Source organism: Nocardia sp. NPDC050630 (assembly GCF_044457245.1).
In the GTDB taxonomy this organism is placed as follows: domain Bacteria; phylum Actinomycetota; class Actinomycetes; order Mycobacteriales; family Mycobacteriaceae; genus Nocardia.
Genome location: NZ_JBITGN010000019.1, coordinates 1 through 57,042, shown reverse-complemented (window position 1 = coordinate 57,042; position 57,042 = coordinate 1). Strand labels below are relative to the sequence as shown.

57 protein-coding genes (1 of these 57 only partly in view) are annotated in these 57,042 nt (G+C 63.4%); 28 read left to right on the top strand and 29 right to left on the bottom strand.

Annotation, left to right across the window (positions count from 1 at the left end; genetic code table 11):
• Positions 1-88 carry the end of a TetR/AcrR family transcriptional regulator gene (locus ACIBG0_RS33565; protein ID WP_397038137.1) on the top strand. 494 nt of this gene lie to the left of the window's left edge, so only the last 88 of its 582 coding nucleotides appear in the window; the start codon falls outside the window, past its left edge; it ends in the stop codon at positions 86-88.
• Between the two features lie 13 nt (positions 89-101).
• Here ACIBG0_RS33565 and ACIBG0_RS33560 read toward each other — a convergent pair whose 3' ends face one another.
• Positions 102-731, bottom strand: a complete 630-nt coding sequence (locus ACIBG0_RS33560; RefSeq protein WP_397038135.1) for a TetR/AcrR family transcriptional regulator — start codon at positions 729-731, stop codon at positions 102-104.
• Complete coding sequence (locus ACIBG0_RS33555; RefSeq protein WP_397038133.1) at positions 728-1,597, bottom strand: hypothetical protein; 870 nt, start codon at positions 1,595-1,597, stop codon at positions 728-730. The genes ACIBG0_RS33560 and ACIBG0_RS33555 overlap by 4 nt, the downstream gene beginning before the upstream one ends.
• 177 nt (positions 1,598-1,774) lie before the next feature.
• Between ACIBG0_RS33555 and ACIBG0_RS33550 the strand changes: the two genes are divergently transcribed.
• The 3 genes from ACIBG0_RS33550 to ACIBG0_RS33540 are packed head-to-tail and all read left to right on the top strand — an operon-like array spanning position 1,775 to position 4,912.
• Positions 1,775-3,214 carry a cytochrome P450 gene (locus ACIBG0_RS33550; RefSeq protein WP_397038130.1) on the top strand — a complete coding sequence of 480 codons (1,440 nt, stop codon included), beginning with the start codon at positions 1,775-1,777 and terminating at the stop codon, positions 3,212-3,214.
• Positions 3,215-3,235: 21 nt separating this feature from the next.
• A complete protein-coding gene (locus ACIBG0_RS33545) occupies positions 3,236-3,493 on the top strand; it encodes a ferredoxin family protein (protein ID WP_397038128.1) in 258 nt (85 codons plus the stop codon).
• A gap of 12 nt (positions 3,494-3,505) precedes the next feature.
• Entirely contained in the window at positions 3,506-4,912 is a 1,407-nt protein-coding gene (locus ACIBG0_RS33540; protein WP_397038127.1) for an FAD-dependent oxidoreductase, read from the top strand.
• Here ACIBG0_RS33540 and ACIBG0_RS33535 read toward each other — a convergent pair.
• A complete protein-coding gene (locus ACIBG0_RS33535) occupies positions 4,898-5,377 on the bottom strand; it encodes a hypothetical protein (RefSeq protein ID WP_397038125.1) in 480 nt (159 codons plus the stop codon). The two genes, ACIBG0_RS33540 and ACIBG0_RS33535, sit on opposite strands and share 15 nt — an antisense overlap.
• A gap of 455 nt (positions 5,378-5,832) precedes the next feature.
• Positions 5,833-6,438 carry a DUF4365 domain-containing protein gene (locus tag ACIBG0_RS33530; protein ID WP_397038124.1) on the bottom strand — a complete coding sequence of 202 codons (606 nt, stop codon included), beginning with the start codon at positions 6,436-6,438 and terminating at the stop codon, positions 5,833-5,835.
• A gap of 11 nt (positions 6,439-6,449) precedes the next feature.
• On the opposite strand from ACIBG0_RS33530, the gene ACIBG0_RS33525 reads away from it, so the two are divergent.
• On the top strand, positions 6,450-6,788 hold the full coding sequence (locus tag ACIBG0_RS33525) for an aldehyde dehydrogenase family protein (protein WP_397038122.1): 339 nt from the start codon (positions 6,450-6,452) through the stop codon (positions 6,786-6,788).
• A 159-nt stretch (positions 6,789-6,947) separates the two neighbouring features.
• Here ACIBG0_RS33525 and ACIBG0_RS33520 read toward each other — a convergent pair whose 3' ends face one another.
• Both ACIBG0_RS33520 and ACIBG0_RS33515 read right to left on the bottom strand, forming a co-directional pair.
• On the bottom strand, positions 6,948-7,418 hold the full coding sequence (locus ACIBG0_RS33520) for a PaaI family thioesterase (RefSeq protein WP_397038120.1): 471 nt from the start codon (positions 7,416-7,418) through the stop codon (positions 6,948-6,950).
• 317 nt (positions 7,419-7,735) lie between these two features.
• Positions 7,736-8,524 (bottom strand): enoyl-CoA hydratase/isomerase family protein, encoded by a 789-nt coding sequence (locus tag ACIBG0_RS33515; RefSeq protein WP_397038118.1) that lies wholly within the window; start codon positions 8,522-8,524, stop codon positions 7,736-7,738.
• 128 nt (positions 8,525-8,652) lie between these two features.
• On the opposite strand from ACIBG0_RS33515, the gene ACIBG0_RS33510 reads away from it, so the two are divergent.
• Positions 8,653-9,606, top strand: a complete 954-nt coding sequence (locus ACIBG0_RS33510; RefSeq protein ID WP_397038116.1) for a winged helix-turn-helix transcriptional regulator — start codon at positions 8,653-8,655, stop codon at positions 9,604-9,606.
• A gap of 57 nt (positions 9,607-9,663) precedes the next feature.
• Here the strand turns inward: ACIBG0_RS33510 and ACIBG0_RS33505 are convergent, their stop codons facing one another.
• Positions 9,664-10,461 (bottom strand): TetR/AcrR family transcriptional regulator, encoded by a 798-nt coding sequence (locus ACIBG0_RS33505; protein ID WP_397038114.1) that lies wholly within the window; start codon positions 10,459-10,461, stop codon positions 9,664-9,666.
• Between ACIBG0_RS33505 and ACIBG0_RS33500 the strand changes: the two genes are divergently transcribed.
• From ACIBG0_RS33500 to ACIBG0_RS33465, 8 genes are all read left to right on the top strand, one after another.
• Positions 10,412-11,155 carry an SDR family NAD(P)-dependent oxidoreductase gene (locus ACIBG0_RS33500; RefSeq protein ID WP_397038112.1) on the top strand — a complete coding sequence of 248 codons (744 nt, stop codon included), beginning with the start codon at positions 10,412-10,414 and terminating at the stop codon, positions 11,153-11,155. The genes ACIBG0_RS33505 and ACIBG0_RS33500 overlap by 50 nt on opposite strands.
• Positions 11,152-12,216 carry a phosphotransferase family protein gene (locus tag ACIBG0_RS33495; protein WP_397038110.1) on the top strand — a complete coding sequence of 355 codons (1,065 nt, stop codon included), beginning with the start codon at positions 11,152-11,154 and terminating at the stop codon, positions 12,214-12,216. Before ACIBG0_RS33500 ends, ACIBG0_RS33495 begins: the two co-directional genes overlap by 4 nt.
• Before the next feature lie 25 nt (positions 12,217-12,241).
• Positions 12,242-13,531 carry an acyl-CoA dehydrogenase family protein gene (locus ACIBG0_RS33490; protein WP_397038108.1) on the top strand — a complete coding sequence of 430 codons (1,290 nt, stop codon included), beginning with the start codon at positions 12,242-12,244 and terminating at the stop codon, positions 13,529-13,531.
• Positions 13,532-13,610: 79 nt separating this feature from the next.
• On the top strand, positions 13,611-15,224 hold the full coding sequence (locus tag ACIBG0_RS33485; protein ID WP_397038107.1) for a long-chain-fatty-acid--CoA ligase: 1,614 nt from the start codon (positions 13,611-13,613) through the stop codon (positions 15,222-15,224).
• Positions 15,225-15,270: 46 nt separating this feature from the next.
• Positions 15,271-16,428 (top strand): acetyl-CoA C-acetyltransferase, encoded by a 1,158-nt coding sequence (locus ACIBG0_RS33480; RefSeq protein WP_397038105.1) that lies wholly within the window; start codon positions 15,271-15,273, stop codon positions 16,426-16,428.
• A gap of 126 nt (positions 16,429-16,554) precedes the next feature.
• Positions 16,555-18,219, top strand: coding sequence for an acyl-CoA synthetase (locus ACIBG0_RS33475; RefSeq protein WP_397038104.1), 1,665 nt, complete (start codon positions 16,555-16,557; stop codon positions 18,217-18,219).
• Positions 18,220-18,755: 536 nt separating this feature from the next.
• The gene (locus ACIBG0_RS33470) at positions 18,756-19,796 is read left to right on the top strand and encodes an alpha/beta fold hydrolase (protein WP_397038103.1); all 1,041 of its coding nucleotides are present in this window, start codon (positions 18,756-18,758) and stop codon (positions 19,794-19,796) included.
• A gap of 43 nt (positions 19,797-19,839) precedes the next feature.
• Complete coding sequence (locus tag ACIBG0_RS33465) at positions 19,840-20,772, top strand: alpha/beta fold hydrolase (RefSeq protein WP_397038102.1); 933 nt, start codon at positions 19,840-19,842, stop codon at positions 20,770-20,772.
• A 320-nt stretch (positions 20,773-21,092) separates the two neighbouring features.
• Here ACIBG0_RS33465 and ACIBG0_RS33460 read toward each other — a convergent pair whose 3' ends face one another.
• The 17 genes from ACIBG0_RS33460 to ACIBG0_RS33380 all read right to left on the bottom strand — a co-directional run bounded on the left by ACIBG0_RS33460 (position 21,093) and on the right by ACIBG0_RS33380 (position 41,394).
• Positions 21,093-22,580: an MFS transporter gene (locus ACIBG0_RS33460; RefSeq protein ID WP_397038100.1), complete on the bottom strand. Its 1,488-nt coding sequence runs from the start codon at positions 22,578-22,580 to the stop codon at positions 21,093-21,095.
• A 403-nt stretch (positions 22,581-22,983) separates the two neighbouring features.
• Entirely contained in the window at positions 22,984-23,385 is a 402-nt protein-coding gene (locus ACIBG0_RS33455) for a MerR family transcriptional regulator (RefSeq protein ID WP_397038098.1), read from the bottom strand.
• A gap of 1 nt (position 23,386) precedes the next feature.
• Complete coding sequence (locus ACIBG0_RS33450) at positions 23,387-24,907, bottom strand: SulP family inorganic anion transporter (RefSeq protein WP_397038096.1); 1,521 nt, start codon at positions 24,905-24,907, stop codon at positions 23,387-23,389.
• 270 nt (positions 24,908-25,177) lie between these two features.
• A complete protein-coding gene (locus tag ACIBG0_RS33445; RefSeq protein ID WP_397038094.1) occupies positions 25,178-26,293 on the bottom strand; it encodes a site-specific integrase in 1,116 nt (371 codons plus the stop codon).
• Complete coding sequence (locus ACIBG0_RS33440) at positions 26,250-26,702, bottom strand: hypothetical protein (RefSeq protein WP_397038092.1); 453 nt, start codon at positions 26,700-26,702, stop codon at positions 26,250-26,252. The genes ACIBG0_RS33445 and ACIBG0_RS33440 overlap by 44 nt, the downstream gene beginning before the upstream one ends.
• Before the next feature lie 63 nt (positions 26,703-26,765).
• A complete protein-coding gene (locus tag ACIBG0_RS33435; protein WP_397038090.1) occupies positions 26,766-26,912 on the bottom strand; it encodes a hypothetical protein in 147 nt (48 codons plus the stop codon).
• Positions 26,867-27,508, bottom strand: a complete 642-nt coding sequence (locus ACIBG0_RS33430) for a hypothetical protein (RefSeq protein WP_397038088.1) — start codon at positions 27,506-27,508, stop codon at positions 26,867-26,869. The genes ACIBG0_RS33435 and ACIBG0_RS33430 overlap by 46 nt, the downstream gene beginning before the upstream one ends.
• A 205-nt stretch (positions 27,509-27,713) precedes the next feature.
• Positions 27,714-28,325, bottom strand: coding sequence for a tyrosine-type recombinase/integrase (locus tag ACIBG0_RS33425; protein WP_397038086.1), 612 nt, complete (start codon positions 28,323-28,325; stop codon positions 27,714-27,716).
• Between the two features lie 676 nt (positions 28,326-29,001).
• Positions 29,002-32,259, bottom strand: coding sequence for a protein kinase (locus tag ACIBG0_RS33420; RefSeq protein WP_397038085.1), 3,258 nt, complete (start codon positions 32,257-32,259; stop codon positions 29,002-29,004).
• A 272-nt stretch (positions 32,260-32,531) separates the two neighbouring features.
• Complete coding sequence (locus tag ACIBG0_RS33415) at positions 32,532-33,515, bottom strand: LLM class F420-dependent oxidoreductase (protein ID WP_397038083.1); 984 nt, start codon at positions 33,513-33,515, stop codon at positions 32,532-32,534.
• Positions 33,516-33,648: 133 nt separating this feature from the next.
• Positions 33,649-34,896, bottom strand: coding sequence for an NAD(P)/FAD-dependent oxidoreductase (locus ACIBG0_RS33410; RefSeq protein WP_397038081.1), 1,248 nt, complete (start codon positions 34,894-34,896; stop codon positions 33,649-33,651).
• A gap of 18 nt (positions 34,897-34,914) precedes the next feature.
• Positions 34,915-35,235 carry a 2Fe-2S iron-sulfur cluster-binding protein gene (locus tag ACIBG0_RS33405; protein ID WP_397038079.1) on the bottom strand — a complete coding sequence of 107 codons (321 nt, stop codon included), beginning with the start codon at positions 35,233-35,235 and terminating at the stop codon, positions 34,915-34,917.
• 55 nt (positions 35,236-35,290) lie between these two features.
• Entirely contained in the window at positions 35,291-36,154 is an 864-nt protein-coding gene (locus tag ACIBG0_RS33400; RefSeq protein ID WP_397038077.1) for an SDR family NAD(P)-dependent oxidoreductase, read from the bottom strand.
• A 738-nt stretch (positions 36,155-36,892) separates the two neighbouring features.
• Entirely contained in the window at positions 36,893-37,927 is a 1,035-nt protein-coding gene (locus ACIBG0_RS33395) for a phosphotransferase family protein (protein WP_397038076.1), read from the bottom strand.
• A complete protein-coding gene (locus ACIBG0_RS33390) occupies positions 37,924-39,138 on the bottom strand; it encodes an acyl-CoA dehydrogenase family protein (RefSeq protein ID WP_397038074.1) in 1,215 nt (404 codons plus the stop codon). The genes ACIBG0_RS33395 and ACIBG0_RS33390 overlap by 4 nt, the downstream gene beginning before the upstream one ends.
• Before the next feature lie 74 nt (positions 39,139-39,212).
• Positions 39,213-40,778 (bottom strand): long-chain-fatty-acid--CoA ligase, encoded by a 1,566-nt coding sequence (locus tag ACIBG0_RS33385; protein WP_397038072.1) that lies wholly within the window; start codon positions 40,776-40,778, stop codon positions 39,213-39,215.
• 295 nt (positions 40,779-41,073) lie between these two features.
• Positions 41,074-41,394: a 2Fe-2S iron-sulfur cluster-binding protein gene (locus ACIBG0_RS33380; protein WP_397038070.1), complete on the bottom strand. Its 321-nt coding sequence runs from the start codon at positions 41,392-41,394 to the stop codon at positions 41,074-41,076.
• Between the two features lie 622 nt (positions 41,395-42,016).
• On the opposite strand from ACIBG0_RS33380, the gene ACIBG0_RS33375 reads away from it, so the two are divergent.
• Positions 42,017-42,658, top strand: coding sequence for a TetR/AcrR family transcriptional regulator (locus tag ACIBG0_RS33375; protein WP_397038068.1), 642 nt, complete (start codon positions 42,017-42,019; stop codon positions 42,656-42,658).
• A 68-nt stretch (positions 42,659-42,726) separates the two neighbouring features.
• Here the strand turns inward: ACIBG0_RS33375 and ACIBG0_RS33370 are convergent, their stop codons facing one another.
• Positions 42,727-44,094: a phosphotransferase family protein gene (locus ACIBG0_RS33370; protein WP_397038066.1), complete on the bottom strand. Its 1,368-nt coding sequence runs from the start codon at positions 44,092-44,094 to the stop codon at positions 42,727-42,729.
• 213 nt (positions 44,095-44,307) lie between these two features.
• Between ACIBG0_RS33370 and ACIBG0_RS33365 the strand changes: the two genes are divergently transcribed.
• The 3 genes from ACIBG0_RS33365 to ACIBG0_RS33355 all read left to right on the top strand — a co-directional run bounded on the left by ACIBG0_RS33365 (position 44,308) and on the right by ACIBG0_RS33355 (position 46,980).
• Positions 44,308-45,561 (top strand): acyl-CoA dehydrogenase family protein, encoded by a 1,254-nt coding sequence (locus tag ACIBG0_RS33365; RefSeq protein WP_397038064.1) that lies wholly within the window; start codon positions 44,308-44,310, stop codon positions 45,559-45,561.
• Positions 45,562-45,794: 233 nt separating this feature from the next.
• Positions 45,795-46,220, top strand: a complete 426-nt coding sequence (locus tag ACIBG0_RS33360; protein WP_397038063.1) for a hypothetical protein — start codon at positions 45,795-45,797, stop codon at positions 46,218-46,220.
• Positions 46,221-46,251: 31 nt separating this feature from the next.
• Positions 46,252-46,980, top strand: coding sequence for a hypothetical protein (locus tag ACIBG0_RS33355; protein WP_397038061.1), 729 nt, complete (start codon positions 46,252-46,254; stop codon positions 46,978-46,980).
• Positions 46,981-47,560: 580 nt separating this feature from the next.
• Here the strand turns inward: ACIBG0_RS33355 and ACIBG0_RS33350 are convergent.
• On the bottom strand, positions 47,561-47,746 hold the full coding sequence (locus ACIBG0_RS33350; protein WP_397038059.1) for a hypothetical protein: 186 nt from the start codon (positions 47,744-47,746) through the stop codon (positions 47,561-47,563).
• 207 nt (positions 47,747-47,953) lie between these two features.
• On the opposite strand from ACIBG0_RS33350, the gene ACIBG0_RS33345 reads away from it, so the two are divergent.
• The 5 genes from ACIBG0_RS33345 to ACIBG0_RS33325 all read left to right on the top strand — a co-directional run bounded on the left by ACIBG0_RS33345 (position 47,954) and on the right by ACIBG0_RS33325 (position 51,101).
• Entirely contained in the window at positions 47,954-48,421 is a 468-nt protein-coding gene (locus ACIBG0_RS33345) for an NUDIX domain-containing protein (protein WP_397038057.1), read from the top strand.
• 142 nt (positions 48,422-48,563) lie between these two features.
• A complete protein-coding gene (locus ACIBG0_RS33340) occupies positions 48,564-49,349 on the top strand; it encodes a carbohydrate kinase family protein (protein WP_397038055.1) in 786 nt (261 codons plus the stop codon).
• 56 nt (positions 49,350-49,405) lie between these two features.
• Positions 49,406-49,885 (top strand): hypothetical protein, encoded by a 480-nt coding sequence (locus ACIBG0_RS33335; RefSeq protein WP_397038053.1) that lies wholly within the window; start codon positions 49,406-49,408, stop codon positions 49,883-49,885.
• 97 nt (positions 49,886-49,982) lie between these two features.
• Positions 49,983-50,372, top strand: coding sequence for a hypothetical protein (locus ACIBG0_RS33330; protein WP_397038051.1), 390 nt, complete (start codon positions 49,983-49,985; stop codon positions 50,370-50,372).
• A 72-nt stretch (positions 50,373-50,444) separates the two neighbouring features.
• Positions 50,445-51,101: a hypothetical protein gene (locus ACIBG0_RS33325; RefSeq protein ID WP_397038050.1), complete on the top strand. Its 657-nt coding sequence runs from the start codon at positions 50,445-50,447 to the stop codon at positions 51,099-51,101.
• Positions 51,102-51,182: 81 nt separating this feature from the next.
• On the opposite strand, the gene ACIBG0_RS33320 is transcribed toward ACIBG0_RS33325, so the two are convergent.
• Positions 51,183-51,836, bottom strand: a complete 654-nt coding sequence (locus ACIBG0_RS33320; RefSeq protein ID WP_397038049.1) for a hypothetical protein — start codon at positions 51,834-51,836, stop codon at positions 51,183-51,185.
• A 6-nt stretch (positions 51,837-51,842) separates the two neighbouring features.
• Positions 51,843-52,277 (bottom strand): hypothetical protein, encoded by a 435-nt coding sequence (locus ACIBG0_RS33315; RefSeq protein ID WP_397038047.1) that lies wholly within the window; start codon positions 52,275-52,277, stop codon positions 51,843-51,845.
• A 40-nt stretch (positions 52,278-52,317) separates the two neighbouring features.
• Between ACIBG0_RS33315 and ACIBG0_RS33310 the strand changes: the two genes are divergently transcribed.
• The 5 genes from ACIBG0_RS33310 (at position 52,318) to ACIBG0_RS33290 (ending at position 56,340) form a co-directional block, all read left to right on the top strand.
• The gene (locus tag ACIBG0_RS33310; RefSeq protein WP_397038046.1) at positions 52,318-53,337 is read left to right on the top strand and encodes an XRE family transcriptional regulator; all 1,020 of its coding nucleotides are present in this window, start codon (positions 52,318-52,320) and stop codon (positions 53,335-53,337) included.
• Positions 53,334-54,233, top strand: a complete 900-nt coding sequence (locus tag ACIBG0_RS33305; RefSeq protein ID WP_397038044.1) for a phosphotransferase family protein — start codon at positions 53,334-53,336, stop codon at positions 54,231-54,233. The genes ACIBG0_RS33310 and ACIBG0_RS33305 overlap by 4 nt, the downstream gene beginning before the upstream one ends.
• Before the next feature lie 181 nt (positions 54,234-54,414).
• Complete coding sequence (locus ACIBG0_RS33300) at positions 54,415-54,948, top strand: SLATT domain-containing protein (protein WP_397038042.1); 534 nt, start codon at positions 54,415-54,417, stop codon at positions 54,946-54,948.
• Entirely contained in the window at positions 54,911-55,804 is an 894-nt protein-coding gene (locus tag ACIBG0_RS33295; RefSeq protein WP_397038041.1) for a nucleotidyltransferase, read from the top strand. Before ACIBG0_RS33300 ends, ACIBG0_RS33295 begins: the two co-directional genes overlap by 38 nt.
• Before the next feature lie 173 nt (positions 55,805-55,977).
• Positions 55,978-56,340 (top strand): hypothetical protein, encoded by a 363-nt coding sequence (locus ACIBG0_RS33290; RefSeq protein WP_397038040.1) that lies wholly within the window; start codon positions 55,978-55,980, stop codon positions 56,338-56,340.
• Between the two features lie 187 nt (positions 56,341-56,527).
• Here ACIBG0_RS33290 and ACIBG0_RS33285 read toward each other — a convergent pair whose 3' ends face one another.
• Positions 56,528-56,761: a helix-turn-helix domain-containing protein gene (locus tag ACIBG0_RS33285; protein ID WP_397038039.1), complete on the bottom strand. Its 234-nt coding sequence runs from the start codon at positions 56,759-56,761 to the stop codon at positions 56,528-56,530.
• Positions 56,762-57,042 lie beyond the last annotated feature (281 nt).

Genomic DNA, 57,042 nt, shown 5'->3' with positions numbered 1-57,042 from the left:
TGCCGACGATGCGACCATCGACCGATTGGCGAGAACAATTACGAGTATTGTCCTGTCGACGATTTACGGCCGGGTGGACCACAAATAACGGGACCCCCCGATCAGTCCACGGCGAGCAGGCGGCGCGCGACCTCGGCGCTCGCAGCCCGCAGATGTTCGGGGAACTGCGGTTCCGTACCGTTGTTCGGAACCATGGTGTAGCCGGCGATCATATGCACCAACACATCGGCAATAGTGTCGGCCGGAAGTACGCCCCGAACTCTGGATTCGGGGCGTTCGGCCAGTGCGAGCCGGATCATGTCCGCGAAGGTCCTGCGCACCACCTCCAACGGCGACGGCTCACCCGAGGTCCCGAAGTGGACCAGATTCGCCGGTTCGTTGACCGCGAGGAACCGAATGACCGGGTGCGAGACACACACCTCGAATGTCGCCACGATGAGCTCGACCGCCCGATCCACCGGCGAACTCACACTCGCGGCCCGCGCCACGATCGCATCGATACCGAGCCGCACCTCGCGCTGAAACATTTGGTCGAACAGCGAATCACGAGATCCGAAGCGGCGGAAGATCGTTGCCCGCGAGACCTCGGCGCTGGCCGTAACCTGATCGATGGTCACCTTGGTTCCGTTGGCCGCGGCCAGATCGCGCATCGCATCCAGGATCCGCAGGTCGGTCCGATCGAAGTGCCGTGCTGGCTGGACGAGCGTGGGCATCCCCCCGATAAGAATCATGCGGTCGGCTCCATCGCGGTGACCGGCGTCGTCGGGCTGCGCCGTACCGCCGGATCGCCGACCGGCTCGCCCTGGCGCGCCCGATCGTCCTGCGCCGCTTCGCGTTGAAGATTCCGGAGCCATGGCGAGAACAGTATCCCAGCAGCCAACACGAGATTCATCGTGACGGCCGCGATCGCGGCCACCCAAGTCCAGACCGGTCCCGGCTCGGCATTGAGGGCTACGTACATCGGCCAGGTCGCGATGACAGCGAAACCGACGAAGCCCAAAGGATAAATCGCCAGTAGCCACAGCTGACGCCTGCCCCGCAGGTACTTCTTCGCGTAGAGCAGAACCGCGCCGCCCATGATGGGAAAGGCTCCGTTCTGGATGATCGAGTACAGCGGAAGCCCGAAGATGCGCACCGGATTGTCGCCGTAGTACACGTGGGCGCCCGTCTGAGTGAAAGTGATCTCGACGGCACAGTTCACCAGCCCGCCCGCGATCCACAGGCCGACGGTGCGCGCGGTGGAAGGCCCCTTCTTCAAGACCTGGTAGCACGCCCAGAACCCGAGCGGGAAGTACGCCGCGTAGGTCAGGACCAGGTAGAACGGCATCGGCCGCCCGAGGACCTCACCGATCACCAGCGGCGAGTTGGGCGGATACCAGGTCGCCCCGAGCCAGTCACCGACCGATTCCATGAAGAAACAGATCGCGCCCGCAGGGACGAGCGTGATCCACAGCCAAGTGCGCTCACGCCGGGCAAAGATCGGCATGAGGATCAGCGTGACCACCGTGGCGATTGCGGCACAGACGGTCCACGCCCAGCCCGCCGCCGGGTGCCCCACCAGCGTGTCGGGCGGGTCGACGAATAAGTCACGCAACATTGCACACCTTCCATGCCAGGCACCGTCTCCCGGGTCCCGCCTGAACCATCTATCAAGAAAAGACTCACGTCTTGGGGCTAACTAGAGATTGACATCACACAATACAGCATGTCAATCTCAATTCAGCTTCACAATATGCGACACACTTGCAGTTTACGTCTCATCGAGGAGAGTGCGATGTCTACTACCGCAGCCAAATCCCCAGCGGACGCAGCGACGAAAGCACCGGTCGGGTACCCAACTCATGTCCCGGAGCGAGACCTCTCGCCGTTCCGCCTTCCCAAGAATCCACCGGGACCACGTGGCATCCCCGTCCTCGGCGTCGCGCCGGCCATGGCGCTCAATTTCTGGGAGTGCGCGCGCAAGATCGCCGACGAATACGGCGACATCGCTCGCCTGCCGTTCCCCACTCGCAAGCCGGTCTACCTGATCAGCAATGCCGACCTCGTCGGCGAGGTCTTCGTGCGCCGCCCCAAGAACCATTGGAAGGGCCAGATGCTCGGGCCGATCTCCGAGGGTCTGCCCGCTTCGCCCATGCCGACCTCCGACGGCGAGCCGTGGCGCAAAGTACGCAGCCTGGCGCAGCCCCACTTCACGATGCGCAGCATGAAGACGCTCAACAGCGTGATGCAGCCCGCGATCGACGAACACATCGACAGCCTCGATGCCTTGGCCGGCACCGGTGAGACCATCAAAATGGAAGCCGTCCTGTCGACGATGACCATGGACGTGCTGATGCGGGCAATGTTCACCCGCCGCCGCGACCCGCGGCAACTCCTCGAACTGGGCAAGGACTACCGTTCGGCGACACTGGGATCCGCATTCCGGTGGGCGCTGTTCTGGGCGCCGTCGGTGCTGCGCAAACCGTTCACCCGCAGCGGCGACCAGTCGCGCGACAAACTGGTCGCGTTCATTCGATCGATGGTCGCTGAACGGCGCGCCAACCCGACCGACGATCCCGACCTGCTCAACGCGCTGCTCAACGCGACCGGTGAGGACGGCACACTGTCCGACGATCAGCTCACCGCCGAGCTCTACACCCTGGTGCTCGCCGGGTTCGAGACCACCGCGGCGGCACTGAGCTGGACGTTGGCCCTGCTGTCGATCAACCCGGCGGCCTGCGAACGCGCCGAAGCCGAAGCCGACTCCATCGAGGGCGCACCGGGTTTCGACGACCTCGGCAAACTGACCTACCTGCGGGCCTGCTTCGACGAGGCCCAGCGCATCCAGGGCATCCCGTTCTACTCGCGGGATTCCTATGAGGAACAGGAACTCGGCGGCTACCGTATTCCTGCCAACTCCATCCTCCTGGCCAGTCCTTATGCCCTGCAACATGATCCGCGCTACTGGCCGGAGCCGGACAAGTTCTCGCCCGAACGCTGGCTCGAGGGCGAGACCGAAAAGAACGCTTGGCTGCCGTTCGGTGTGGGACCCCGCCGCTGCCTGGGCATGCATATGGCCAATACGGAGGCCACGCTCTTCCTCGGTCAGGCCTTGCAACGCTTCCGCTTCCGGACGGCACCGGGATTCACGCCGAAGCGGTACTTCCACCTGTCCACATCGGTCAAGGGCGGCTGCGAGATGACCATCGAACGCCGCGTCCGCACGCAGGCCTGAATCGGCCCGAAAGGAAAAAACATGGCCTACGTCATCACCGCGCCCTGTGCGACCAGTAAGGACGCCTCGTGCTCCGGAGTATGCCCGGTCGAATGCATTCACCCGACCCCCGACGAGCCGGGTTTCGCCGAGGCCGAACAGCTCTACATCGATCCACTGGAGTGCATCGACTGCGATGCGTGCATGGCCGCGTGCCCAGTCGACGCCATCTTCCCCGAAGAACGACTCCCCGCCGAACATGCGGGTTACGCCCGCATCAATCGGGAGCACTACAGCTAGGAAACCCCTGCCATGTCTGTCGACCGGACACCCCCGCTGGCACCCCCGCTGGACCGAACACACCGGATCGCGATCGTCGGCTCCGGTCCGTCGGGATTCTACGCCGCCTCGGAACTGCTCGCCCGCACCGGCGCGGAGATCGACATGTTCGACCGGCTGTTGACACCGTTCGGACTGGTACGAGCGGGAGTGGCACCCGACCACCCCAAGATCAAAACGGTGACCCGAGTCTTCGACAAGACCGCACAACACCCCCGGTTCCGATTCATCGGGAATGTCAGTGTGGGACAGGACATCACGCCGAATACCTTGGCGAAGCACTACACCGCCGTTATCTACGCCCACGGCGCGTCGAAGGGCAGAACACTCGATATCTCGGACGCAAGGCTGCCGGGTAACCACACCGCGACCGAACTTGTCGGGTGGTACAACGGACATCCGGATCGCAGTCGACTCGAGGTGGATCTGTCGGGCGAGCGCGCGGTCGTGATCGGCAACGGTAATGTCGCTATCGATATCGCCCGCATGCTCGCCACCGGCACTGATGAGCTCGCGACCACCGATATCGCCGACCATGCCCTCGCGGCGCTGCGCGACAGTCGCATCCGGGAAATCGTGGTCCTCGGGCGGCGTGGGCCCGAACATGCCGCCTTCACCCATCCAGAACTGCTCGAACTCGGCCAGATGTCCGCGGCCGGGGTGCAAGTGCTGACATCGGATCTGGGCGATGTGCTGACCAATGCAGCCCAAACCCATGACCTGTCACGCACACTCATCCTCGAAACGCTGTATCGGTATGCCACGAACGACGCACCGCACGCGGGCAAACGGATCGTGTTGCGGTTTCACTCGACACCCGTGGAAATCATCGGTGACGAACGGGTCGAAGCGATTCGGATCACCCACCCCGCAACCGACGCCTCGGCACCGAATTCCATTGTGACGCAGACACTGCCGACCGGCCTCGTGGTGCATGCCATCGGCTACACCGGCTCGCCCATAGATGGACTTCCTTTCGACAACGAGCGCGGGATCGTCCCCAATGACAAAGGCCGCGTGCACGCGGCCGATGACCCCTTCGCCGGTATCTATACGACGGGCTGGATCAAACGCGGGCCTAACGGGATCATCGGCACAAACCGCCTCTGCGCCAAGGAGACAGTCGAAACCCTCCTCGATGACCTGGAGACCGGCCGACTTCGACCGCGACACACGTCCGCGATCGACATCGACACCACCATCGCCTCCGCAGCGCCTCGCCATACCTACTACGAAGATTGGAAACATATCGACGCCGAGGAATGTCGGCGCGGCGCGGCGCGGAACCGGCCCCGCATCAAACTCACCGACCACGAAGAGATGCTGGCCGTCGCTACCCGGCACCGTGCACCGCATGAGCTGACATCATCCGAGATCTGAACCCACTACCTGGTGCAGAGCCCATCGCGGGCTCTGCACCAACTCGCGCCGGCCCGTGATAGTGAGACGATCATGAGCCTTTCGACTACCGACATGCTGGACGAGGTCGACGGCTTCTGCACTGATCGATACACTGCGGGGCATCGCGTCTGGTGCAGCTACCGTCGGCGCCCAGTTGACGATGGTCTCGAATTCGCCGATCGCGCTCTGCCCGAGGACGTTAACTAGTCCTGTACAGAACTCGCGGCTCACCCCTCGGTACACCAGCTCATGGATATGGTCGGTGGTCGGCGTCCGGTCGGGCTCGAGATCGTGTACGGCCTGCATGGACTGCGCGAACGTGCGAACGACACGACGCTCGAACGGTTCGGGTGCGGTGTTGTGCACAACGGGCTCGGCATGATCGTCGAACAAGGTCGGCTGCTTGGGATCTGGTGGCTCGGGTTCCGGGATCGGTACCAGCACGGGGATGACGTAGGAACCCCGTTCTGTGTGCCCCATAAACGCTTCTCGGACCACATCGCCACCGACGTGTGAGGTAACTGCCGGCGATCTGAGCCTGTTCCCACCGCGCCGTCGTGGCGGTTGCGCACAGCATCATCCGTGCGGAGCTGATCAGCTTCGTTGCTGCCTCCAGTGGGATCTTGTCGACGATGCGATGGTCGTTCACCGCCCGAAGATGCGTGACATCGAACCGCATGTACCGCACGGCATCGGAGGTGTCCTTGACGTCGCGCTGCTCGGCGTGGGCGAGCCGCCTCAGTACTGAGGCGATCAATACATCGTCCGGGTTGTTCGGTACACCGATGCGGGCGTCACCTTTCACCCAGAGCGTTCCACCAGGGCCTGGCGGGTTGGAGGACCACCCGTGGACTCTGAGGTAGCTCAGCAGATCCGCCAGGGTCGGTAGGAAGACCATGTCAGACATCCGCGCCGTCGCCTCTCGATCCGGTGAAGCTAGCCTCGACCGCCTTCAACCACCACTGCAGTGTGTCAGCCGTCAGCCGCTGCGTCTTCGGGACGACGATGTTCTGGCCATCCTGGAGTGTGTCGACTCTGACCCAGAAGGCGGCGGCACGATGCAGGGTCGCGTCGTCATGATGGTGCAGCCAGGACAGCTGTTCATCGGGGTCAACGATCACCAGGACGAAGTAGACCGAAACCCCGGAGCGCTGCCAGTGCTTGCGCCAGCTTTCATAGATCGGCCAGGTTGCTGTCGAACCGCCCTTCAGTCGGAACTGTCCGGTGCATTTCACTTGTACTCGTACCGAGGCGATCGCAAAGTCAACGGCCCCGTCAACTGCGAGGACGTCCTTGTCCGGGCTGGTCTCCTGAAATCCGACTCCAGCTGCCTCAGCATCAACGGCTTCTGGTCGCTGCCCCAGGCCAGGGTCGTGATCACCGACCGGAAGGACGAATGCCGCGATCCCGTTGGTTTGGTCCGTCGCACCGATACCTTGGGTCCCGTCAACCGCGGAACACGCACAGGCACAGCCGATCTCAAGAGTGTGAACCCCTACTCGCATTCAATTGATGCTTGTCAGCACCGGTGTCTGCCGATACGCGCGTCACCCCACGCGCTTTTGGCCGGCGCATCGTCAAGCCGTCGCCGTTCACGCCGCTGTGCGATCTGAAGCTGGTGGAACTCGTGCAGGACTTGTTGCCGCCGGGTGTGCTCAGTGTGGTCAGTGGCGATGACGAGCTCGGCAAATGGATGACCGCGCACGAGGGTATCGCGAAGATCGCCTTCACCGGCAGCACCGATACCGGCAAGCACGTCATGCGACGCTGGGCTACCCGACGGTCGATGATGCGCGCGGTGCGGTCGGTGAGCAGCACGGCTGGGCGGCCAGAGCGCTCAGTGCCGAAGGAATGATTCCTTCGAGGCGCACGATTCGAGGGTGTGCAGGACGTTCAGGGCCGGTGATGTGCCGGCGCAAGCACATCACTCACTACGAGAACATGGCGAACCTCGACCGCGGCGACGACGGCGGCTCGTCGAACCGCGAGTGCGGCGTCGCGTGGTTACGCCGCTTCAACGGCCCGGTCCGCCGAGACGTGCCGTGTCCGAAATGTTCGCCAGCCGAACCCTCCCCGACGCTACCGTCCGCTGTTGCTCGTCGGTGATATCAACCTCCCAGAGCTGTTGTGTCCGCCCGCGGAAGATCGGAGTGGCCACGGCGGTAAGCGTGGCTTCCCTGGTCGCGCGCAGGAAATCGGTGGAGTTGTTGACACCGACGACATGGCCGCGTGCACCGAGCCAGAGCGCGGCAGCGGTGCTGGCCACCGACTCGACGGCGGCGCAGTAGACACCACCGTGCTGAATTCCCGCAGGCTGATGCAGACTCGGCGTGACCGTCCACTGCGCCCGTACCCGATCGGGCCCGAGTTCGAGGTACTCGAGCCCGATGAGCGCATCGAATCCATCGCCCAACGTGCCGGTGTGCACTGTGGCGAGCGGATCAACCCGATCGCGCGTCTCTGTCACGTTTCTGCCGTCGGTCATCAGTGTCCTTTCTCTTCAGGAATTGCGAGGAAGTAGGCGGCTCCGCCGCGCACGAAGGCGAGTGCCCACAATGGGCACAGGAAGATTCAGGTCCGCCGCGCCTGTGGCGTCGGCACCGATTCGGCGAAGATCTGGCGGCACCAGCAGCTCACGCCAGGCTTGCTGCCGGGGTGGGTAAGGGGTTCGAGTGGCGTGCCATTTTAGGAAAGCCGACAGGATCGAATTGCGAGCTGGTCCGACTCGAGCGGCCATCGACTCATCGCAGCGCGGTCATGAATCTCACCCGGCCCGCCGCCTACGCTGCAGGTGTGACGTAATCAGTCCTGCCAGAACGCCTTCGACAGGTTCCTACGGCGCTCACGCCGCTCGCGGTCGGTGAAGTCGGCGATCCCCGCAGTCTTCGTGCGGCCGATCCACTCGGACTCCAGCGCGAGACCCGCGGTGATACTGTCAGCGCCGTAGTTGAGGCACTTCTTGGTGCGCTCAACGACCCGCGCCTCCTTCGCGAGCATCACCTCGATCAGCGACTCGACCTCGGCGTCCAGTTGCTCAGGGGTCGTGACGCGGTTGACCAGGTTGTACCGCTCAGCCGTTTCGGCATCGAACAGCGCGCCGATCAGGTTCCACTCCTTGGCCTTGCGACGCCCGGCGACCGCGGCCAGCCGGTTGGTGCCGCCCCAACCTGGCGTGATGTCCCAGTCGATCTCCGGCATGCCCCACCGCGAGCGATCCGTGGCGACCACGAAGTCGCAGACCAACGTCAGCTCGAGACCACCGCCCACAGCAATGCCGTCGACTTTGGCGATCGTTACCTGGGTGAGGTCCTCGATGATTCTCGATGTCTCCTGATAGAGCCGGATCTGTCTGCCGATGATCGACTCGTCCCACTCGTTGAACTCGGAGACATCATCGCCCGCGCAAAAGGTCTCTCCCGCGCCTTGGAATACGACGATGCGACACGCCATGTCGTCGCGGATCACCCGCACAGCCTGGTTCAGCTGCTCGGACAGGTCCCGGTCGAGGGCGTTGTTCACCGCGGGCCGGTTCAACGTCACCGTCGTGACCGGGCCCGAGCACTCGACGATCAACTTCTGCTCGCCGCTCATGCCAACCTCCTGGTTACTTGCAAATAAAGACTTACTTGCAAAACAAGACCATAGGCGCGAATGGTTCGGCAGCGCAAGTGTTAGATTTGCTGGTCGCAGGTGCTGTCGAGTAGGGGGACGATGTCCGCGTGAACGACTTCGAGCCGAGGCCGGACGCGATCTACCTGACCTCGCAGGCCGTCGGCAACGCCTGGTCATGGCTGGTGATGCGGGAGGCACTGCTGCACGGCGTGCACCGCTTCGCCGACTTCCATGGCCGGCTGGGCATCGCGCGCTCCACCTTGAGCGCCCGACTGTCCCACCTCGTCGACAGTGGTCTACTGATGCGCGGACTCGGAGACGCCGCCGACGAATATCTGGTCGCACCCGCGGGCGAGGACTTCTTCGACTGCCTGATGACCGCGCTGGCGTGGGGTGACCGGTGGTGCGTCAAGGACAGCGAAGAACCACCCCTGCGGGTTACCCACCGACAGTGCGGCGGCCCGGCCTCTCCGGAGCTCCACTGTGCTGCGTGCCGGAAAGTTGTTGTGGCACATGACGTATACGCCGAGCATGCGGAACGCAGACTGGGCACGACCCGGATGCCCGGGCGCTACCACCGCGCGCCCGATTACGGCCTGCTCGAGCGCAACCGCCCATGCTCCATTGCGCGCACGCAGACGGTTCTCGGCGACCGGTGGAACTGTCTGGTAGTACGCGAGGCATTCTTCGGCGTCCACCGCTTCGACGAATTCCGCACGAACCTGGATATCTCGACGAACATCCTCGCCGACCGACTGTCCCACCTCATGGAGCACGGCGTACTGGCCCGCACTCCGTACCAACAGCGGCCGACCCGGTACGCCTACCACCTCACGAAGAAAGGGCTCGATCTCTACCCCGTCGCGCTGGCCATCATCGCGTGGGGTGAGCGCTGGAAGGCTTCCGGCGGGCCGCTCGTGCCGTTGACTCATATTCCGTGCGGGACGCGCCTGCACGCACTACTCTGCTGCGGGACCTGCTCGGATCCACTGACTCTGGCCGAGGCAGACATCGCCGAGACCGCGAGTGCTGGCAGGACGACACGGAACGCCGGCAAGTGAAATGAGAAAGGCCCCGCGGACGTCGCCATGAGGTTCCGCGCTCGAGCCTCTCATCGATCATGTTCCCTGACCGTTCAGCAGCATCCGCACGATCCGATCGCCCGCTTCCTCCGGGGTTGCCGGGCCGTCGGAGTGGTACCACAAAACGGCATAATTGAGAGCGCCCAAGACGACTTTGACGAACAGTGGGTCCATTCGAGGCAGCTCGCCGGAGCGTACGCCGATTTCGACGATGTCGGTCCACACCTGTTCCACCTCGTCGCGCAGTCGCTGCAAATCACGACGCCGGTGCCCGGTCAGCGAGTCGATCTCGCGCAGCGTCACTCGCAGCTCGAGCCGATGGTCGGCCACCTGCCGCATGTGCTCACGCGCGAGTTCGTGCAGCTTCTCGGTCGCGGTCAGATCCGATTTCAACAAGTCGGTACCGATGCGCAACACCCTCGCGATATGAGCGCGGCAGATCGTGAACAGCAGCTCCTCTTTGGAACCGATGTGGTGGTATAATGCACCAGCACCGATACCGGCCGCCCTACCCAGTTGCGCGACGCCCGTCGCCGCGTAGCCCTGGCGAGCGAAGAGTTCCGTCGCCAGGGCGATAATCCGATCTCGGGTGTCGCCCGATCGCACGCTGTCGGCAATGTCACCCTTCGCGCCGGTCGCGCGCGGTGTCGCCGCACCAGCCATCGTCCCTCCTGGACTCGTAACCTTCCGACTGATTATAATGTAGCGAGCACTCAATATGTTGCTGACGTTCCGGCGGAACAGCGACCCGGACGCAGGCTCGACTGAAATCAACGAGGTCACAATGGAATTCGATGGCAAGGTAGTGGTCGTCACCGGCGGCAGCCGCGGCATGGGGCAGGAGATTAGCCAAGCCTTTGCTGCCGAGGGCGCCCATGTCGTGGTGGCGAGCCGGAAGGTCGCCGATTGTGAGGTAGTGGCGAAGGGGGCCGAAGCGCTGCACGGTCGCCGGGCGCTCGCCGTGGCTTGCAACGTCAGCGACTGGGCACAGTGCGACACCTTGGTCGACACCGTGTACCAGGAATTCGGCCGGGTGGACGTGCTGGTGAACAACGCCGGACTGTCACCGCTGTACCCGTCGATCGATCAGGTCACCGAGGCGTACTTCGACAAGGTGATCGGCGTGAACCTGAAAGGCCCGTTCCGGTTGGCATCGGTGATCGGCGCTCGGATGGCGGCGGCCGACGGCGGCTCGATCATCAACGTTTCCTCGATCGAAGCGATACGCCCGGAACCGAACGCGATCCCCTACGCGGCCGCCAAGGCCGCGCTCAACAACCTCACCGAGGGCTTGGCGCAGACCTTCGGGCCATCCGGCGTTCGAGTCAACGCGATCCAATGCGGACCCTTCCTCACCGACATCGCCGACGCATGGACCGAGGAAATGCGAGTCCAGTTCGACAACCAAGCGGCCCTGCGCCGCTGCGGCAACCCGGACGAAATCATCGGAGCAGCACTGTATTTCGCGAGCGAGAGGGCGTCGTTCTGCACCGGCGCCATACTTCGGCTAGACGGCGGGATCCGATGACCTGCGCCACCGCGAACACGAATTTCGGTGTTCCCGGGGTCGAGTTGTCCGCGCTCACCGGCTGGATGGACATCGAAGGCCTCGAGCACGGGCCGCTGACGGATTTGCGCGCCATCGGCGGCGGCACCCAGAACATCATGCTGCGATTCACCCGCGGCACACGGGAATTCGTACTGCGCCGCGGCCCGCTGCATCCGCGTGCGGCGACCAATGACAATCTGCGCCGGGAGATGCGACTGCTGGCGGCACTGGCCGGCACCGCGGTGCCACATGCCAGGCTGATCGCCGGCTGCTCCGATGAATCTGTGCTGGGCGAGTCGGTGTTCTATCTCATGGAGCCGTTGGACGGTTTCAACGCCGCGATGGAACTTCCGGCACTGCACACCTTGGACGTAGGCATTCGCTACGGAATGGGGCTCGCCGTCGTCGACGCGCTGGCCACTCTGAGCACGGTCGATTACCAGGCAGTTGGGCTGGCCGATTTCGGGCGGCCCGAGGGTTTCCTCGAACGCCAGGTGCCGCGCTGGCTCGGCGAGCTCGACTCGTACGCGCGGCTGGACAATTACCCCGGCCACGGCCTACCCGTCGAGTCGGTGTCCGAATGGCTGACCCGTAACCGTCCGGCCGATGGGCCGATCGGGATCATGCACGGCGACTACCACCTCGCCAACGTCATGTTCGCACCCGACGGACCGCAGGTGGCGGCGATCGTGGACTGGGAAATGTGCACGATCGGCGACCCACTCCTGGATCTGGGATGGCTGCTGGCCACCTGGCCGGAACCCGGTCAGCGGACTGACGTCATCGGCACCGTGCTGGCGGACGCTGGCGGTCTACCGCCCGCGCATGAGCTGGTCCGGCGCTACGGCGAACGCACGGGATTCGATGTGTCGGCCGCGGATTGGTACACCGTCCTGGCCTGTTTCAAGCTCGGAATCATCCTGGAGGGCACCCACGCCCGGTCCCGCGCCGGACTCGCACCAGCCGATGTGGGGCACCGCCTGCACAACACCGCTGCGGCCTTGTTCGCCCGGGCACGCAACCTGATCAACCGCAACTGATAGAACTCACGATTCGAGGACCGTAATGGCATGGGATTTCTCCACCGATCCAGAATTCCAGAAGAAGCTGGACTGGATCCGGGATTTCGTCCGCAGCGAAGTGCTTCCGCTGGAGACACTCGAGCTGGATTGGACACAGCTGCGTCGCGCGATCGCGCCACTGCAGGAGCAAGTGAAACAGCAGGACCTGTGGGCCGCACACTTGGACCCGGAACTGGGCGGACAGGGCTACGGCCAGGTCAAGCTCGGACTGATGCACGAGATCATCGGATCCAGCTGGCTGGCACCGCTGGTCTTTGGCAACCAAGCCCCGGATTCGGGCAACAGCGAAATCCTCGCCGCCGCAGGCAGTCCCGAACAGCACCGGCGGTGGCTTCAGCCGCTGCTGGCCGGTGAGATGTATTCGGCCTTCGCACTGACGGAGCCGGGTCACGCCGGTTCGGACCCGACTCGCCTGTCCACCACGGCCGTTCGCGACGGCGACGAGTGGATCATCAACGGCCACAAGTGGTTTGTTTCCAACGCATCGACAGCGGACTTCATCATCGTCGTGGCCGTGACCGACCCGGAAGCCGAAAAACACCGGCGCGCATCACAATTCATCGTCCCGGCCGATACCCCCGGCGTACGGATCCTGCGTGACCTGGCCACCATGGAGCATCCGATCACCCAGCCGAACCACTATCCATCCCACGCGGAGGTGCTGTTCGACAACGTTCGGGTACCGGCTACCGCGCTGCTCGGCGGCGTCGGCGACGGATTCCGCATCGCACAGAAACGGCTGGGACCTGGCCGCATCCACCACTGCATGCGCTGGATCGGGCAAGCCAAGCGGGCCTTCGAGATGATGTGCGAACGCGCCGTCTCCCGCGAACTGCACGATGGGACGCTGGCGAACAAACAGACCATCCAGAACTGGATCGCCGACTCGGCCGCCGAGATCCAGGCCGCCCGCCTGATGACATTGAACGCGGCATGGATGATCGATCAGTACGGCACCGCCGCCGCGCGCAAGGAAATCGCGTTCATCAAATATTTCGGCGCCAAGGTGCTCCACGATGTGATCGACCGCGCGATCCAGACTCACGGCTCACTCGGCTACTCCGCCGATCTTCCGCTGGAGGGAATGTATCGGGCAGCGCGTGCGGCCCGCTTCTACGACGGTCCCGACGAGGTGCACCGCGACAGTGTTGCCAAGGTGATCCTGCGCGCCTACACGCCCCCGGCCGGAGATGTGCCCACCGAACACGTCCCCACCCGTCGAGCCGCAGCCCAGGAACGATTCGCAGAGCTACTCACCGCCACTGCTGGCTGAGTACACGAACCCCAAGAGCGGCGAAAGAGTAGCGGCGCACCTCGCCCTACCGTTGCGCCGACGGCACTGTGGAGAAGCAATGATCACGACATCCGGTCGGCACGCGACGACGGAGGCGAGCATCGAACCCGCACGTTCACGCCGACGCCATTGGAACAACCAGGTTCGCCGCCACGCCCTGATGATCCCCGACCACCCGGCGCTACGGTTTCTCGACCGCACTGTGACGTGGAGAGAACTTTACGATCGGTCGAGCGCGCTTGCGGGTGCCCTTCGGCAGCGCGGAATCGAGCCGGGTGATCGGGTCCTGACCGTCATGCTCAATCGGCCCGAATATCTCGAAACGCTCCTGGCGGTCACAGCCGTCGGCGCGATCGCAGTCCCGATCAACATCAGAATGAGTGCGGGCGAGGCGGTCTTCATCGCCACCGACGTCGGCGCGAAGGCGGTCATTACAGACGACGCGATGGCCGAGTTGGCAGCCACCGTTGCAGCCGACTGCCCTGACATCGAGTTCGTTGTCGGCGTCGATGGTTCACAACAGGGACAGTTGCGCTACGAGCAGTTGATCTCCGACACCATGGGCGAGCTACCCGATATCGATGTGCACGATGACTCGATCGCATTGATCCTCTACACCTCGGGCACCACGGGAAGGCCCAAGGGCGCGATGATCACGCACGCGAACCTCAACGCGATCTGTATGGCATTCATCGATTCTCTGTCCTGCCGACGTGGCGATGTCGTCTCGGTCGCGGTACCGCTGTTTCATATCGGCGGCATCGCGTCGGTGCTCCCGCAGTTGTACTTCGGTGGTCCGGCGGTGATCCATCCGATGGGGGATTTCGATGCCGACCGCACCCTCGACCTTTTCGAGCACGAGGGAACGACATGGGTGTTCCTGGTCCCGGCCCAATGGCAGGCGGTGGCGAACGCCCAACTGCGCCGACCCCGCAACACGCGTCTGCGAGTGCTCAGCTGGGGCGCGGCCCCCGCCTCGGACACCGTGCTGCGGGCGATGGGCGACGCATTCCCCGACGCGGAAACGGTGGCGGTTTTCGGGCAGACCGAAAGCACCGGATTCGCTTGCTATCTCGACGGTCGCTATAGCCTTAGCAAACTCGGCTCCGTGGGTGTGGCGACATCCGCGGTCGAGGTACGCGTCGTCGATGACGAAATGCGTGAGGTACCGATCGGCGAAGTCGGCGAGATCGTCTTCCGAGGGCCCACAGTGATGGCCGGGTACTGGCAGCGCCCTGACGCGACGAACGAGGTGTTCGCCGGAGGCTGGCTACACACCGGCGACCTCGGCCGTCAGGATGACGACGGATTCCTGTACATCGTGGACCGGAAGAAAGACATGATCATCTCCGGCGGAGAGAACATCTACTGCGCCGAAGTCGAGAACACACTGATGGACCACCCCGCCATAGCTGAGGTCGCGGTCATCGGACGCGCCGACGAACGGTGGGGCGAGATCGCCGTAGCGGTACTGGCTTTGCACGAAGACCAAACGCTCAGCCGCGACGAACTCGCTGAATTCCTCGGACCGCGACTCGCGCGGTTCAAGCACCCCAAGGATCTCGTTTTCGTTGACCAGCTTCCTCGCAATGCGAGCGCAAAGGTGCTGAAAACCGTTCTGCGCGACAAATATGGGAGCAAAGACAGCGGGCTTTCCGGCCCTGCCCTGTGAGGACTTCCCCTCGCAATCTTCTGCACAACTATTACGGAGGTTACTCGTGCCAGAGGCATACATCGTCGATGCTGTCCGAACAGCGGTCGGCGTCGGCAAAATCACCGGCGGCTTTGCCGCCGTTCATCCGGCCGATCTGGGCGCACACCCGATTCGCGCCCTCATCGAGCACAATAACGTCGACCCGGCCGTGATCGACGATGTCATCTATGGCTGCCTCGACACCATCGGCGCACAAGCAGGAAACATCGCACGCACCTGCGCCATGGTCGCAGGACTGCCGCAGACGGTGCCGGGGGTGACCATCGACCGGCAGTGTGGATCCTCGCAGCAGGCAGTGCATTTCGCCGCCCAGGCGATCATGAGCGGTACGGCGGACATGATCATCGCGGGCGGCGTGCAGAAGATGAGCCAGTACCCGATCGGGTCGTCCTACTCCGCGGGCGAACCCTATGGGGCGACCGATCCGTGGAGCAGTTCGCCGGGCTGGGTCAAGCGTTTCGGCCCCGGTGAGGTCTCCCAGTTCGCCAGTGCCGAACGCATTGCCTCCGACTGGGGTTTTTCCCGGCTGGACATGGAGGAATTCGCACTGCTCAGCCACCAGCGGGCGGTTCTCGCGCAGCAACGGGGCTACTTCGATCGCGAGATCAGCCCATTTGTGGGCATCACCGCGGATGAAGGTCCGCGCCCGAACTCGACCCTGGAGAAGATGGCAGGCCTGCGGACCTTGCGCCCGCAGGGACGGATCACCGCGGCGGTCTCCAGCCAGATCTCCGATGGCGCCTCGGCCGTGCTGGTCGCCTCGGAGCATGCCGTCAAAACCCACAGTCTGACCCCGCGGGCACGCATCCACCACCTCTCGGTGCTCGGCGACGACGCGGTCAACATTCTCACCGCTCCCCTGCCAGCCACCGAAAATGCCTTGCGCCGTGCGGGAATGACGATCTCCGACATCGACCTCTATGAGGTGAACGAGGCCTTCGCAAGCGTACCGATGGCGTGGCTGAAACACGTCGGTGCAGACCCTGACAAGCTCAACGTCAACGGCGGCGCCATCGCACTCGGACACCCCCTCGGCGCCTCCGGCACACGATTGATGATCACCCTCCTGCACGAACTCGAACGCACCGGCGGCCGCTACGGGCTACAGACCATGTGCGAGGGCGGCGGACTGGCCAACGTCACCATAATCGAACGCCTGTAGCGGCAGTTTTCCTCTCTGGAAGTACAGTTTCGCTCCTGGTTTGACCCACGTGGGGCACCATTTTAATATAGTGTGCACTCAATATATTCGAGCGAACCTCGAAGCGAGTGAAGGGGAGATCACGCCATGGTGCGAACCGCCATTGACGAGCTGCTGGCCGAGCGGTCGATGACTGCCGACGACTACTGGGCGGCGGTGGAGAATCGCCTGGACCGTCCGATCGAGGACGGCTTCAACTCGGCGCACGAGGCCTGTGACCGATGGGCTCGTGACCGCGCGCGGCTTGCCATGATCGTTCGGCATCCTGACGGCAGCGGCGAACGCTGGACTTTCGCCGACCTGGCCGAAGCATCTCGACGGCTGGCCAATGCACTCCGGGAAGCCGGACTGAAGCGCGGAGACCGGTTGGCAGGGCTGCTGAACCAAGGCGTCGAGGCGTATATCTGCGCACTGGCCGCGTGGCGGTCCGGCATGGTCTATATGCCATTGTTCGTCGGTTTCGGCCGAGACGCCTTGGCGCAGCGGCTGAATGGCGGCGAACCGGCTGCCGTCGTGGTCGACCACCGCCATAGGGACACATTCGAGGCCGCTCGCGTGTCGCTCACCTGCGATCCGGTCGTGTACACCGTCGCGGGTCCCAAAGGGCGCGGGCCCAGGCCCGGTGATCGCAGCTTGTGGGCTGAAATCGATCGATACTCGGATGATCACGAAATGGTCGAAACGTTGGTTTCGGATCCGGCGACCCTCATCTATACGAGCGGCACGACTGGTGCTCCGAAAGGCTGCATTCAGCCGCACGGCATGCTTCTGACGCTGATCCCGTTCGTGCGTCACACGTTTGCGCTGCAACCGCACGACATGCTGTTTACGGGCGCAACTCCCGGCTGGGCGTACGGCCTGTACACGACGGGTTTCGCGGTCATGGCGCAGGGATCGCCACGAGTCGTATATACCGGCGACTTCGATCCTGCCGTCTGGCTGAGCATCTTGAACGAAGAACGTGTGACCTACATGGCCGCCGCACCCAGCGCGTACCGGCAACTCGTCAAAGCCGCTCAGCGGCACGGCCTACCCTGCCAGCTGCGCGGAGCAACCAGCGCCGGCGAGCCTCTCGAGGCTCCGCTTGTGGAGGCCTGGCGCGCTTTGGCCCGACAGAGCGGTCGAGACGTAGGCGATATTCAAGACGGCTATGGCCAGAGCGAGGCTGCGATGGTCCTGGCCAACCTGGCATATCCCGATGAACCGGTCATACCGGGCGCCCTGGCGTCAACTGTCCCAGGCTTCGAGGTCGGACTCGTCGACGAGGACGGCAACGAGCAATCCGAACAGGGGATAATCGCGCTGCGCAAACCCCGGTATCTCGGCAGTATCGGGTATCGCAACGCACAACAGAAGTGGGATGCGCGCTGGCGCGGCGATTGGTTCCTCACCGGTGACGTGGCACGACGCGACGACAAGGGCCGCTATTGGTTCGTCGGCCGCGACGATGACCTGATCGTCACCTCCGGTTACAACGTCGGACCGACCGAGGTGGAGAACATCATCCTCGCCCGACCTGGGGTCGCCGACGCTGCCGTGGTTGCCGCGCCGGACCAATTACGAGGTGCCGTGGTGCGCGCCGTCGTTGTCGCCGACGGAACGGTTCCACAGACAACCCTGACACGCGACATCCAGGCCGCGGTGAAGGAGGGGCTCGGCAGACACGCGTATCCGCGCATTGTCGATTTCGTCGAAACGCTACCTCGCACCGAGACCGGGAAGATCCGGCGTAACGTCCTCAGATCTGTGTAGAGCGAAAACCAATAATCCTCTCCTGAACACAACGTCGTGTGCTGCAACACTTTTGGACCATCCCAATAACTCGGAGACCGAAATATGAATACGCCGTTGCATGGGCACACGACCGCACAAACCCCGCACCAGGAACCAGGAACGGCTGCTCCCGTCAGCCAAACGGTCGCACTCCCGCGTCGGCGACCGGAGCCACCGGCATGGCGGCAGGCGTTCAACCAGGTGGAAGTCGTTGTCGGGCGGCCCTTGGAGTCGGTGACCAATTCGCCCGACGCCGCGGCAATCCTCATCGTGACCGATCGAATTGCGCGCACAATATTTCAGCAAGTAGATGCGCTCGCATCGTGGGGTATACATCAGCTGCATCTGCCGTCCCAGCGCGACGTGCGGATGCTTCAGAGTCAATTGAGCGCAATTCAACGTCAGCTCAGTGATGTCCAAGCGGAGCTATACGAAGCTCGTAGCCGTGGCGACAAGGCGGGCCGATGATTTCCGAGCTTCTTGGCGCAGAGCCTCTCGAGTCGATGAGAATCGAAATGGACCGCACGCGAGCGCGTGCGCTGAACGCGCTCAAAATCGTAGCTGGCGTCAATCCGACGCGCATCGGGACAACTCCGAAAGAACTCGTCTGGTCCAGGGGTAAGGTCCGGGTCTGGCGCTATCAGTCCGAGAAACTACGGTTTCGCGAGCCAGTGGTGTTGTTCATCGGACTCATGTCCCGCCCTTACATTTTCGATCTGCGCCCGGGCAACTCCTTCGTCGAACGGTTGTTGGACGCAGGATTCGACGTCTACCTCATCGATTGGGGGATTCCCGACGCAGCCGAGGGAAACCACACCCTCGATACCTATGTCGACGACTACCTCGCACCGGCACTCGAAGCGATCCACCAGTCATCCGATGGCACCGAACTCAGCATTCTCGGGTACTGCATGGGAGCGACGCTGGCTCTGCTGCTGTTGGGCAGCCGACACGCCGCAGTCGCGAATCTGATCTCCGTCACCGCACCGGTCGACTTCACCCACGTGCCGGAGCCGTTGCGATCGATCGCCGAGGGAAGCCTCGCCCCTGACGACCTGATCGACGAGCCGACCGGAACGGTACCGGCCGATGTATTCAAGGCCTTCTTCAGACTGCGTCGACCGACCGCGAGAATCGTGCAGTACGTGGACCTTTGGGACAACTTGTGGCGCCACGACTACGTCGAGGGTCACCGTGCCATGTCCCAGTGGGCCTGGGACCACATCCCCGTCGCGGCGGCGGCGTTCCGTCAGATGATCGACGACTACATGCGCCCCAACGCGTTGGTGAACGGGACGGCACGCATTTCGGGCCGACCGGTCCGGCTCGACCAGATCACCATTCCGCTCCTGCATGTCGTTGCCGAGTTGGACGATTTCGTTCCCCCGGCATGCTCGGACACCTTGCTCGATTTGATCGGTAGCGCAGACATCGAGCAAGCACGAGTGCCCGCCGGGCATGCGGGCCTCCTCGTTGGCAGGCAAGGAGCAAAGGTCAGCATTCCCGCGATCATCGACTGGCTGAAGCGACACTCAGCCCACAAGGAGTTCTCATGACCACGGCAATCGGAGCGCTCGAACGCGCTGTCCCGGAACCAAAATGACGTCACAAATCAACGTGTGCGGACTCCACGTTGCTGTGGACGTACGCGGTTCCGGCCAGCCAGTGTTACTTATCAACGGGCTCGGCGGAACCCTCGGATTGTGGCAGGCGCTTCATCCCGATCTGACGGATTTCGAGGTCATCAGCTTCGACGCGCCCGGGGTCGGACGATCGACGACGCCACGCAACGTGTATTCGATGTCGGACCTCGCACAATTCGTAACTCGCCTGCTCGACACCCTCGGCTACGACACCGTCGACGTCGTCGGCCACTCGTTCGGCGGCGCGCTCGCACAACAATTGGCGCACCAGGCACCCGAGCGGATCCGGCGCATAGCGCTCGTCACGACAACATGTGGTTGGGGCGGGGTGCCAGGCACACTCCCGAGCGCTCTTATGGCGCTGACACCCTTCCGACTGTGGTCCAAACGCATGTACACAGCCACCGTCCCCCTGCTCGCCGGAAGACACAACGCCGAAGCCGACCTCTTGCGCGCATTCGCCGCCGAGCGATTGCGCGCTCGACCGTCGATTCGCGGTTACTCCAACCAGCTTCTCGCGGGCTGGACTTGGACAAGTCTGCCCTGGCTGGCCAGTATCGAGCACCCCGTCCTAGTCGTGGCAGCAAGCAACGACCGACTGCTCCCCCTCGCCAACAGTCAGATTCTCGCCACCAACCTGCCGAACGCACGCATATTCGTGTTCGAGGGCGGCCATTACCTTCTACTCAATCAAGAATCGGGGGCCGGCGCAGCCATCGCCGATTTCATCCGCTCAGCGGACCTCAATGAAAGCGAGACCTGGCGCACAGCTCACGTCGTCTCGCCTGACGACTTGGACGACAGTCTCAGGTCGCGAAAACGATGGTCGCCGATCGCATTTCCGCACGCACTCTTACGGCGCCACTGGCGGAGCGCAAAGAGGTCCTGAGCAAGCCCCCGTAATGCCGTGGGCAAGTTGACTGGTCAGACTTCGACAAGTCCGAATTCGGCGCAGCCGAGAGCCGCCTTCAGCGACGAGATCCGCCGCTGCGTCGTGGAGTTCACTCGCTGCTCGGACAACTACGCGCCCGTGTATTGGCTTGTGGCGCAGGGACATTGTCGGTGAGGAGCACTGGTAGATGATGCTTTCTTCTCTGCACTACGCAAGTCGGCTGCTTGCCGTTACATGTGACGCCGATCTGATCGGCACCTCGGTCCTGTGTCGTCGGTACGCCCGATTCCTGGCGCACCGACGACATCACTGGTCGCTCAGCGGTCGTTGCGCTGCTGGGCAGGCAGCAGCAGCGCCAGCGCGAGAGCGGCGACGACGATCGCGGCGATGATGGCGACGGTGATCACAGTGCCGCTCACGGCGTCGGCGGGGTTGCTGGCGAGAGTGAAGTAGATCGTCGTGATCGCGGCGAGACCAAGAGTGCCGCCGAATTGCTGTGTGGCGGTGAGTGTTCCGGATGCGGAGCCGACCTCCTTGTCGTTGACACTGGCGAGGATGGCACGAAACAGCGGGCCGAACACCAGGCCCATCGCGACGCCGATGATCGCGTTCGGTGGGATCATCGCCCAGATCGTGGCCGTGGACCCGAGGTGATAGATCGTTGCGGCCAGCGCGCCCAATCCGATGGTCATCATGAGAAGTCCCGCGTGGATCCCTCCGCGTCCGAAACGAGCGGTGAGTTTGTTGGCCAGCACACCGGCTGCGGCGATGCCGATCGAAAGTGGGACACCTGAGGCCGCGGCGAGGATGGGTGTGAAGTGCAGATAGGTCTGGGTGTAGAGGCTGAGGATCAGTGATTGGCTTGACACAGCTCCGAAAAACACGACCACAACAGCCAATCCGCCGACGTAGGTGCGGTTGCGCAGTAGGCTGGGCTCGATGATCGGAGCCCGGTCGGTGATGCGTTCATAGAATGCGAACAACCCGAACAGCAGAACTCCTGCCACGAGCATCAGCCAGGTCCACCGCGGCCAGCCCAGTGCGCGTCCCTGCACGAGCGGGACGATGATCAGCACCGCCGCCACGCTCATCAACGCGACACCTATGAGATCCAGCCGTATCTTGTGCAGGCTCTCTTTGCGTGGCAGCAAGACCACGGCCCCGATCAGCGCAAGGATTCCGATCGGCAGATTGATGAGAAACACACTGCGCCAGCCGGTTTCCCAAAGGTCGACGTCGATCAACGCACCCGCGATGATCGGGCCACTGACCGAAGCCAGCCCCATTATCGGTGCGAACGCCGCGAACGCGGTCCCGAGTTCGCGGGGCGGGAACACCGCCTTGATGATGCCGAGCCCCTGGGGGATCAGCAGCGCGGCGAACATACCCTGAATTACGCGGAAGGTGATCAGTTCGGTAGCGGTCGAGGCGAATCCGCACGCCAACGATGCGGCGGTGAACCCGGCCAGGCCCACCAGGAACATTCGGCGGCGACCGTAGATGTCACCCAGACGACCACCGGGGATCAGCAAGACCGCATACGACAGGGTGTAACCGGTGGCCAGCCACTGCATCATCGCGGCCCCGCCGCCGATGCTTGCTCGCACCGAGGGGGCGGCCACGATAGTGACCGTCGCATCGAGTTGGTTCATCACCGACGCGCACAGCACGACCGCGAGGATCAACCAACGTTTCCGGTCAGCTGCGGGTGGTTGCAGGGTTGCGGCACTGCGAGTGCCGAGATGGGCGGGTTCAGCCTCGGGTTCCGAGGAGCCGTCACGATGAATAGAACGATATGAAGGCATGACACATCCTTGGTGCCACCCTTCGGCTACTGACTCGGCGCTGTGCGAGCCAGCTTGCTCCCGACTTTGCGGCGTACTTTCATTGGGAGCGGATAGTTTCCGCGAAGACTCTACCCCATCGATGGTTCCTCGCGAGAACCCGAACGAACGCCTGTCAGTGCTCGCGGGCGGGCGTAGCTGGGCCGTCGATGTCGAGCAGGGTGTGCTCTATGCGGCGCAGCAGTCGCTGCAGGATGTGGGCCGGGCTGGAAACCGGCATCGCCACCGGTCTGTCCGACCGCCGACGCAGCGCTGACCAGTTCAGCTCACCACTACTGCTCGGCCACCTCGCCGCCGCCAGCATCACCACCGGCTATCTCGCTGCCAGCAGACTAGCCGCAGCCGCGGCTTTTCGCACTGCTCACTACCGGCCTGGCGCGGTCGTGTGAGTGGTCAGCAGGGCGGTGAACTCCTCGGCGTAGGCGAGGTGGCGGCGTAGCCGATCGGCGCTGTCATGGGTCTTGTTGCGGCATTCGAGCAGATAGGTATCGGCGTTCGCGCGCTGTTCCGCGTTCGAGGCGGGGTTGTCGAGGATGTCGAGGCAATCGAGTAGTTGCTTCATCTCGGCGAGGGTGAAACCTAGCGGTTTCATGCGTCGGATCGTGAGCAGTCGTTCGACGTCGGTGTCTGTGTAGAGGCGGAAACCGCCCGCCGACCGCGCTGAGGGCTGAACGAGATCGACCTCATCGTAGTGGCGAATTGTCTTGAGCGACAACTCGGTTCGCTCGGCCACCTGCCCGATCTGAGCGTACTCTCCGGTAGTCATATCAATGCGCTCCGGTGAGGTGGCCCGAGAGCAGGTCGTGGCGTGCCTCGGACGCCGGGTTGAGGCCGATGATCTCCACAGTTTTGCCTTTGGCGGCGTATTTGGTGGTGATAGCGTCGAGAGCCGCGACAGTGGAGGCATCCCAGATATGGGTGTCGGTCATGTCGATCACGATATGACCGGGGTCGCCGGTGTAGTCGAATTGGTAGACCAGGTCGTTGCTGGAGGCGAAGAACAACTCGCCTCGGACCTTGTAGACCTGCGTGCCGGACTCTTGCGGTTCGTTGGTGCCAACAGATTCGGGGATCGGGGTGACCTCGGTGAAGTGGGCGACGCGATGAGCGAACGCGACCATGGCGGTGAGTACGCCCACGACCACGCCGATGGCGAGATTGCGGGTGACGACGGTGACCGCGACCGCCACAAGCATGACAGTGGTTTCCGCGATCGGCATGCGGCGCAACGTCTTCGGCGCGATGGAGTGCCAGTCCATCGTCCCGGCCGACACCATGATCATCACCGCGACCAGAGCCGCCATCGGAATCTTCGCGACAAGTCCGCCGAGACCGACGACCAGGATGAGCAGGAATACGCCCGCCAAGAAAGTGGAGATGCGGGTGCGGGCGCCGGAGACCTTCACGTTGATCATGGTCTGGCCGATCATCGCGCAACCACCCATACCGCCGAAGAACCCGGTGACGATATTCGCGAGGCCTTGGCCCCAGCCTTCGCGGGTCTTGTCGGAATGAGAGTCGGTGATGTCATCGACCAGCTTCGCCGTCATCAACGACTCCATCAACCCGACCAGTGCCATGGCCAACGCGAAAGGCGCGATGACGCGCAGGGTTTCGAAGGTCAACGGAATGTGCGGCAACAACAGCGACGGCAGGCTCGATGGCAACGCGCCCTCGTCGCCCACGTTGGGCACATCGAGGGTGAATAGCACGGTGAGCGCGGTGAGCACGACGATCGCGATCAACGGCGCGGGCACGATCGTGGTCAGTTTCGGCAGGTAGACCATGATCAGCAGCCCGGCGGCGACCATCGGATACACCAGCCACGCCACTCCGAACAGATGCGGCAGTTGCGCAGTGAAGATCAGGATCGCCAGAGCGTTGACGAATCCGACCATCACACTGCGCGGCACGAACCGCATCAGCTTCGCCACCCCGGCCACACTCAGCACGATCTGGAACACCCCGGCCAGAATCACCGTAGCGATCAGATAGTCCAGACCGTGTGTGCGCACGAGCGGCGCGATGACCAGCGCGACCGCGCCGGTGGCTGCGGAGATCATCGCGCGGCGGCCACCGGTGATAGCTATCGTCACCGCCATCGTAAACGAGGCGAACAGTCCCACTCTCGGATCGACACCGGCGATGATGGAGAACGAGATCGCCTCGGGGATCAACGCCAACGCCACCACGAGCCCGGCCAGCACCTCCACCCGCAACTGTTTCGGGCTATGCAACGCCGCCAACACCGATCCCTCGGCACTTCCCGATCGGATCATCGGCATCATCCACAATCCATGTTCGCTGATCACCGCGCACAGGCGCGCCGGTCAGCGCAGCGACACTGACCGATGAAAGGTCATGCAAGGATGCTGAGCGCGACGGGCTCGTTCCCGGCGGCCGCGCCAGGTATCCGGAGAACGTGATGGTCACCCAGGACTCAGCAACCGAAACCCTACCCTCCCGTAAGGGTAGAGTCGCAGCCTGAGGTCGGGTCGTGGTGACGCCGACCCGATGCCGGCGTCGACGGGGTCCGCGGCCAGTGATGACTGGGGCTGTTAGTCCAGCCTTGGTGACGGCGGTTCGAGGGTGAGTTCTATTGGCCTGCGGTATGCGGGGCGGGGCAGACGTTCGGTCTGCTGGCGCTTTTGTCGCAGGTAAGTCAAGGCGAGGTCGATGCCCTCGATCTCACCGCGCCACGCTTCCTGCTCGGCACGGCAGCGGCAGCGGCAGCGGCAGCGGCAGCGGCAGCGGCAGCGGCAGCGGCAGCGGCAGCGGCAGCGGCAGCGGCAGCGGCAGCGGCAGCGGCAGCGAGGAGATCCTGTTCGATCTCGTATAGGCGCGGCAGCATTTTCGGGTTGATGTGCAGCATAGGGCAGCGGATGCAGGCTTCTCGTGCTGGCAGGGCGTCCCGTACGGTCGTCCACACGAACCGAGTTCGACCTTGCGTTTGTCGAAGTGTTCCTCGAACTCCTCCCACTCCTGATCTGTCGTGGGCCGGTATTTCTCCTCGGGGCGCATGCCCCGTCGTCGCCCCATGAACTCTTGGATGGAACGGATGACGTCTTCTTCGAAGAAAAAAGGTCTCTGGCGTAGCCCTGGGTCGTCTGGAGATTGAGATGGCCGAGCAGCGCCGCGCCGATGTGGATCGGCAGGCCGTTGTTCACCAGTTCGGTGACAAATGGTCTTCGGAAGTCGTGCGGTGTGAAGTGCATTCCGGCGAAGGCGGGATTGGTCTCGGCGAGCAGTTGGCACTGCTTCTTGAGGTTGTTGAGAATCGTTGCGGTACTGGTGACGCGCCGGATCTCACCGATCTGGCGCTGCAACAGATACAGCAGCGGCGCGGTCCAGATCCGCTCGTGACTGTCATAGCGAGACAGCAGCGGGATCGTGCCTTGTGCGGTCTGGCGCAGGATGATCTTCGCTACGACGTGAAAGAGCTCGGCCGACATCGGGATGACCCGTTCCCGATCAGTCTTGGACGGGGCGATCACCAGGAGTGCGATGACCTCCCCGTTGGGCCGCTGATACTGGCGAATGCTGGTGTGGGAGAGCTCGACGAGTTCCTCGGCTCGAATCCCTGTGTGGCGCAGCACTTCCAGATGTGCCCAGTCCCAGAACGCGGCTTTCCTACTCTTCGTGGATCTTGCGGATCCGACCCGTGTCGTGGTCACGACCACGGACTACCGGGTGCGGGTCATCTTGGGTGCGGAGGTCCTGTAATTCGTCAGGTCGCGTATAGGTCCGGCCAGAGTGGGTGAAGAACTCACCCGGTGCAGTGTCGCAGGCGATCTCATACAGCGCCCGTATCGCGGCGTAGCGGGTTTCGATATGAGCGACGAGCGCAGGCAACAGCGGCTGGCGTTCCCGGATCCGGTCGGACATGCGTTCCTTGATCCGGCGCCATCGTTTGCCGAATCCTCGCAGGTCCGATGGTGGGATCGGGCACGGCACCGCCCACTGAGCCCACCGTTCAGGCTCCTCCAGCGCCCAGCTCTGGATATCCATATAGAACGCCCGCACCGGCAGCAGGATGCCTGCTCCTCCGTCGACGCGGGGAGCGCCGTCGTGGCGCAGCCGCATCAGTTCTCGCCACTGCTCATACAGCTGCGGTGGGATGTGCAGCCACCGGTGGTGAGGATCGAGTTATTCGATACGCGACCAGAATTCACCGGCGAGGCTACGGGCGAGACCGTCCCTGGTGACGTAGTCGGTGTCGCCTTGGCGGCGGATCAGATAGTCGATGATCAGCTGCCTGATCTCAGGGTCGCGAACGGCGTAGTAGTCAACCATTTCCTCCGGAGTCCGCTGCCCTTATAGATGAAACTCCGAAGCGTCGGGGGTGTGTCACGAGGGAAGTGGCCCATGCCGTGCAAGATCTCCCATGCCAGTAGACCGGCGAATCGGTTACTGCCGATGCGGGCGCCGACGACCACATCGAGCTGGCGGCACTGATCGGCGTAGTACAGCAATCCCTGCGGAGTGAGATCGGCCAACGCGATGCCCTGGGTGGTTAGCGCGCAGCACACATCGAACAACGCTCGCCACTGATGCCGGGGCGTCGCGCGTGCCTTCGCTGCCTCATCGAAGAATTTGTGCAGCAGCGGATCTCGCTGTGAGTCGCGGAAGTACTGCGGATAGTCCTTGAAGGTATTTGCGCGAAACGCCGCCAGCGACGGCGTGATGACCCGCATCAGCAGCAGTGATTTGAAACTGGTAGTGAGGTTGTAACCGTGATATTTGTCCTGAACCAGAGCGCTGACAGCCACCGTTCCGTCGTCGAGTCCGCTGGCGTCCCAGCGCTGTTGCCACGTCTCGCCGTCGAACTGGCTGAGATAGTTCAACATCTCCCGAGTGCTGCGGCGACGTTTGCCCGTCTGCCCCTCCACGGTCGATCCCAACGACGCCTCGCACGCTAGGGCCACGAGAGTCTCGATCGAGGTTCGCCTCTGGTCGCCGAATGGCGTCACCGGTGCCGACGGTGGGGAAGGTTGTGGCGCGATCGCGTCGACCGCGAACCGTGAGCGCCGGGTCGTGCGTTCGGCGTCGCCGGCTCGCAACGAGGCGGAACGGCGGTTGCGCATCGTGTAGCCCTCAGACACCGAAGACCGCCCTGATGTCCTCGGCGGCGTATCCCGCGGTGTAGATCCGGGCTGGGCGGGAGCGGCTGTAGTGCTCTTGGAGTCTGTCGAACATGTCCTCCACCCGCACGGTCGTATAGCGGCCGGTGGTTTCGATGTTCGCGTGGCGCAAGATCGACTGGACATCGGTCAGTGTCAGTTTCGGATCATTGGCCATGCGGGTTGCCGCAGTATGACGCAGGTCGTGCAATGTCCAGTTGGTGGCGAGCTTTTCGTTGGCGCGTTGCAGTGCTCGCCGCATCGCCCAGTAGCTAACTGCTCGTTTCGTACCACGGCGAGTGCGCCACAACGGATCTCCAGCGTCTGGAAGCCCGTCGGCATCGAGATAGCAGGCGAGATAACGCAGCGCTTCCGGCGACACCGGTATCGCCTGACGCAGCCAAGTGCCCTTGGACACCACATAGACTCGGCAACCAGCCCAGTCGACGTCCGCGATACCGATGGCGAGCAACTCGCCCGCTCGGGCACCACTGGAGACGTAGCACAGCAACAGTGCGCGGTCGCGGTCGCAGGTCATCGCGCCGAACAACTCATCCCACAACACATCGGTGATCGCCCGGGGCAAGGCGGCGGTGACACGCTGCCGAAGTCTGGCTCTCTTGAACTGCGGCGTGACTTCAAGCGGACTTCGATGCACCAGCGCCGGTCGACGGGACCGAGACGAAGGGACCGGATTCGTTACCGGGCCTCGGCCGCAATGGGCATGAAAAGCATAAAAGCCATAGACCGCGCTGAGCGTGTGGTTGATCGTCCGAGGCGAATAGCCCTCGGGCAGAGTGGGTTTCCCGGTGCGGCGGTTGACCATCCCGGGTGTGGTTGCGGAGTGCGGTGACCGTCGCCGTTGCGTATTGGGCGACGTCTTCAGCCAGCCGACAAGAACATCGACTTCCGATCCAGTGGCGTGGTCCCACCGGACATCAAGTGCCCACAAGATCCTGAACCACCGCAGCAGGTCGTAGCCGTAGCTTCGGCACGAGAGAGGACGTCTGTCGCTCAACGCCAGACCCCGCAAGTACTGGGTGGCGGGCTCGACCGGGTTCTTGTGCCGGTCCAGTACGAGGTAGGGCGGGAACCTCGCGTCGACTTGGAGGACTTCTCCGATCCGATCGGGTGCGACTTGACCCTCCATCAGCTGCCTTCGCAAATCCTGCACGCACCAACCTCTTTCGGTCGCCGACCATGGACGGTCGGGCTAAGTGCAGTTAACAGAAGGCAATTCGACAGCAGCCTGACGAATGAGCTCAGGACGATCGAGAATTCCGCCGCTCGGCGTCTTCCGCGATCCAAGCCGCGATCTGGGTGCGGGAGGTGAGGCCGAGCTTGGTGAGGATATGTTCCACGTGGCCCTCTGCGGTGCGTTGCGAGATAACCAGTTTGGCGGCGATCTGCTTATTGGTGAACCCTTGGGCGATGAGATCTGCGACCTGCCGCTCTCGCCTGGTGAGAGGTGCCCGCGGACGCGACGCGTGTGTTGTCTCGGTGGGTTGCTCGCCGAGCGCGTAAGACACGGCTTCGTCCAGGCCCATCATTTGGCCGCGCCGAAAGGCCGAATCGAACCCGCGTGCCCCGAGGGCAGACCGGGCCAGACGCACACTTTCATCGTGATATTGCGGCATTGGGAAGATGCTCTTGGGGTTCCCGAGGGAGCGCCATAGCCCCTGCGCGGCTCCCAGCAGAACCGCCGCGCGCTCGGCGTCACCGCCGTCGCTAACCATCCAGGCCAGCGACTCGAGACTCAACGCGGCGAGAACCGGACTGTGTAGTCGCCGGTTGACTCGCAATGCATTCTCGACCAGCTTGATAGCCCGGGAACGCTCACCTTGCCGCCAGACGGCAACGCCCATGTCCCGTAAGGCGGCAGACCGGAAAAGCGACTCGCCACACGCCTCGGTAATGGAAAGCACTTGCTGGTGATACTCGATCGCCCTCTTGGTATCACCGGCCATTTCGTGCACCCAACCGAGCGCGGTCAAAATCACGATGTATAGATATCCTTCCCGATTCGAGCTGAACACCTCGACGGCACGTTCGAGGGAGGCGGAAGCCGTAGCAAGCTCACCGCGATAGAACTCCACGGTGGCGGCGCCGTAGGCGATCAGCGCCTCGTTCATCGGGGTAGGGGCCTGTTCGGCAAGCACGCGCCCCTGTTCCAGAAGGGTGGCAGCCGTCTCCAAGTCGCCGTGCATCGCCGCCATGACACAGCCGACGTAAAGCGCTTTGACACGGTCGGGGGCGGATTGCCGGGCAGGATGGTGCAGGACCCGTTCGATCCACGATCGGGCTTCGCCGTACATGCCTCGGAAGTTCCAGAACATGAAGAGTGCAGCGGTGGTCCGTAGCCCGCCTGCCGCCGCCTGCTCGGTATCCTCGGCCAGGCAGTATTCGAGTGCTTCGCGCAGGTTTGGTTGTTCACGCTCGAGCCTTGCGACCCAGTACGGTTGCCTGTCACTGATCCATTCCGCCTCCGCATCCAGCGCCAGACGCTGGTACCAGTCGCGGTGCCGCCGACCCAAGTCGGCGTATTCGCCGATCTCTCGCAGCTTCCGCCGGCCGTATTCGCGCAGCGTCTCCAGCATTCGGAACCGCACCACACCGTCGGACTCGAACCGGATCAGGATCGACTTGTCCACTAGCGAGGACAACACATCGAGTGGAGTGTTCGGGGCAAGGTCCGTACCGCAGACATCTTCGGCGGCGTCGATTTCGAAGCCGCCGACGAACACCGACAACCGAGCCCACAGCCGCTGCTCGGCAGGGGTGCACAGCTGGTAGCTCCAGTCGACACACCACCGCAGGGTCTGCTGCCGCGTCGGCGCGGTACGGCTGGCGCGAGTCAGCAGCGCGTACCGGTCGTCGAGGCGCTGCAGGATCTGTTCGGGCGACATCGTGCGCATACGCGCCGCGGCGAGCTCGATCGCCAGCGGCAATCCGTCCAGCCGGGTACAGATCCGGACCACGGCGGCCTTGTTATCCTCCGTCAACTCAAAACCCGGCACCACCGCGCTCGAGCGGTCAGCGAACAACGTCACTGCGTCGTAGCGGGGCAGTCCCCGCAAGGACGGCTCTTGATCCGGATCCGGCAGGGGTAGCGGCGACACCCGCAGCACCGCCTCTCCCGGAATATCCAGCGGTTCGCGGCTGGTAGCCAGGATCCGCAGGTTCGGACAGGCCTGCAACCAGGTCTCGACCAGCCCAGCCACCGCCGCCGCCAGCTGCTCGCAGTTGTCCAACACCAGCAGCGACTCCCGGCCGGACAGGAACTCGATCACTACCTCCTGCAACGGCCGCGCCGACTCATCGCGCAAACCCAATGCAGCCGCCACTACCGCGACCAGCAGCGCAGGGTCGGACACATCGGCCAGCTCGACCAGCCACATTCCGTCGGCGAACTCCCGGCGCACCGTGGATGCGGCCCGCAGCGCAAGCCGCGTCTTGCCGACACCTCCGATCCCGGTCAACGTCACCAGCCGCACCGAGGCCAGTAAGTTCTTCACCTCCGTCACCTCGGTGCGGCGGTCGACAAAGCTGGTCAACTCGAGCGGCAAAGTGCCAGCGCTGCGGCGATCCGACGGCGGCGCCGCAGGGGGTCGCCACCCACGCCCAGGCGGCTTCCGATCTCGACGACGCAGGCTCGGGTCGGCCTGCAGAGCCATCTCCTCGACCGCAAAGCCGTGGCGGCGCTGTGCCTGACGGATGGCCTCCCCGAGCGCCGCAGCCGACGGCCGCTGCTGCGGATCCCGGCTCATCGCCGTCGCCACCACCGCGGACACGTCCTCGGCCATGCCGATGTCCCGCAGGTCCGGCACCGGTTGTGTCGTGATCCGCAGGAACTGGGTCACCACGTTCTCCCCGCTGCGCCGCTCGAATGCCGCATGGCCGGTCAGCGCACAAAACATGGTGGCGCCCAACCCATAGACATCCGTGGCTGGTGTGGGAGCTTCCCCCTCGAGCACCTCGGGAGCGGTGAACGCTGGCGAACCGGTCAAGATGCCCGAAGCTGTATGGAACCCCCCGGAGATCCGCGCGATACCGAAATCGGTCAATGCCGGTTCGCCGTAGTCGGTCAGCAGAATGTTTGCCGGCTTCACATCGCGATGCACAATGCCCAACCGATGCGCGCTCTCCAGCGCCCCGGCGATCTTCACCCCGATCCATAACACGGCCTCGGTAGACAGCGGACCCTGCTCGCGGATCTGTGTATCCAAAGCGCCCAGCGGGTGATATGGCATCACTAGAAAAGGGCGCCCCTTCCCAGTGGTACCGACGTGCAGCATGGTGACGATATTCGGATGTCCGGTCAGCCTGCCCATCGCTTGCTGCTCCCGGAAAAAGCGCGCCCGATTCTCAGCGTCCAGCTCGGCGGTCAAGATCTTCACCGCCACCGTTCGGTCCAGCTCCGTCTCCGTGCACCGGAATACCACACCGAAACCGCCCCGCCCGATCTCCTCGGCGTCGGCAAACCCGGCCGCGCTCAAGTCCTCCGTGACCGGCTCGGACACGTCACGGACTGTCCGAAAAGGATCATCCTCGGCCATCGGCTGTGTACCATCCGCTGGCACGTCCCCGGCACCGGGCAACGCGCGTTAACTCCTCGTTATTAGGAGCATATCCCAATGAATATCGGCGGCTGAGGTATTCGGAAGCCCTGGGTCGACGGCGAGAAGCCCTTCCGATCCCTCACATCTCCGCGACCATTGCAGCGGAAGAATCACCGCAACACGCCTGATGCCGCCGCCGCAGCGTGCCGACGAACGGAGCTGATGGAAGCCGATCAGCAACCCTCGGTGTAGGCCCGTCCGATTTCCGCAATGGATGCGGTGGAAGAGGGTGCTTCTCCGGCGGGCGGCATGATCGCGAGGATCGGTGTAGTGACGCCAGCTTCGACGTAATCCCTTATACGAGTACTGATTTGAGCGGGAGTGCCGTAAAGGAATAGTTCGTCTATGAGCTTGTCGGGAATCGCGGCCAGCGCGGCCGCGCGGTCACCGGCCTGCCATGCCCGCCACATCGGCTCCAACTGTTCGCCCCGGCCCAGCCAGCGGTGAAATTCCGCATATACCGGCACGTTCAGGTAGGCCGCGATGGCCCGCCGGGCGGTCGCACGCACCGCGGTCAGATCTCGACTGGGAATGACGAAAAGCCGCGCCACGATGTCTGCTTGCGGGTTGGCCTCGAGAACGTAGGGGACAACCTGGTGGACGTCGACGGGAGATAGCCAGTTGACAATCGCTCCGTCTCCGACTGTTCCCGCGAGGCGCAGCATGCCCGGCCGCAGCGCGGCAATCATGATCTTGGGCTGCCGACGCGGTGTCCGGTCGAGCCGAAACCCGTTGACGCTGAAGCTGTCACAGACCATGTCGACCCGCTCGCCGGACAGGGCGCGGCGTACGAAGGTCGCCACATCGCGCACCCGCTGATAGGGCGCGCGAAAACTCAGCCCGTTCCACTTCGCGACGATCACGTCGGAACTGGTGCCGATGCCCAGTACCACTTCCCCTTCGGCAACGTCGGCCAAGGCCGCGGCCGACATCGCCATCAGCGCGGGACTGCGGGTGTACGCGGGAACGATCGCCGTGCCGAGCCGGAACGAGGGATGGCTGACCGCGGCGGCCACGAGCGGGGTGAATCCGTCGGCACCTGATGCCTCCGCCGACCACAGATCGGTGAATCCGCCCGCTTCGATCTCATCGAGGTGCTCGCGCTGCCGTGTGAGCACTGTACTTTCGAGCGGAATCGTCAAGCCCAGTCGGCTCATAAACCCGCTCCTGCCCCGCGAGCGGGCCGAGGTGTTCCAGGTCGACCGCCCGTGCGCAGCCGACAACTCCCGGGCCCGCGTAGACCCACGCCTACGGTTGAGCGCAGTCCCCTCGGTACTCGTAATTCTCCGCTCACAGGCACTGCTTGAGTGGTGTCGCCTGGTCCCGCAGCCGATCGCTCGAGACACGGGCACGTGTGGCGACCAACTTCTTGGCGACCATGAAGTCTCGGGGCCCGTTGATCACGTCAGCCGCCCGAACCTCACCGCTCTCGAGGTAGAAGACCGTGAACGACCGCCCGGCGTCGGCACTCCCCCGCACCACCACCTCATCGTGGCCGGCCGAGAGCCCGACCGTCTGCAGCTTCACGTCGTACTGGTCGGACCAGAACCACGGAACCGCGTCATAGACGCGCGGGGCACCAGTCAGCACAGCAGCCACAACCCGGGCCTGCTCGGTGGCGTTCGGCACCGACTCCAGGCGGCGGAACCCACCGTGCTGGGCACAAGGGTGTCGCGTGCAGTCCCCGATGGCCAGGACACGCGGATCGGCGGTGCGGCAGTACTCGTCGACAAGAATGCCGTCGTCGACGGGCAGACCGGCCTCTTCGGCGAGCTCGGTGTTGGGGACCAGTCCGATGCCGACGACCACCAGATCCGCGGGCAGGCTCGTGCCGTCCGTGAGGGTGACTCCGGTGGCCCACCCGTCCGGTGTGTACTCGAGACCGCTGACACAGCAACCGGTCCGCACGTCGACACCCTGCTCAGTATGAACCCGCTCGTAAAATTCGCTCACCACCGCCGCGGTCACCCGTGCCAGCACCCGGGGCGCCGCCTCCAGAACGGTGACCTGCAGGCCCGCCTTACGCGCCACCGCGGCCACCTCTAGGCCGACGTAACCTCCCCCGACGACCACCAGACGGGCGCCGGGCTTGAACTGTTCGCGCATCGCGTCGATGTCGGCGAGACCCCGCAAAGTGTGGATATTCGGCGCCGACTCGGCGCCGGGCAGCGGAAGCGTGCGGGCCCGGCCCCCGGTGGCGAGCACCAGTCGGTCATACGGTACGTCCGGCCCGGTCTCGACCCGTACGTACCGATCCACACGGTCGATAGCCGTGACCCGGGTGCCGAGTCGGACGTCGAGGTCCTGCTGGACGTAGGTGGCCGGTGGTCGGATGTACAGATCCTCGACCAGCGCGGCACCGGACAAGTAGGCCTTGGATAGCGGCGGGCGCGCGTACGGGTAGGTCGGCTCCTCGGCGAGGATCGTCACCGGGCCGCAGTGCCCCGCCATCCGCAGGGACGCCGCGCACTCCGCGCCCGCCTGCCCGCCGCCCACGATCACTACCCGGTCGTCGGGATGTGGCTGCTCAATCGTCATCAGAATCGGGCCGCTCGACTACTGTGTCTTGGGAATGGTGACAACGATCCCGTCCAAGGACGCGTCGAAATGGACCTGGCAGGAAAGCCTGCTGCACTCCGTCGGTTCCTCCGCAGCCACCTCGAGCATGTCCGCCTCGTCGTCCGACTGGTCCGGGAGCAGCCCCGCCCACTGCTCGTCGACGAAGACGTGACAGGTCGCGCACGACAGCTCGCCCCCGCATTCGGCCACGATCCCCGGCACCAGGTTCGCCCGTGCCACCTGCATCACCGACTGGCCGTCAACGGCCTCGACCTCCTGCTTCGATCCGTCCGGCTGGACGAAAACGACACGACCCATGTTCACGTTCCTTACGATTTGATTCACGACAGCGGCCCACCGCGTCTTTTTGCAGCTAACGCCCGCCGACAACCGGGCAGGTACTGGCGTCACCCGAGCCGTCATGAACGTGGCCGTACGGAGCCTCGACGACGGGGAGCTGCTGAATGTCGATCATGAGGTTGCGCGCATGCTCCATTGCGAACGCCCGGCTGTGGGGGTTGGTAGCGATGACCCTGGTCCCTGCCAGCAGACCACCGAAGGCCATCGAAGCTACCTCCGCAGGCTCCTGCGCGTACGGCGTGATCGCTGCCGCGGCCTCAGGATCCGCATCGACCCAGCCTCGGACGTTCTCGGTGAGGGTCCAGCCGGGAGCGAGCAGCGAGACACCGATGCCTGCGGGACCGAGATCGCGGTGCGCGGTCATCGTCAGGCCGAGCACGGCATATTTGCTCACCGTGTAGATGCTGATCGGCTCGACGTACGGCGGGACCCCCAGCGAGTGCTCGGACCCCGTATTCAGCAGGTAGGCGGGCCGACCGGCGGCAGCGGACTTCTGCAAGGCCGAGGCGAAAGCATGGATCACGTGGAAAGCACCTTCCACGTTGACTCGTAGAACGCGGCTCGCGTCCTCCGGCGCGATTTCCTGCAGTCGGCCGAACACCCCGGTGCCCGCGTTGTTGCACACGACATTGACGCCACCGAAGCGCTCAACGGTCTCGGCTGCTGCCCGCCGGACGGCGGCCACGTCGGTGACATCCGCGATCGTCGACTCGACGGTGGCGCCTTCCTGACGCAGAGCCGCGACCGTCTCACCGGCGTCGTTGACGTCCACGATCATCACCCGGGCGCCACGCCGCACAGCCTCGCGGGTAAGGGCCAGACCGATGCCCGTAGCACCGCCGGTGACCACGACCACCGCATCTTTGAGATCCGTCACGCCTTTGCCTCTCTGTCCTGCGGATCACCCGTGACCCGCTTATCACCGCAGCCTTCAATGGACCAAGGCTTTGTATGACGGTATCCCGCACACGGTAGGCTCGTCAACTAAGAATTGGGCCCTAGCTCACATGACAGCCAGGCAATCTCGACAACTAGGCGATCGAGTCCTGCCTCACACGGCGCAGTCGCCGGGAGTGAGCGCACGACATCCCAAGTGATCAGCCTCCACTTCCAACACAAGCCGTGGACGCTGTCGATACATGCTTTGGTAGCTCAGGCACCTGGCGGCGCGGGTTCCTGTCCCGCCCCATGGCTGGGGCGGACGCGGTTCCGTCCCGCAGCGGCGCCTGGGCATGAGGACCGCGAGTCTGAGGTCCCGTCGGGAGGGTCCGGCGGCTCGGCATCGTCGCGAATTCCGAGTGCACACCCAGATCATGGCGAGTACCTCAATCACCTGCCATCGTGGTAGTCCCTTGCCGGTGAGGCCGAAGTCGTGGGCGAAGCGGTCGACCATGCAAGCGAGCGATGCGCACCGTAGACAGGTAGGGCAGTGGCGCGAACTCGCCGCCAGTGGGATGGCGCGCCCAGCAGATCGTCGACCATCCCGTCGATCTGGCCCTTGGATCCATGATCACCGCGGTTCGAACGCAGCGTGGTGTCCGCAATGAGAGGCGCATTGCCCGGCAGACGGTCAGGTGCCGCCGCTCGGCGGATGGTGCAGTCTCGAGGTCTGCCGTCAAAGCAGCGCCGCTCGCGCGGCTACGGCCAGCTCCCGTGGTCGGGCGGCGAGCGCGTCGAGCGATGTCTGTGGGGTCCCCATCATTCCCGCCGCGTAACGCTCGTACACGCCCTCACTGATGCACGCGAGTCGCCACAGCGCGAAGCCGATGTAGTACGAGACATCGGATGTATCGCGGCCGGTCAGTCGCTGGTAGTCGGCGGCGAGTTCCGCCGCGGTGCGGAACCCGTCGGCGCGGCCTGGCGACCAGCCGTCATCGGCGTCGAGGGTCCACCACGCCGCAAGCCAGCCGAGGTCGGCGAGTGGATCGCCCACTGTCCAGAGCTCCCAGTCGAGGACAGCTTCGATCCTTCCGGCCGCCGACACCAGCATGTTGCCCAGGCGGAAGTCACCGTGGGTCAACCCGGTCCACCTCTGTGGGAGCCTGCGCTCGCTGAGAATGCTGTGGACGTCGACGATCTCCTGTGTACGGGGGGCGCCCGCACCAGCAATCTGGTGCATCCACAGCTCTAGTTGCTTGCTGACATAGGAGTCGGACTGCACACCGGGCCGCCGCCCGACCACGCCGGGATCGACTCGGTGCAGTTGCACCAGGGTGGCGACGGACTCGTCGGAGAGTCGCTGCCGCGCGTTTGCTGTGAGAGCTGCCGCCTTGTCCGCGCTGTCGATCACGATCCCTTCGACATGGTCCATGACGTAGAACTCGGCGCCGGTCACGCCCGGATCGGCGCAGAACGCGGCCGTCGGCGGGACGGGAACAGCGCTCGCCTGCAGGGCAGTGAGGATGCGCCACTCGCGTTCCATGCTGTGGGCGCCAGGGCGCAGCGGCCCGACGGGTGGTCGGCGGAGGACCCAGGATCGGCCGCGCTGATCGACGACCCGGTAGGTGAGATTCGAATATCCGCCCGCGAGCAACTCGAACGACAGCGGTGGCATCGCGTCCGGTACCGCGCTCCCGAACCACTTCTCGACGGCTTCCTGCTCCAGACCGATCATTCCGGAAGCCGCCGCGCTCGACGCATCAGTACTCATGACTTCTCCAGCTCGGTCCGAGCGATCGACCGAAGGTGCACCTCGTCGGGCCCATCCGCGATCCGCATCGCTCGTGCCGTCGCCCAGAGCAGCGCCAGCGGAGTGTCTCCGCTCACGCCAGCGCCACCATAGAGCTGCACCGCGTCGTCAAGGATGCGACTCACCCCTCGCGGTACCGCCACCTTGATCGCCGAGATCTCCGTGCGCGCCGCGCTCGCCCCGTGTTGGTCGATCAGCCACGCCGTCTTCAGTACAAGGAGCCGCAGCTGCTCGATGGTGATGCGCGCGTTGGCGATCCACTCGCCGACCACGCCCTGGCTCGCGAGGGGGCGGCCGAACGTGACCCGCTCCCTTGCCCGCTCCTTCATCAGGGAGATCCCGCGCTCCGCCATACCGATCGCTCGCATGCAGTGGTGGATGCGCCCCGGTCCGAGTCGCGCCTGAGCCATGGCGAACCCGGCTCCCGGCTCACCGATCAGGTTCGCGATGGGGACGCGCACGTCGTCGAAGCGGACCTCGCCGTGGCCGTTCTGGTCGGTATATCCGTAGTAGCTCAGATCCCGGACCACCGACACACCGGGAGTATCGACGGGCACAATCACGAACGAGTGCCGCCTCGACCGGTCGGCCTCGGGATTGCTGACGCCCATGACGATGTAGAACGCGGTGCGCGGGTCGAGCGCTCCGGTGGTCCACCACTTGCGCCCGTTGACGACGACTTCGTCTCCCTCGATCCGGATGCTGGTGCCGATGTTGCTCGCGTCGCTACTCGCGACGTCGGGCTCGGTCATGGCGAAGGCGCTGCGGATGTCTCCTCGCAGCAGCGGCGCCAACCAGCGCTCGCGCTGGGCATCGGTCGCGAAGAGGTCGAGCAGCTCCATGTTGCCGGTATCCGGCGCGGAGCAGTTCATCGCCTCCGGCGCGAGCTGCGGGTACCAGCCCGACCGCTCGGCGAGGGGGGCGTAGTCGAGGACGGACAGGCCGTGAGCGGGCTCGGCCGAGTGCGGCAGGAACAGGTTCCACAGCCCGCGCGCGCGGGCCTCAGCCTTGAGTTCCTCGAGAACGCCCGGCACCGCATGAGGGGTACCCGCAGCCGTGAGCTCGGCCCGCTGCTGCTCGTAACGGGCCTCCGCGGGGGCGACTCGACCGTCGATGAACGCATCGACGCGTTCGAGATAATCCCGCGCCCGCTGGCTCGGTTCGAAATCCATTCGGAGTCCTTCCTGGACAACTTGATGACACTGAGTTCGGTCTCAGCTCGGCTGGCAAACAACGAGGCGGCGAGTTACGTGCTCTCCATAGCGACGACGTGCTCCGCCACCTGTTGGCGCAGCGCCGGTTTGAGGACCTTGCCCGAGGCGTTGCGCGGCAGGGCGTCGAGCAGCAGCAGCTGGGTCGGCTTCTTATACGCGGCCAGCCGCGGCCGGCACCACTCGGTGATCTCGCCGAGCGACGGCGGGGCCGCGGGATCCAGCGGGACGACCACGGCGACCGGGGTCTCGCCCCACTTCTCGTGCGGCGCGGCGACCACCGCGACATCCGCGATCGCGGGATGCGCGGCCAGCACGTTCTCCACCTCGGCGCAGTAGATGCTCTCCCCACCGGAGATGATCATGTCCTTCTTGCGGTCGACGACATACAGAAATCCGTCCTCGTCCTCGCGCACAAGATCCCCGGAGTGGAACCAGCCACCCGCGAAGGCGTCCGCGGTCGCCTCTGGCAGGTTCCAGTAACCCTGCATGACGCTGGGACCCCGGTAGACGATCTCGCCGACCGCGCCGCGGGGGACGTCGTTCATCTCCGCGTCCACGATGCGGATGTCCACAGCCGGGACCGGGCGACCGATCGAGCCGATCTTGCGGATCGCGTCCTCACCGTCGAGCACGGCTGCAACGGGGGACATCTCGGTCTGGCCGAAGGTGCAGACATTCGGCACGCCGGGAAAGGTCGCGGCCATTCGCTCCAGCAGCGTAACGCTCGCCGGCGCCGCACCCCAGCACATCACCCGCAGGCGGGCGGCCCGCTTGCCCGCATCCGGCACGTCCACCACCGCCTGCCACTGCGCCGGCACCATGAACACATGTGTGACCCGCTCGCGCTCCAGGGTGTCCAGCATGATCTCGGAATCGAACCGGCCGCTCGGCATGACCACCGTGGTTGCGCCCGTCGCGATCATCGGCACGATGCCGGCGATCGCGGCGATGTGGAACATCGGCGAGGCACACAGGTTGATCTCGTCCCCGCGGTAGAGCCGCCAGCACCGGACCAGCGTCTGGGTCTGCACGGCCAGGTTCAGGTGGGTGAGCACCGCCCCTTTGGGACGGCCGGTCGTCCCGGACGTGTACATGAGCAACGCCGGGTCGAGCTCGCCGACCTCGACGGTGCGCTCGCGAGCCGGCCCCGCGGCCAGTGCGTCGAATTCCCCGTCCTCGACTCCGCTGACCAGCAGGATCGCCGGCTCGGCCAGCGCATGGCGAACCTCAGCGCCCAACGCGGCGAGGTCCGCGTCCGTGGCCAGCGCGACCGCCCCGCTGTCACGGAGGATGAACCGCACCTCGTCCGCGGACAACCGGAAGTTGACCGGCACGGCGATCGCCCCAAGCGCGTTGGCGGCCAACACGGTCTCCAGGAACTCGGGGCGGTTGCTCATCAGCACTGCGACCCGGTCCCCGCGCCCGACCCCCCGGTCCGCGAGGGCGCCCGCGAGGGCGGACACCCGTCTGCGTAGATCCGCCCAGGTCGTGGTTATGCCCTCGAACACGAGCGCGGGTCGGTCCGGCGTCAGGTGTGCGTGTCGGTCGATCTGGTCGAGCCAGTGCTGGTTACTGCTCGGCGGTCGCAGGGACGTCATCGTTCTCCTAGTTTGGAACCGGCGGGCCCCGACCCGCCCACATCTGGACAAACCACTCAGACGACCTCCCGGACACGGCGAAGAGCTGATCGATCCACCTGCTGGATCCCGCTGCGACTCGCCAGCGTGCTCGAGATCGGCTGAGCGACGGTGTCAGCTCCCCGATCCGGAGCCGCACCTTGAGATCGGCCAGCGAGTTGCCGATGGAGCGGGGACGACACGCTCGCCGCCCACGATTACCACGCGGTCATCCGGATGTGACTGCCCAATCGTCATCGTGCTCGGGACCGATCGACTACTGAGTCTTGGGAATGGTCACAACCATCCCGTCCAGGGCGACGTCGAACTTGACCTGGCAGGAGAGCCTGCTGCACTCCGTGGGTTCCTCCGCGGCCACCTCGAGCATGTCCACCTCGTCATCCGACCGCTCCGGGAGGAGCCCCGCCCACGTCTCGTCCACGAACACATGGCAAGTCGCACAAGACAACTCACCCCCGCATTCCGCCACAATCCCCGGCACCAGATTCGCCCGTGCCACCTGCATCACCGACTGGCCGTCAACGGCCTCGACCTCCTGCTTCGACCCGTCCGGCTGGACGAAAACCACACGACCCATAACGCGTTCCTTACGATCCTCGTTGATTCAAAACAGCGGCCTGCGTCCCTTTGCGGCTAACGCCCACCGACAAAAGTGGCAGGCACTCGCATCACACACACCGATTCCCGCAGCACCGCCGGTGACCACGATTACCGCATCGTTGAGGTCCGCCACGCCTTACCTCACTGTCCGGGGGATCAACCACATCGAGTCGTGTCACCTCCGCAGACGCATGATTTGTATGACGGTATCCCGCATACGGTCGGCTCGTCAACCACCCGTAGCCCCCACCCTGTCCGCCCGTCCTGTTCCATTACCGCGCGGCCGCGCGCAGCAGGTTGGGCTAGAGGTCGATGACCAAAGAGTCACCTACAGCGCGGGTCCTCGGCTGGTGTGGGATGAACCTGGCCAAATCGGAGGCCCGCACGATCCTCGCCATCGCGCCCACGCCGGCGCACGCGATCCGGCTCACCAAGGCCCGAATCGCTGCTGCGCTGCGCCGCGCCGGTCGTAAACGTGGCATCGACGATCTGGCCGCCGACGGTCGGTATCGAACGCCTTTTCAACGCAAGCCAGAGCGATCGGCGGTGCACCCTGCCCGACCTTCGAACGATCGTTCAGATCGCCTAGGGTGAGCAGCATGGTCAACGCGGAGAAGTCACGCCCGGGCTCCGGGCTTCCATCCACCACTCTCACGCTGCCGAGCGATGAGCCGACCGCTGCCGCATTGATCACCGCCGCCGTCGAGGTGATGGCGACACAGGGCTACCACGGCACCTCGGTGCGCGACATCGCCGCCGCGGCCGGTACCAGCGCGGCGATCCTGTACCACCATTTCGGCTCGAAGCAGGAGCTGCTCGCGATCCTGCTCGACCGCGGGCTCGACATGCTCGTCATGGCCACCGAGCAGGCACTCGATCTCGCCGGAGACGATCCGGCCGACCGGCTTCGAGCGATCGTCGATGCCCATGTGCGGATGCATCTGGAAGCGCAGCGGGAGAGCATGCTGGGCAACAGCGAGCTGCGCTCGCTCGACCCCGGTTCACTGCGCGTCGTGGTGGCCAAGCGGGACGTTCAGCAGCGAATCTTCGAACGGGTGGTGCGCGACGGCGTGCGCCGCGGGGTGTTCACGGCCCCACACCCCGAGGATGCGGCTCGATTCGTGACCACGGCTTGCACTGCCGTCGCGACCTGGTACCGACCGGACGGGCCACTGGTTCCGGACGAGATCGTCCGGCGATACCAGGAAATCGCCCTCGACGCGGTGCGATACCACCGATAGGACCGTTCACCGATCGAGAGACCCGGCTGCCGCGGAACACCAGTGCGCCGCGAGAGACCAGGTAGGCGTCACATTCCGCGGCCGCGGCCAGCGGGCGCGAGGTAGCGCGGGTTCGCGACAGCTACTTGCGCCGTGATCGAACTCCGCACCGCCGCAAGGACATTGGGGTCCTCGTCCGACACCGCACCATTGCGGATGCGGGCGGCCAGCTCACCGTCGTCCGCACAGCCGACAGCGGCCAGCCGGGCACGGTGCGCGGCCCTCTCCCCCGGTCCTAGCCGCAATTCCCGGCGGACGATGGTGAGCGCGTTCGCGGCGACCTTGGCGAGGTAGACGCTGCGCGGGTCTTCGATTCTCAGCTCCACCCGCAGGAAGCTGGTGACGGCGTCGAGCAGTTCGTCGACGGTCGGGCGGTCGTACACGGCGGGATGTTCGGCGGCGACAGACTCGCGGAGCGGGTCCACGACCACCGTCGCGTCGGTGAGACCGAGAGCGAGCAGAGCGTCGTGTTCCGCCTCCGCCATCCGCCTGCCCAGCACGGCCATCTCCACCGATTGCTCGGTCCCCCCGAGGTGCCGTTCGGCCTGCATGCGACAGAACACAGCCCATTTGGCGCAGGCAAGGGCCTCCCACCAGCGCACCGCCTCGGGATCCGGGATGTTCCCCGTCGCCCGTCCGTAGCTCTCGAGCAACTCGTCGTAGGACCCGAACCCGCCGACCTCGGGCTCCATGCCGAACCGCCAGGCACGCGCACACAACCAGCCGAGATCCTCGCGCGGGTCGCCGATATGGGCGAGCTCCCAGTCGAGCACGGCCGCTACCCCACCGTCGTCGATGAGCAGATTGCCGTTGCGGAAGTCGCCGTGGACCAGCGTGAACGAGACCGGCTCCGGGCGAGTCCGGGCAAGCCTGCGGAAGATCAGTTCCATCGCGGGCCGGTCCTCACCGAAGGCCGCGTGACTTTCGCGCAGACGGGCGAGCGGGTCGCGGTGCTCCTCGAGCCGGGGTACCTGCGCGGGTTCGATCGCATGGATGCGGCCGAGGATCTCGCCGAACTGGCTCACCAGTTTCGGCCGGACCGCAGCCCAGTGGTCATCCTTGAGCAGCCGGTGCGGAAGCGTCTCGCCGTCGAGCCGTTCCATCAGCAAGTAGGGACTGCCCATGCCGTCCGAGCCGTCGCCGTGGGCCACCAGGGCAGGAACGGGGACGCCCGCTCCCGCACACGCGCGGAAGCAGTCGGCCTCCCGCGCCATTCCCGCGGCGTCCGGCGCTTCGGGTGGGTCGCGACGCAGTATCAGCCCGCGCCCCCCGGCGTCCAACGCCCACGTCTCACGGCTGGCCCCGGCCGAAAGCCGACGCAGGCCCGTGATCGAAGCACCCGCCACGCGTTCGAGCGTGCTGGACAGGACGTCTTCGGCGGCCGTCATCGAGAACATGACGCCCCCTCTCTTGTTCGACACTAATCATGGGTATACACCATAGCTTCTTCGACCAATCGTTTAACAAAGCATTGACAGTCCAGCTAGACCGCCATATTTTGTTTCAAACGCTCGTTCAATGAATTGGCACCGAAGAGACGGAAGAGGACGACTGATGACTACCGATCCCACGGGCATCCAGGCCAGCCGACGCGAGACCGGGTGGCAGGTATGAGCAACGGACTGCCGCCGGACGTGACCAACCTCCTCCACCGGCTCGACGTATTCATCGACACCGAGATCACCCCGATGGAAGAGCAAGACGACAACCGCCGCTTCTTCGACCACCGCCGGGAGTGGGCCCGCACCGATTTCGAGAACGACGGCCTCCCCCGTCCCGAGTGGGAGGAGCTCCTCGCCGATGTCCGCAGGCGGGCGGATGTGGCCGGCTTCTACCGCTATGCGCTGCCGAAGGAGCTGGGCGGCAGCGACGGCTCCGACACCGCCATGGCCGCCGTCCGAGAACATCTCGCCCATCGGGGTCTCGGATTACACAATGATCTGCAGAACGAACACTCGGTCGTCGGCAACCTCGTTTTCGCGCACCTGGTCCACCTCTTCGGCACCGAGGCGCAACGCGAGGAACTCGTCGAAGGTCTGATCACCGGCGGCAAGGGCCTGACGTTCGGGTTGACCGAGCCGGAACACGGCAGCGACGCGACCTGGTTGGAGACGACTGCCCGTCGGGTCGGGGGCGACTGGGTCATCAACGGGGCCAAGCGGTGGAATACCGGGATCCATACGGCCACCCACGCTCTCATCTTCGCCCGGACCTCCGGCGAGCCCGGCTCGGCGAAGGGGATCACCGCCTTCCTCGTCCCCACCGACGCACCGGGCTTCGAGGTCCCCTTCTACTGGTGGACGCTGAACATGCCCACCGACCACGGGGAGGTCCTGCTCCGCGACGTGCGTGTGCCTGCGTCGGCGATTCTCGGCCCGGCAGACGAGGCCTTGTCCATCGCGCAGACCTTCTTGCACGAGAACAGGATCCGGCAGGCCGCGGCCAGCGTCGGGGCGGCGCAGTACTGCATCGACCGCGCCGTCGCCTACGCCAACCAGCGGCACACCTTCGGCCGACCCCTGTCCACTCGGCAGGCGATCCAGTGGCCCCTGGTGGAGCTGCACACCGAAGCCGAGATGTGCCGGACGCTGATCCGCCGCACGGCCGCCGACCTCGACGAGCGCAAGGCCGAGGGACTGCCGGCAGTCTCGATCGGCCACATGGTCTCGATGTGCAACTACCGGAGCAACAGGCTCGTCTGCGAAGCCGCCGACCGCGCGATGCAGGTTCACGGCGGCATCGGCTACTCACGTCACGAACCGTTCGAGCACATCTACCGCCATCACCGCCGGTACCGGATCACCGAAGGCGCCGAGGAAGTCCAAATGCGGCGGGTCGCAGGCCAGCTGTTCGGATTCCTCTGAGCACCACCACAGTGGTCTTACTCAAACCGACGTCCGAATAGACGCCGGTTAGCGTAGGCTCATCTGTCCGTTGACCTTCCAGGGCCTTCGCATCGCGGAGGCTCTGGTTTGTGTCTGCCTCTAGGCCCTTCTCTGTACGTCGTGCACTGAGCGACAGCACAGGCGCGAGTGCCGTTTCCTGGCGACCCGTTCGATGCCGCCTCGCGGCCCGCAGAAAGTCGTCGAATGGTGGCTTGAGGCTGTCGGCCACCACGCCGTCCTCATCCAAGTATTTCGATTACGGGGATCTGGCGGCACGGGAAATGCCGATGTGGGTTGATAGTGTCATCCAGCATGATTTGAAGAACGATAAGAAGAGAACCTGGCCGCGGCCGCTAATATGTGAATCTCTCGAAATTGGATTCCTCGGCAATTCGACTCCGAAAAAGGCCAAGAAGCGCTATCCTGATCTACGGAAACATGAGCTAATGAGCGCCAGCTTTGTCCGACCACTTGAAGCTGCCGATGTTTCCAATGCCGTACCGCAGCACGGCGAGCGTATTTCGGACGATTGTTACGATCAATATCTTTCATATCACTATAGTGGCGTTGAGGATTTGCAGCTAAGCCAATGGGCGACGGCTCGGGAGAGCTTCGAAGCCAGTTTTGCGCTTATGTGATGTAGTCGACGGAAAAGAAGCTTTGTCCTCTATGAAACTTGCGCCGGTCCAGCGGTTAGTAGAGGTTGGAGTATTCAGCAACGATGTGTTTCTTTCCGCAGAATATATCGAGTACGGTTCGGATCTTCTGGAGGAGCATCCCGAATCGACATGGACATCTGGCGCTCTCGATGTATGGTTCGTCGAGAAGTTTATTCGGTGGTTGAAAATCACCGACATGGAAATACGCCTACGTCGGTATAAAGAAAGATCATTCGATGATCCTGACGAGTTAGGTGAATCATTTCAAGATGTGGCGACAGACCTGTTTGCGTCGGACCTTCAGGTTGCCTGGTTTGAGTCAATGTTCTGCGGTTTGAAGTCTCAGGTGCTCATTCCCGATATCGGCGGTTTCCTTGTGGAAAGATATAATAAGCTAGCATCTGTTTGCATGTACCCGATAGGACGTGCTGTAAATCAACTATCCATGCTCAAGATGATGCTGGATGCAATTGACCATTCAGCCGCCGAAGAGGTGGCAAAACGCGCTCGTCAACTCTCGAAAGTATTCGCGAAAGCGAGCTGTCATTATTGGTATGCTGACGCATTGAATACAGCGTACGCGGCGGAAATAATCTGGCGGCGGTCGACAGAGAGTATTGAAGAAGCGAGGTCGACCGCGCATGCTGCGCTAAGCAAAGTTGCTCGTGACGACAGACTGATGCTGGCTGAATCGGTAGCTGAGGGCTCCGGTCCTGCGGGCTTGCTATTGCTGTTCTGAATTAGGGTCGGTATCGCTCATCCCAACCCACGGTGGTCGTCGAATCGGCGTCTGCCGCAGCGGAGGCCAGATGTCCTGTATCCGTGGCAGTACTTCAGTATCCGCCTCAGCCCGCGGCGAGCGGCGAGGTTTCCGTTCGCCTCGCCCACGCACGCCCCTGACCTCTGGCGCCACCGCCGGCCTGGACCGAAGGTAAATGTCGTCCTCCGCGGGGTACGCGTCGTCACCGCCACTGCGACGCTCGAAGTGCTCGACCGAATGCCTGCCCAGTGTATGAATCTTTCCCCGCGACATCCCCATCCAAAAGCTCAGTGCCGCCGTGAGGAACACCGACGCAGGCCACAGAATCAATCCCAGTAGCAACATCCGGCTACAGATCGTCCTCGTCCAGCAGCAAGAGGTACGCCGCCTCCAGGTGAACAACGCAGTCGTCCGGACAGCGGAAGCGGTGAATATACCGAAGCTCCCGAGCTCGCTCGACCGTCAAGTCCATGAGGTACACCTGGCACATGAACTCGGCCAACCGGCCATCCGCCTGCACAAACGTCCTATAGTTCGCGCGATCTGACATCGACATGGATCACTCCCAAAGACGGGCGCACGGCAACGTCGGGAGGTCCTCCGTCACGTAGTCGTCAACCGTGACAACAACTCCAGGCGATCCCTGCGTCAGCTCATCGGCCACGCTTTGCGCCTGCTCCGCTGATGCTTGGTAGTCCTTCTTCAGCTCACCGGATTCGATCCGAATGTGGCGCGGATTCCGCATATCCGCCATCCCGTTTCGGTTGTTGGCCAAATTGCCTGGTACGAGGGTGAATCGGGCGCGTCAACGGGTCCATGTGCCGATGCGGTGGCCCGGTATACGTCCGGCGTATATTCCCCCACCACCGTGGGCATTAGGCTGGCCTCGCTCGCTCGTTCCTTGTTGCAAACCCCCAGCTCAACTACTATGGAAAGAGGGGATTTTCACTTCATGACTGACACAGTCACCAAGCAAGCTCACGGCTCAGATACCCGCCGCCACAAGGTCACTGGCGATGTTCACCTTGTGCTGCGCCGCGGCAACGAAGTGCTCTTCGGCCAGCGCCAAAACACCGGCTTCGAGGATGGCGCGTGGCATCTGCCCTCCGGCCATCTCGAAGCCGACGAATCCGTCATCACTGCCCTGATCCGCGAAGCCGAAGAAGAGATCGGCGTCAGCATTAAGCCCGAAGACGTTCACTTCTCGCACATCATGCACAACTCCTCGTCCGGCGGCCGGATAGCGTTCTTCTTCACCGTGCAGAATTGGCAGGGCGAGCCCGACAACCGCGAGCCGGATAAATGTGCTGCGCTGGAATGGTTTTCGACCGATGCGTTGCCCGATCACATGATCGACTACTGCCGGGTGGCCATGCAGCACATCGCCAAGAGCCAGCCCTTCTCGGTTTACAGCTGGTAGCACGATGACGCTCCGGTCCGGTCCGGTGGTGTGTGTCAGCTACCTGGCGCTGGCGGAGCTATGGACCGTGCCCCAGTTCCCACGGGTCAACCACGGGGCACCCATCAGCAGTATCGAACGATCCGTGGCAGCAGACGGACCCATGGCAGCGGCGGCGCTCGCCTCGATGGGAGCGCCAGTTCGCCTCCTTTCCAACGAGATCGGAGACGACGAGTACGGCCACTTCGTACGGCAGTGGCTCACCGAGCATCACGTGACGCCTCCTGCCGGTACTCCAGGAGCCACCACACCGCGGATCGTCGTGGCTGCCGACGATGCTCACTCCCGCACATGGTTCGCCCATCTGCCCGATGTCGTTGCCAGCCTGGAGCACGTGGACCTGGCGCCGATCGCCACAGCCTCGTTCTTGTACGTCGATGGCTACGAAATCATCGAGCACGCAGTTCTGCGCGTGATCGAAGCTGGCCACGCGGCCAAGTTGCCGTTGCTCCTCAACCTTGGCGGCTCCAACCTTTCCGAGCCTGTAGCGGCGGCCGTGGCCGGCTACCCGCACCTCTTTATCCAGACCAACGTCGATGACGCCGAGCACCTGGAGGCCCCGGCCGTCGCAGCCACGCTGCGAGAGCAGACGGGCGCGGACTGGGTGATCGTGACGGCTGGTTCCTTCGGCGCGGTGGCAGTAAGCCATTCGGAAGTAGTTGCCGTGCTGGCGTTTCCGGTAGAGGTTCGGCATACGCACTGTGCGGGGGCCGCGTTCTCGGCGGGGCTACTCTATGGCCTACGGGATGGTTGGTCGATGGGGCGCAGCATGACGTCCGGGTCGGCGAGTGGGGCACTGCGGTGCTACCGGTCCCAGGGTGCCCCGTTGCCTAACCTGGACGAACTTCACGAAATGGTGCGCCAAGCAAACCTGTTGCCGCAGTGGTGACATCGAGTGTTTGAAGCCTGACGCTGTTTGTCGGTGCCACTGCATAAGCTGAGCGAGTGAGCATGCCATCCATCCGCGGATTTACGGAGCGGCCCCGCAACGACACCCTCGCCGATCTGTGGACGAAACCCGCTGGCGAATACCCTGCAGCCCTGTGGCCTGCTGATGCGCTACAGACGGTGACGACGCAGCCCACCGGATGGCTGACGATCGAGCAGCTCACGTCTAACGCCGACATTCGGGAGGGGCGCGGGTGTGTCTTGGTGGCACCTGATCATGCCCCGGACGCGCTCGAAGACACCCAATGGGTTGGACGCTATCTCGGAAGCATCGAGGTCTGGGCGAATGGCGGATTCGACACGGGTCTCTTCAAGAGCGAAAACGACGTGGACCTTGAATTTTTTGTGCAGGCACGGCTGCCAACGGGGGCAGGACTTCCAGTAGTCGAAGTCGCATATCCCTTCCTCTGGTACTGGGATGCACATCCAGTTAATAACGAGCTGGGAGTATCTGAACAGCGCGGGTCGAAAGTGTGATCTCATCCGCTATGAGTTCACGGCGGACAGATGGACTATCGAGGTACGAGCACTGGAATTTAGGCAATATCTTGCCGCGTCTGGAAAAAGCGCTGTAATGCAGGTCGAATTCATGCGGTATGCTGACGGGCCGGAATTTGAACGGGTTGATGATACGTTCAAGAACGAGTGGGCGCATATGCACTTCGGTGCGTTGACCGATCGCATGCTGAGCCGTCCGTCCTTTTCATTCGCGATGGGCCGATACATACTCACTGGATTGCGTAAACCGCGCGTACCAAGATTTGAAGACCGCGAACAGGACAGCGACTATCCCTCGTTTATCTACGGCGTCGCCCCAGAAACGCATACTCCACTTAAACACACGTGCGATCCAGATAAGCTAGGGACATATTTCGACCGCGACGGTGAACGACTGCACTATTTGACGCCCATCTATTTCAATCGCGAAGTTCTGCAACCATACGCCGCTGAGCCGAACACCTAAAGGATCACCGCAACTCGTCTCACTTGCCTGAGCTTGTGGGGTGTCGATATCAGCTTTAATACTGTGGGATTGGTGGAGGTGTATCTTGGCGACCTTGGGCGAAGCGTGCCCTCGGACGAGTGGGCGCATTGGCTGAGGCACAACGTCGAGCCCGAAGGAGAAATGGAAGAGGGACGTTTCAGGAGGGATTTCCTGAATCAATGGGCGAATTCCAAAGACATACCCGGCGACCTTCGCCGCGCCCGAGAAAAGGCAACGCGCATATCGGAAAAGTTGCTTGGCAAACCTCTCTGGCGGGAGTTGACTGGCGACACTGCTGCAGAGTGGGAATCAATGATCGGGCCCCTGAATAAGGACCCTATATCGCTGGGAAAATCCCTACTCATTTTGCCCATCACCATGATCGACGCGGTTGACCCAGCGCCACTTAAAACCTACCTCGAAGGAGCGGAGAAAGGTGAACGCTCGCTCAGCCTGCTTCAACGATTTGCAGAAAAGCTGGGTGACGAAGAAAATTGCACTGCCATCCTTCGACATCTTTGGGAGTTTCGATCGAAAGGCGGAGTTGCGCATCTCGCCGGAGCGGATGCGCCGAAAGCGCGACACGATCTCGGAATTGTGGCCATGACGAACCTTCAGGCATTCGAGTCAGTAGTACAGCGGATCACGGATATGCTCAACACCCTCGTAGCTTTGATGGAGAATAAGCTACCGGCCGATGAGGGGTAGCGAGCTCGACTCGGTGGTGCCTGCGGCTGCGCCCGGCCGGTTCTCAGTCCGGCAGGGCGCAGCGGTAGCCAACGGCACTCGCTAGAACACTCCCCACTTCTCCAACCACCCAGTCACTTCCGCGAACCGCCTTCGGTTCATCTGCTTCGCCTTGGCCTCCACGTCGGATTCATCTTTCGCCCCGTACTGCCACCACGCCTCGTTCGTGTGCCCGTCCATCACCAGGAACTTGTCCTTGACCGCAGGCCCGCGGACCACAAGGCTCACCGTAAACGGCTCGGCCACCACCGCATGCACCATCGAGTGGTGCAGGGCGTACGTCGCGCCCACCGGCTCCTCCCGAACATGCAGCACCGGCAGCTTGCTCGGCTCCACCTGCTCGTCCAGCTCTGTGTTGCCAAACAGGTAATGCCGGTAGTGGCCACACAGAATCCGGCTCGCGTAGCTCCAACGGTGGTTGTGCGGCCGGTCGAAGTACCCCGGCAAGAACACGTGCAGCCGGACCCGTACCCCCGGATCGTCCTCACTGGCCAGCACGATCTTGTCCAGGATGTCGTAGTGCTCGCAGAGGCCCATCAGCTCCGGCCGGTTCGCTAAGTCGTTCAGCCGGCCCCGGATAACGCTCGGATTCGCCGCCAGCTCGTCCAGTACCGCCCGAGTCGTCTGCTCCACTTCGTCGATGTCGTCCCAGTCGATCCAGCACAGTTCCTCGACCACGCGGTCCATATCGTCCATTTCGGTTCACTCCTCAGGCTTGGCGCTGGATTTCCACAGACGGCAGACGGGCACGATGTCCTCGTAGGCCGCGCAGGACGATTCGCCCATGACGACCTCTTCGGCCGGGCAGCCGCCCATGCAACCGGCCGATTTGCAGCCCCCGCAGGAGCTTTCGCTGAGCACGTTGGTGAACAGATCGAACTCGTTGGCGCCGTGGTTCAGCTGGACCTGGCCGTCGACCATCTGGGCGAAGTACAGATCGGTGTCGAACAGATACGAGCAGACGTAGCAGCGACCATCCGGAAAGATTGAGATCCGATCCAGCGTCCGGCCGATGCATCCCTGGTAGCCCTCGGCGGCGTAGCGCTCCATCTGGTCGCGTCGGGCATACGTCGGCTGGTACCAGATCCGTGTCTTGTATTCGGGCGCAGCCTCATTCAGGCGGTCGCAGAACGCCACCCACTCACTGCCAGGCAGTGACGTCGCTACGCTCGATGATGTGAAACGCCAGGACTTTCTCCGTGCGGCTCTCGGCGTCACGGCGACCGGCGCTGCTGCACCGTTGATCGAGCTGCTGAGAACCATCGAGCCCACTCCCGTGCCGTCGCTGGTTGGCGCGGCCGAGATTGAGCAGATCCGTACGGCGGCCCGCGAGTTCAGCACTTGGGACCACACCTACGGTGGCGGGTTGGTGCGTGAAGCCGTGGGTGCGCAACTGCGGTATGCCGTGAGTCTGCTCAACGCTCGATGCGCGGAGAAGTATCGGGCTGACCTTCAAAGCGCGGTTGGCTTCCTTGGCCATACCGCGGGTTTCATGGCCTTCGACGCCTACGCGCACGGTGATGCTCGCAGTATGTTTCGGTTGGCGTGGACCTGCGCCGAAGAGGCCGGCGATTGGCACCTCCGGGGCAAGGTGCTCTCGTCGATGGCTCGTCAGGCGATCTGGTGCGGTGATCCCGACGCCGGACTGACCTTCATCGAGCTGGCAATGGTGCGCTCTGATCGGCTGACGGCCACCGAGCGCGCCATGCTGAACGCTGCACGAGCACGGGCACTCGCGAAGCTGCAACGGGTCGAGGAAGCGATCAGGGCAGTTGGACAGGCGGACGAGGAGTTTTCACACGCCTCACCCGAGGACGATCCGCCTTGGATGGCGTACTACGACGCAGCACAGCACTCGGGCGATACTGGCCACTCGCTGTTCGATCTGGCCCTTGGCGGGCGGTTCGTCAGCGAGGCTCGTTCGAGGCTGCAAGCGGCGGTAGATGGGCACACCGAGTCATATGTCCGATCGCGGGCGATCTCGGGTATCAAGCTGGCGTCACTGACCATGGCGAAAGGTGATCCCGCCGAAGCTGCGAGTTTCGGCACCGCGGCCCTTGTCGATGCTGGACATATCCGATCGCGGCGGGCTGCTGATGACCTTCGCGAGTTGGCCAGCTTTGCCGACTCGCACAGTGGGGCAACGGAAGTCGAGGAGCTTCGATCTCGCATCGGCTCGACCTTGGCGAGCGTATGACCGCGGAGCTGGCAGACAACGAAGTGTTGTCGGTGCTGCGTACTGCGTGTCTGGCGGTTGGACTCGATCCTGAGGGCGCTGAATTGCTGGGCCTCAGTGAGAACGCCATCTACAAACTGCCCGGTGACGTAGTGGTACGTATCAGCCGGACAGGGCAACGGACGGCCGCCCGGCGTGAGGTTGATGTAGCCCGATGGCTGGAGAATTCCGGCATTCAGGCTGTCCAGGTGATCCCTCATATCGAACAGCCGGTGGAGGTCGATGGCCGGTCAGTGACGTTTTGGCGCGAGTTGCCACCCCATCAGCACGGGACACCTGCCCAGGTAGCTGCCGCGCTCAAGCAGCTGCATGCCCTGGCACCGCCGGCGGATTTCACGCTTGGCGAGCTGGCGCCGTTCGTCCGGTTGGAAGAGCGGATCGAGGCCGCTTCGATCCTGTCCGATGGCGATCGGCAGTGGATGCGCGAATACCTGGCGGAGCTGCGCCAGCGGTGGGACGAGCTGCCAGAGGGCTTGCCGTGGTGCGTGATTCATGGTGATGCGTGGGTTGGCAACGTCGTCTCGACGAACGACGGCCGGGTGATCCTGCTCGATCTGGAGCGAACCTCGATCGGGCCGCCGGAGTGGGATTTGGTGCATACGGCGATCAAGCAGACGTCGTTCGGCTGGATCAGTGCGAAACAGTATGCCGAGTTCTGCGATGTATATGGGTATGACGTCACGGATTGGGTGGGTTTCGGGCTTCTTCGTGATATCCGGGAGTTCCGGATGACGACGATGGCCGCTCAGAGTGCAACTGAAAATCCGAAGGACCGGGAGCAGGCTGCTCATCGGTTGGCTTGCATTCGTAGTGATTGTGGACCACGGCCATGGTCAGGTTGGCGCGCGTTGAGTTAGGCAACGCCTGACCGACTACCGAGAAATGTTTTTGGGGGGATGGGATATCTTGAAGTTGACTTTAATTTTGGCTCGCTGTTAACTAAGTTGTAAGGAAGGTCTCAATTATGGCGCACACCACTACGCATCAGCGCAGAACATTTCTCTTGGGGACGCCTTTTGGGGTTGAGACTGTCGAGCGATGAGCACCCAAGAAGAGTCGGCATCCAAGACTGCCATCGAAAAGGAGCTGCATCGACTGGAGGAGAGCGCCATGTATAGTACTCAAGGACAGTTCGAGCAGGCGAAATTGTGGCGCGGCATCAATTTGTTGGTTGGAGTGCCCGCCGCTGTTCTGGCAGCAGTTTCCGGAGCCACTGGCCTTGCTGATGCAGCTAATCGTATTATGGCCGCCTACTTGGCACTCGGCTCGGCTGGACTAGGCGCTCTTGTGACTCTACTCAATGGTAATCGCCGGACGCAGCAGGCTCATGGAGCCGCAAACGCTTACCTCGAAGTGCAAACTGCTGCCCGACAGCTGCGCGAAATCGACCTTTCGGTGAAATCCTACGACGACGTTCGTGCCGAATTGCAAGAGCTGACTGCTCGCCGCGATGAGATTAATAAGACTGCCGATATACCATCGCGATACGCACACTGGCGTGGCAGCCGAAATATTTCAGACGGTGGACAGAGTTATGCGGCAGACGATGATGGGGAAAGAAATGGCAACTGATCCAGCGGCGGCATTCAAGACCTTCATCGGCCAACTGACGCCAAGCGCGGCAGATAGATCAGTAGCATCATCCCATCGTCAGTCTATTTACAACAAGATGGATTCATCGTTCGGTCTGTACCGAATGTTTGAGAGCGGCTCGTTTAATCATGGCACCGGGGTAAAGGGTTTCAGCGATGTCGACTATTTCACATCGCTAAAAACAACCCCGCCTCAGTACTCGTCGAGCACCCTGACCGCGGTCCGAGATGCCTTGATCCTGCGATTTCCGAACACTGTCGTACAAGTGCGACGCCCAGCAGTTGTGGTGAAATTTGGTTCTGGATATGAGACGTGCGAGGTAATTCCAGCTTTTCCGAAGGAGACGGTTCGAGAAGGCGAGATGAAGTTTCTCATCCCGGGCTTGACCACTGAATGGCTCGAATCTACGCCCGAAGCGCATCTCAAGTACGTCAATGAGTGCAATCAGACACCGAGTGAGGGGTATGCTAAGTCTTTCGCCAGGCTGATCAAGGCGTGGAAGTACTATCGCAACGTCCCAATTTCGTCGTTTTACCTTGAGATGCGTGCGGCGAAATATACTAGGGAGCAGTCCACTGTTATATATGCTTATGATCTGGCCATATTTCTGAGTAGGCTCCTAGGTGACGACCTCGCGGCTATGAACGATCCGACTGGCACAACCGGGCGGATTCATCCGTGTTCTAGTGACGCGAGTAAAGCCGACGCTCTATCGAAGCTCGGTACTGCTTCCGTGCGGGCAACGAACGCGGCTTCGGCGCACAAGAGTGGCAACAACTCTCTTGCGTTTTACTATTGGGATCAGCTGTTCGACGGTCATTTTCCAGCTTACTGACAGGGAGTGTCTACGTTCGAGGCTGCTGAGCAGCTACTCCATGCGCTGATGTTAAGGTTGATAAATTAAATCGCGTAGCTATTTCTACTACATCTTTTTCGGTCAAACTATAGCAAAATAGATGGCTTTCTCTTATAATAAGATTAGATAAATGGTAAGCGGAGATACGCAACATGATCAACCCTCAAACCCATATAGAAACACCAAAAGTAGACGACTCAAAGACTGCTGAAGCCCAATACGCGGATGCCCTGGAACTGCTCGCCAACCACGGCTACGTCGCTGGAATTGCTGACACAGGTGGCGGCTGCGAAGCCATCGAAATCATTATTGACGATGATCATCGCGTGCTTGCCACCGACAAGGACGAACTTCTCGCCTGGGAGCGCGCGGACCACCAGGGATGGCGAGCCGGCCTGTACCTTGAGGACGATCTCGAAAAGTCTGTGACCACCGACGATTGTTCCGCAGAGGGGTTGTTGAGCCTGGTGAAGCCGCTCCTGGCGGATCGTTCCAAAGTAGCTCTTGCGAGTTAGCGCTTGTGCTACCGCAGTCCCCTGCGCGTACCTTCCCGCATTTCGGAGCTTGGCTTGACGAGGTGATCGGCTGACGGCCCATGGCACCGGGCTGCGATCCGGCTACTTCTCCCTCCCATGCGAATCCCGCATCCTTACCCCACGCTTCCGCAACTGATGCCACACTGTCCCCGGTTCGGGGTGAACCTCAGGTATACAACCACTCGGCTTCTGCGGCCTGCTCGGGCGATAGCCCCTGGCGGCGTATCTTCACTCCGTTGGCGCGCAGCAGCTTCAGGACGGTCTCCTTCGCCAACCCGTGCTCCTTGGCAAGTTGAGTTGAGTGCCTGCCGGCTCGGTACCGCGCCACGATCTCATCAACTTCCGCTTGCTTCAGGTGCCGCTTCCGTCCAGGGCTTGGTACATACACTGGCCGAGCCATTGTCGACTGCAACTGCTCGTACCGTTTCTCCCGCTCAGCCGCCCGCTGACTTAGGTGAACCTTCCTTGAGTAGGATCGGAGGAGGCCCACGCGTGCGCTTTACGACGAAACAGGAACCCTTGGGCCCGATCCTTCGGGCACGGTGGTTTCTTGCAGCGCAGTTCTCTGGTGGTGGGGGCGCAAAAAGGGGTTTAGCGCCCCCCACCCCCCCCCACCCCACAACCCCCCACGGCCCGGGTGACCGCGCATCCGGAAGACCACATCCCCCCCCCCCCGACCGG

Bases quoted from the DNA above. Each gene is read 5' to 3' on its own strand.
- ACIBG0_RS33530 (WP_397038124.1), bottom strand. From the start codon at position 6,438: ATGCGAGTAGGGGTTCACACTCTTGAGATCGGCTGTGCCTGTGCGTGT.
- ACIBG0_RS33295 (WP_397038041.1), top strand. From the start codon at position 54,911: ATGCGGCAGACGATGATGGGGAAAGAAATGGCAACTGATCCAGCGGCG.
- ACIBG0_RS33540 (WP_397038127.1), top strand. From the start codon at position 3,506: ATGTCTGTCGACCGGACACCCCCGCTGGCACCCCCGCTGGACCGAACA.
- ACIBG0_RS33300 (WP_397038042.1), top strand. From the start codon at position 54,415: ATGAGCACCCAAGAAGAGTCGGCATCCAAGACTGCCATCGAAAAGGAG.
- ACIBG0_RS33415 (WP_397038083.1), bottom strand. From the start codon at position 33,515: ATGAGCCGACTGGGCTTGACGATTCCGCTCGAAAGTACAGTGCTCACA.
- ACIBG0_RS33505 (WP_397038114.1), bottom strand. From the start codon at position 10,461: ATGCCGCGGCTGCCGCCGGTGACGACCACTACCTTGCCATCGAATTCC.
- ACIBG0_RS33355 (WP_397038061.1), top strand. From the start codon at position 46,252: ATGAAACTTGCGCCGGTCCAGCGGTTAGTAGAGGTTGGAGTATTCAGC.
- ACIBG0_RS33465 (WP_397038102.1), top strand. From the start codon at position 19,840: ATGACGTCACAAATCAACGTGTGCGGACTCCACGTTGCTGTGGACGTA.
- ACIBG0_RS33375 (WP_397038068.1), top strand. From the start codon at position 42,017: ATGGTCAACGCGGAGAAGTCACGCCCGGGCTCCGGGCTTCCATCCACC.
- ACIBG0_RS33350 (WP_397038059.1), bottom strand. From the start codon at position 47,746: ATGCGGAATCCGCGCCACATTCGGATCGAATCCGGTGAGCTGAAGAAG.
- ACIBG0_RS33380 (WP_397038070.1), bottom strand. From the start codon at position 41,394: ATGGGTCGTGTGGTTTTCGTCCAGCCGGACGGGTCGAAGCAGGAGGTC.
- ACIBG0_RS33440 (WP_397038092.1), bottom strand. From the start codon at position 26,702: ATGCGGCTGCGCCACGACGGCGCTCCCCGCGTCGACGGAGGAGCAGGC.
- ACIBG0_RS33385 (WP_397038072.1), bottom strand. From the start codon at position 40,778: ATGACGTCCCTGCGACCGCCGAGCAGTAACCAGCACTGGCTCGACCAG.
- ACIBG0_RS33435 (WP_397038090.1), bottom strand. From the start codon at position 26,912: ATGGTTGACTACTACGCCGTTCGCGACCCTGAGATCAGGCAGCTGATC.
- ACIBG0_RS33345 (WP_397038057.1), top strand. From the start codon at position 47,954: ATGACTGACACAGTCACCAAGCAAGCTCACGGCTCAGATACCCGCCGC.
- ACIBG0_RS33460 (WP_397038100.1), bottom strand. From the start codon at position 22,580: ATGCCTTCATATCGTTCTATTCATCGTGACGGCTCCTCGGAACCCGAG.
- ACIBG0_RS33520 (WP_397038120.1), bottom strand. From the start codon at position 7,418: ATGACCGACGGCAGAAACGTGACAGAGACGCGCGATCGGGTTGATCCG.
- ACIBG0_RS33410 (WP_397038081.1), bottom strand. From the start codon at position 34,896: ATGACGATTGAGCAGCCACATCCCGACGACCGGGTAGTGATCGTGGGC.
- ACIBG0_RS33490 (WP_397038108.1), top strand. From the start codon at position 12,242: ATGGCATGGGATTTCTCCACCGATCCAGAATTCCAGAAGAAGCTGGAC.
- ACIBG0_RS33285 (WP_397038039.1), bottom strand. From the start codon at position 56,761: ATGGCTCGGCCAGTGTATGTACCAAGCCCTGGACGGAAGCGGCACCTG.
- ACIBG0_RS33515 (WP_397038118.1), bottom strand. From the start codon at position 8,524: ATGAGCGGCGAGCAGAAGTTGATCGTCGAGTGCTCGGGCCCGGTCACG.
- ACIBG0_RS33330 (WP_397038051.1), top strand. From the start codon at position 49,983: ATGCAGGTCGAATTCATGCGGTATGCTGACGGGCCGGAATTTGAACGG.
- ACIBG0_RS33405 (WP_397038079.1), bottom strand. From the start codon at position 35,235: ATGGGTCGTGTCGTTTTCGTCCAGCCGGACGGATCGAAGCAGGAGGTC.
- ACIBG0_RS33450 (WP_397038096.1), bottom strand. From the start codon at position 24,907: ATGATGCCGATGATCCGATCGGGAAGTGCCGAGGGATCGGTGTTGGCG.
- ACIBG0_RS33320 (WP_397038049.1), bottom strand. From the start codon at position 51,836: ATGGACGATATGGACCGCGTGGTCGAGGAACTGTGCTGGATCGACTGG.
- ACIBG0_RS33495 (WP_397038110.1), top strand. From the start codon at position 11,152: ATGACCTGCGCCACCGCGAACACGAATTTCGGTGTTCCCGGGGTCGAG.
- ACIBG0_RS33545 (WP_397038128.1), top strand. From the start codon at position 3,236: ATGGCCTACGTCATCACCGCGCCCTGTGCGACCAGTAAGGACGCCTCG.
- ACIBG0_RS33340 (WP_397038055.1), top strand. From the start codon at position 48,564: ATGGCAGCGGCGGCGCTCGCCTCGATGGGAGCGCCAGTTCGCCTCCTT.
- ACIBG0_RS33390 (WP_397038074.1), bottom strand. From the start codon at position 39,138: ATGGATTTCGAACCGAGCCAGCGGGCGCGGGATTATCTCGAACGCGTC.
- ACIBG0_RS33555 (WP_397038133.1), bottom strand. From the start codon at position 1,597: ATGTTGCGTGACTTATTCGTCGACCCGCCCGACACGCTGGTGGGGCAC.
- ACIBG0_RS33365 (WP_397038064.1), top strand. From the start codon at position 44,308: ATGAGCAACGGACTGCCGCCGGACGTGACCAACCTCCTCCACCGGCTC.
- ACIBG0_RS33550 (WP_397038130.1), top strand. From the start codon at position 1,775: ATGTCTACTACCGCAGCCAAATCCCCAGCGGACGCAGCGACGAAAGCA.
- ACIBG0_RS33395 (WP_397038076.1), bottom strand. From the start codon at position 37,927: ATGAGTACTGATGCGTCGAGCGCGGCGGCTTCCGGAATGATCGGTCTG.
- ACIBG0_RS33470 (WP_397038103.1), top strand. From the start codon at position 18,756: ATGGACCGCACGCGAGCGCGTGCGCTGAACGCGCTCAAAATCGTAGCT.
- ACIBG0_RS33500 (WP_397038112.1), top strand. From the start codon at position 10,412: ATGGAATTCGATGGCAAGGTAGTGGTCGTCACCGGCGGCAGCCGCGGC.
- ACIBG0_RS33370 (WP_397038066.1), bottom strand. From the start codon at position 44,094: ATGTTCTCGATGACGGCCGCCGAAGACGTCCTGTCCAGCACGCTCGAA.
- ACIBG0_RS33485 (WP_397038107.1), top strand. From the start codon at position 13,611: ATGATCACGACATCCGGTCGGCACGCGACGACGGAGGCGAGCATCGAA.
- ACIBG0_RS33305 (WP_397038044.1), top strand. From the start codon at position 53,334: ATGACCGCGGAGCTGGCAGACAACGAAGTGTTGTCGGTGCTGCGTACT.
- ACIBG0_RS33475 (WP_397038104.1), top strand. From the start codon at position 16,555: ATGGTGCGAACCGCCATTGACGAGCTGCTGGCCGAGCGGTCGATGACT.
- ACIBG0_RS33560 (WP_397038135.1), bottom strand. From the start codon at position 731: ATGATTCTTATCGGGGGGATGCCCACGCTCGTCCAGCCAGCACGGCAC.
- ACIBG0_RS33290 (WP_397038040.1), top strand. From the start codon at position 55,978: ATGATCAACCCTCAAACCCATATAGAAACACCAAAAGTAGACGACTCA.
- ACIBG0_RS33455 (WP_397038098.1), bottom strand. From the start codon at position 23,385: ATGACTACCGGAGAGTACGCTCAGATCGGGCAGGTGGCCGAGCGAACC.